The organism is Nocardia nova NBRC 15556, from assembly GCF_001613005.1.
GTDB classification, from domain to species: domain Bacteria; phylum Actinomycetota; class Actinomycetes; order Mycobacteriales; family Mycobacteriaceae; genus Nocardia; species Nocardia nova.
On the sequence record NZ_BDBN01000020.1, the window covers coordinates 57,672 to 113,765 of the forward strand.

Genomic DNA, 56,094 nt, shown 5'->3' on the forward strand with positions numbered 1-56,094 from the left:
CGCGCTGTGCCGGATGCGGCGCCGCTGGATGGCGGGCGGTGGGCGTATCGTTGAACTGCGAGGCGCGGGTTGATCTCACCCAGAAATTTGGGAGAGCACGACATGAACGACCCCCGGGCGAGCAGGAGCGAACGTGGACGAGACGCCGGGAAACTCGCTGGCCAACTGCGTCATTCGCGGGAAGTAATGGATCGCCGGCGTGCGCTTGAACGTCGCCGCGAACAGAATGTCAGCGACGCCGTGCGGCAGTATTGGTCCGCATGGCAGGCGATTTCAACGATCGAACAACGCCGCGACCGCCGCATCCGAGCGTTACACGACAAGATCCGCCACCTCGAACAGACCGCGACAACCGACATCGCGATACATCACACCAAGCAGGCTGCGGCCGTGGCGCGCATGAACGAGCACGGATGTAGCGCCGACGACATCGCCGAACTACTTCAAATCAGCCTCAAGGTCACGCGCCAACTACTCGCCGCCAGGCAGGAAAAGCCCGAACCGGGAGTGCAGACGACACATCGTGAGAGCAAGCCACCGCCCGACGAGCCACAGCGCTCTATGGAATCGGCAGAACAATCGCAGTAACCGGCATCCGGGAAACAGCGCGCCGAGAGGATGATCGCCGAACAGACGGTCCGCAAGCAGAGCTCCGCCCAGACACGGTGGCAGGGGCCTACGTCCTTGTGTCAGGGGAGATCACGCATCGTTGAGGTAACCCCCGACATTCCAGACGATCCCCTGGAAACCGCCTGGGGGAACCGGATGTCGCACCGGGATCCCGGCGGCGGGTGCGAAGGGCCAAAAGCACACGCCGCATCGATGGCAGTACACCCCAGCCCGCCACACCAGATAAGCCGCAGGCGCGCCGCGGCGAATCCGGGCCGACCGTCGTAGCCTCCGGAACGCGAACCACAGAATCAGCAACGACGGAAGCGCAAGGAAAAGCGCAAAACCGAACATCCCGACCACGATCGCGGCAGTCGAGATGTCAGGATGCGGCCGAAGCAGCACCACCACCACCGCGATGAGGAGATACACCCCTCCGGGCACCCCGGGAAACAACGACAACGGCTTGACCAGCGGTCATGCCCCTTACCGGGATCTCGACTGCCTACCACCAGCGGCTATGCCGATATCCGTTGATTTTCGGCGATCACTACTTCTGATCGCTATTTCATATGATGACGGACTTCGACACTCCCCGCGTTCCGGCACTGACCGCGATTGCGTCCCGGTGCCGACGCCGGCCCCCGCTATGCACTGGGAATCTCTGGACGTTGCCGGGGGACCCGCGGATGTAGCCAGATGGCCTCAGTCGTTGCCGTACTCCAGTTCGAGGGTGGTGTCTGGATCGTCATCTCTTATCCAAAAGGTCTCTTCGAGACCGGCGGCGGCAACGAGCTCTACACTGTCGAGTACGAGTTGGCATTTCGAGCAGCTGAAGTATTCGGCGCTCACGGTGAGTTCGTCCCAAATATCGTAGTCATCCTCCGAGACCTGTTCGTGATTCCGGTCTCGCTCCAAAACCTCGTCACCTTCGATGTTCCCCTCCTCGCCGCAAGATGGGCATCCGGCGGCATCGCGATAGTTCAGCCCCGCCGTGAGATCCGGGAAACGGGCCCACTCGGCTGCGTCCTTCACAGATGCTTTGCCGGAACGTATTTGGGCATATCGCTGCTGTGCGCGCCGTATCAAGGTCTCTGCACGATGCTCGATGTTCTGCTTGTTGGTGGCAAGGTATGCCTCGACCGTCTCCATGCGGTCGACGCCGACCAGATCTTCGATCGTGCGATCTTGGACCAGGACCAGGATCGCCGCTTGTGACCAGTACTTCGGCCACCAGGCACTGGCGGGCAGCTTCGTGTACACGGCAGCACCTCCGTGCAGGTACTCGTTTCGAGCCTGCATGATTAACGACGACTCACGTTCGCTGAAGGGCGGGAACGCCTTGCTGCATCTTGAGATCAGAGTTTTCGCCGGTACTGAGACGAATCGGTCGGCCTTGGTGAGGCCAACTGCGGCGAGCAGGTTCCCGCCGTCCTCGCTGGGTGCGGCGATGAGTACCGGGGAGTGCCGCGACAGCGCCGCTTTCGCGAGCAGTTCAAGCGCGAGCGCGGCCCACAGAGCCTGCTCGTCGAAGGTCCGTGCTCCGTCGTCATCCATAGCATGGTTGAGGAACAGTTTTGCTTTGAGCCACAGCGCATCAGGGTTGTAGGTGTCGCTCACGAGGCCCCCTTGGTATTGAACGCGACCCGGACCAGTGCCCGGTCCTCGTCGCCGGTAGCCACTGCTGCTCGTCCATGGAGAACTGCGGTGTTATCGATGATCAGTACGGCGTTCGGCTGAGACCAGATGTGCTCCTCGGCGCGCGCCTCGGCATCGGCGATGACACGCGCGATCTGGCGTGCTCGCTGGTCTTGAGGGGTCATGCAGCCCGAGTCGAAACGGAGGCCGTGCCCGTAGTCGTATGCGGTGGCGAGGAATCGATCGTCACCGCCATTCACCAGGAATACCCCGGCCGTGCCGTCGTATGTCGGGGAATCTCGAAGGGGATTGCGCAGGAGCATCGTGGGTGTCGTGGATGGGTGTTCTGCGTAGAGAAGCACGATGTCGGGAGGCACCCGGAAATGAGCGCCGTCGGTGTGCATTGGTTGAGCACCTAACCCGGTGGTCGCGCTGAGCGATCGTGGCTTCGCGGCTTGTGGAGAAGTCGGACGCAGTATGGATACTGCAGGATCGCCCTTGCGGATCGGGAGTTTCCTCCAGTTCGTCGGTGTAGGCAGAAATGCAATGTCGAGTGGGCGTGCGGTCGCGACAGCAAAACCGTTCCGCCGCGCCGTGATGGCCAATGCAGCGATGTCGAAATTAGATGCCATCAGGAACACCCTTGCGCTTCACCAGACTCACCAGGGACCTTCCGCCAGTAGGCTGCGGATATTACTGGGCGGGGCCGCTCCTCATCCACGGATTTGGTTCGCCCCCAAGAGGCTAACCGCGGAGCCTGCAACACCGCTCAGTTTGTAGCGCCAGGGCAACCCGCGCCCAGCAGCGCCGAGGCGCGGGAATTCACCGGCACTCTGATGCCCTAGTGCCGTAGTCGCGGATGGACCCGGTGGCTGGCTGCACAGCGGAGATAGGTGCCGATCGCGTCGTCCTGCTCGCCGTGACTGAGGTGGTTGGTGCCATCGAGTGCGAAGCTCGGCCCGTCCGGTCCGCCGGATTCGGTCCGCCGTTCTGCGGGGTATCGATCGTGACCGAATCCAGTACGTTTGCCAGCTTTGGTACGGGGTCAGCGGGCTTGGCGGCAGATCGATAGAGTGGTAAGCGCGTGGCGCAGTGACGCTTTCGTGACACGCTGTTTGGGGAGCCCGGTTCCGCCCGCAGACCGGCACCGGGTTTCGCCCCCGTTCAACTCTGTTCCGAAGCGGTGAGGCTCACTAGTAAGCCTCGCAGCTGATCGGGCAACCGAGGGCCAGCGCGGCCGGGCAGGAACGAGCACTACCCGCTGACAACCTCTCACCAAACCGCCGTCGACCACCTCGAAACCCTGTTAGCTCGCCGGCCATTGCTCTGTGCGGGCCTAGCTTGCCTTGTTGTATGCCTCGATGATGTCGGCTTGGATTCGCCCGCGGCTGGAGACGTTGTAGCCGTTGTTCTTTGCCCATTCACGAATAGCGCCGGTCTGCTGCTTGTCGGCAGTGGTGCGCGGAGCGGTCTTGGCCTTGTTCCGAGAGACTCGTCCGACCTTGCGAGCGGGGCCGGTCCATTGCTCGAAGACGCTGCGGAGCTTGCTCGCGTTCTTGGTGGATCGATCTCGTACTCGACGCCGTCGAGGCTGAATGACACAGTCTCCTCGGCCTTCGATTTGCCGTCGAAGTCGTCGATCAGTTCGACGATGACCTTTTTCGCCACGTGGGTGCCCTCCATAGTTTGCCTGAACGTGCTGTCGAAGCATTCAACAGGCAAGCTTAGGCTGGGCCACCGCGCTTTGATTTATCAGACCGGTTCGTCTCCCTGACTGGCCACTGATGCGGTGGCCTGCGCTCTCGATGTCGGATGTGAAAGTTCGAGTCGGACGCTCGCAGGCAAGGTGCTGTTGGCGGTGTTGCTGCGGTCCTGGGAAGTCGTCGCGCGGCATACGCGAAATCGGCTCGCGGTGACATGGGCTGGTCTGCGTTGCTGCTTCGGTGCGTCCGGATCATCTGCAGGGAAGCCCGAGGCTCCTGGGTGGTGACAAGCGTTCCGCCGTCCGGACGATATGTCGCAGTGATGAATGTGGATGCGGCGCAGGTGTATTCGGTGCAGGTATCGCAAGTGAGGAGAACTTCTTCCTGCCACCTTCGCATCTGATTGCCAATTATTAGCTGGACTCGAGATTTGATCGGCGTGTTTCGCTGCGACACACCGGCGCGGTTACGCCTGCCTCTGCTGAGAATTGACTGACCGTTGCGATCGTACGCTGTTGCGGTGATCTGAGGCGTCCCACAGAAATCTCACGTTTTTGATGGGAAATGCTGGGGTTCATCGGGGTGCCACGGGTTGCTCCTAGGCTGCTGAAATAGGGATTGATCAGGCATTATGAGAACTGTTGCGAACCGTTCGGAGCGCTTGAACGTGTGTCAAGTGGTCGCAGGTTCAAATCCTGTCAGCCCGACCGAGAAAATCCCCTCCGACCAGGGTCGGAGGGGATTTTTTGTTTCCGGTTGAGAGTCATTGTTGACCGCCAGTGTGCCTAGAGTGTGCCAACGCGCAGAATGCCGCCTGCTGACTTCGCAAGGGTGGCACCGTCCCGTGGCTGGTGGGCTCGTCCCACGGTTCCTTTGGTGCATCGAACTTCTTCCGCGCGGACCACTCGGGGTCGCCACAGGCGTCGTCGACCACCGTGCTGACCACTCGGCGGAACGTTGTGGCGTCACCCAGACGGAAAATTTCGCCTGGCGCGGTCTGTCACACCGAGCGGTGGCGGCGTTCGACGCCGCGCTGCTGGCTCGGTTTCCGAATTGTACTGCTGCACAGAGAAGTTGAGTTTGTAGGACAAGCTGTCGCAGTTTGCTGTTTCCGCGGCTCGGGATTGCTCCCGCAGCGTTCGCATGTCAGCGCCGGTCCGTCTCGGACGTGGCGAATATGGTGCCCGGGATCGAGCGAAAATCTCGTTGCACCACCGGTGGCGCCACCGCTACGTACGCCTGCCGATATGGTCCGAGGAGCGGGCCCGGGCGAAGGAGGCGGCGATGATAGTGACGGCGGGGGCGGGTGTCGCGGCACCGGGCTGGTTCACGCGGGCCATTGCGGAACTCCCCGACCATCGTGAGGTCGACGTCGGGGGCGGTGTCGTTCATCTGCGGTGCTGGGGCCCGGCGGGGACGGCCGGTGTGGTGCTGGTGCACGGCGGATCGGCGCATTCGGGCTGGTGGGACCACATCGCTCCGCTGTTGGCGGGTACGCATCGTGTGGTGGCGCTGGATTTGTCCGGGCACGGTGACAGCGCCGTGCGATCCCGATATCCGATCGAGGGCTGGGCGGACGAGGTGATGGCCGCTGCCGAGGCCGGCGGGATAGCCGGACGGCCGTACGTCGTCGGGCACAGCATGGGTGGGCGAGTGAGCGCCGTGGCGGCTGCGCGGCATCGGGAATCGCTCGCGGGTCTGGTCGTCATCGATTCTCCGTTTCAGGAGCCGTCGCAAGAGTCAATCGTCCGGCAGTTGCTCCACCGGCCGAAGACGTACCCGACGCGGGACGAGATCTGTGGCCGGTTTCGAACCATTCCGGACCAGGCGGTTCTGCTTCCTTACGTCGCGCGGCACGTGGCGGAGGAATCGGTGCGAGACACCGGTGCCGGGTGGGGCTGGAAGTTCGATCCCGAGATGTTGCGCAAGCGCCTCGAAGACGGGCGTATCCCACCGCTGGGCTCGCTGCGGGCCGTGGACGCATCCGTGCTGTACATCCGATGCGAACGCGGTTTGGTGACCCGGGAGCGGGCGCTGGAGATCGCGAGATTGTTCGGGCGGCCCGCGACGGTGGTCGAATTGGCCGAGGCCGGTCATCACCCGATGATGGATCAACCGCTTGCGCTGGTGGCGACCTTACGGACCGTCCTCGCCCAGTGGGATTCGCGCGTTCGACCGGAATAAACGGCGCAGCCTGCTCCGTTCGACGTCTTATGCCGAAACCTTTCTCGGAAGCCGAGCGTCAAGAATTCCTGGCGGGCAAGCACATCGGAGTGCTGTCGGTCGCCGCTACCGACGGGCGTCCACCCGCCACCGCACCGATCTGGTACGACTACACCCCGGGCGGCAATATTCGCATCAACACCGGCGCGGCACGCCGCAAGGCCAGGCTGGTGCGGGAAGCCGGCGTGGTGACACTGACGGTGCAGCGCGAAGAGTTGCCCTATCAGTACGTCATCGTCGAAGGCACGGTCATCGAGGCCGCCACCCCCTCGCCCCGGGAGGCGCGGGTGAGCATCGCCAGCCGCTATCTCGGTCCGGAGGAGGGCCGCGCCTTCGCGGACCGGATGGACGGCAACGACTCCGTACTGTTCACCATCCGCCCCGACCGCTGGATCAGCCAGGACTACTCGGGTGATCTCTGACAGCACTGTTCGGGCGTCCGGTCGGCGAAGTAGTTTGCTCGACATGAGCAGGTTCAGCCGGCGGTGGTCGCCCGTTCGTTCTCGGTCCGCCGGTGGGTCGTGAAGGATCGACTCGGCGACGGCGCAGGCGACGCGCAAGAATTCGGTGGCCGGCCACATGATTCTTGCCGCCGGACAGGCCGTCGGCCTCGACGGCTGCGCGGCGCGGGCGGTATCGTCCGCCGCCTGACCGAGGCAGCGGTAGCGGCACTGGAGAACTCGGCCAAGCGAATCAAGCTGTCCGACCGAACTATTGCCGCCGAGTTCGTCGACGCCCGCATACCACCGTCATCCACCGTGTCGAACGCCGGCGACGGCGGGCGTCGTGATGTTTCGCCACGAAGTCGTGATCACACCGTGCTGATAGAAGGGAGCGGCACGGAGACGTTCGCCGATGACGCCGGGCTACCATCTGTTTCGCTCTCCGGTTCCGAATAAGACTCCGCTTCAACGACTTCCGACCAGCCCTGGCGTGCGAGCAGCGCATTTCGATGCGATGTTCACGCGGAAGCCACTCGGGCACTCAGATGTTTACTGAACGGTAGCCATGGCTAATCCGTGGCGGGGGCCTCCCTGTTTCACCCGATCGAAACTGCTCGACCTCTCACCGATGCACCCCTGATCGATTACTCGTTCCGGACCGCATCGGCCGCAAGTCAGAATGTTCGTCGAAAGGACTGAGGGACAGTGCATTACCTATGTTCGAGCTCGGCCATGGTTTCGTCGGCCGGTGGTGGCCGGTGACAGCCGAGATGGAGATCCTCGAACTGACAGACGAGTTCTACCAGGATCCGCATGCGACCTATCGGGCGCTGCGCGAGCGCGGTCCCCTCCATCGCATTCGATTGGACGGTGTGGTCGGCTGGTTGATCGTCGATCACGACGTGGCCAGGCAAGCCTTGGCGGAGCCGACCATCAGCAAGCGCATCGGGTCGCCCGAGGGACAGGCCGTGCTGGCCAAAAACGGTGCGGCCGAGATGTTCAACACCGCCATCAGCGACAATATGTTGTTCGCCGATCCGCCTCAGCACACGCGTCTGCGCCGCCTCGTGGCGAAGGCGTTCGCAGGGCCCGCCATCCGCGATCTGCAACCGAGAATCACCTCGATCGCCGACAGTCTGCTCGACGACATCAGCGCGCGAACGACTGTCGACCTCATCGACAACTACGCGTTCCGGCTGCCGATCGCGGTAATCTGCGAGCTGCTCGGGGTGCCCGACGACGACAAGGCAGACTTCCGCTCGTGGACCGCCGTGGTCGTCAGCGACACGGCCACGAACGAGGAACGCGCCGCCGCCGGGGTCACATACTTCACCTACCTGACGAAGTTGATCGCCGAACGCACCGACGACCCCCGTGACGACCTGCTCTCCCAACTGATCATCGCGAAAGACCACGAGGACCGGCTGGACCAGCACGAACTCATCGCCATGCTGCTCCTGCTGCTGATAGCTGGGCATGAGACCACGGTCAATCTGATCGGCAACTCGGTACTCGAGCTACTGCGCGAGCCCGCAATCGCCGAGCGGTTGCGCGCGAACCCCGAGGCGATACCCGCCTACGTCGAGGAGATCCTGCGCTTCCAGGGGTCGCTGCACTTGGCCACGGCCCGCTACACCACCGCCCCGATCACGTTGGGCGATCAGGACATCGACGCGGACGAATTCATCCTCATCTCGCTCGCCGCCGCAAACCGCGACCCCGCCCGGTTCGCCGAGCCGGACCGCATCGACGTCGAACGACCCGAGAGCCGGCACATCGCCTTCGGATACGGCATCCATCACTGTCTCGGTGCCGCCCTGGCACGAATGGAGGCCACGACCGCGATCTCGAGGCTGCTGGCCACTTTCCCGGATCTGTCGCTCGACGGCGAATTCAGCGATCTGACGTGGCGAAAGAGCCTGTTGATTCACGGCTTGACCAGCCTGCCGGTCCGCCTGGCCGCACGCACGGAATCGCGCACCGGGCCCGTGACCGACACGGACCGCGTCTCCGTCATGGCCTGACCCGGCCGTCGACACGACGAGTGGTACATCGCGGCAATCCCATTCCGGCTCGGCCCCTGCGATGTACCACTCACCCGTGAGGGTGCCAGGAAGTCGGGCGACGCGATCCGTCTGCGGAAGTTCGCTTGGTCGACCACCGCAGTCTCGCCGCACGTACAGCTCAGAGCTGTGGCCGAGGCCTCTCCACCTGCTGGCATGGCTGCCTAGAGTCTTGTGAGACAAGAACTTTGGAGGTTAATGTCGATTCCTGGTGTCGTAGGTCGCCGTCTGGGCGTAAGCAACAATGATCGCAAGGCCGATGCCGACCCACAGTCGTTTCCCGTGGCGGGTGAACGACGGAAAGGACCTTCGATGACGTCCGGCTCGGCTTCAGCCCCGACTTTGATGGCGGTCATGGCCCACCCGGATGACGAATCCACCAGCGCGGGAGGCGTTTTGAGCCTGTATGCACGGCGGGGGGTGCGTACCGTTCTGGTCACCTGCACGAACGGCGAGTACGGTGACGGAATCGACGGTGCGAAACCTGGTTCCGCGGGCCACAATGCGGAGCGGGTTGCCCGAACACGTCTTGCGGAGTTGCGGACAGCGTGTGCGCATCTCGGTGTCGGCACGCTCGAACTTCTTTCTCACCACGATTCGGGCTCGATCGATCAGGTGCGTCCGGCGTGCACCGTCTTCGCTGACATACCACTGCAGACCGTCGCCGAGGAGTTGGGCGCGCTCATCGAAAAACACCGCCCGCAGGTTGTCGTCACTCACGAGCCGACCGGCACCCGGCATGTGGACCACATTCATACCGCGCGCGCGACAGAAGCTGCCGTTCGCGCGGGTGGCGTGGCGGCGAAGTTGTATTACGCGGCGCACGGGACCCGGTATTGGACGCGGTTGCGAAATGCTCTGCGCGAGGCGGGAATCGACTATCCCGAACCCGACCGCAGCCGGCGCACGGTCACCGACGGTATCGATGAACACGTGGCCGCGCGCGTCGACATCCGTTCGGTCGTGGCCAGGAAGCGGTCGGCACTGTTTTCCCATGCCAGCCAGATCCATACCTCCACGACCGCGAAAGTTCCGGAGGAACTCTGGCCCACCGTCTTCGCTGTGGAAGAGTACATTCGCGCATTCGATGTCACCGGGGCGCCGACACCGGAAGACGATCTCTTCGCCGGGCTCATCTGAGCGCCGAACAAGGAACCGACACGCTGACCGGGCCGAGGCCAGTCGAGAGGTGTCGAGTTTGCGGGTCGCACGGCGGAAGGATACCCCTCATGACGAAACAGACGAGCGCGCTTAGGTTTTCGGTCCTGGATACGGCGCCGATCGTGCAAGGCTCGAACGCAAGCCAGGCGCTGCGTGAGTGCGTCGAGCTGGCACAGTTCGTCGACGGTCTCGGCTACCACCGGTTTTGGATACCCGAGCACCACGGAATGCGCGGAGTAGCAAGTGCCGCACCGGCAGTCGTCATCGACCGCGTCGCATCGCTGACCCACCACATGCGGGTAGGAGCCGGTGGTGTCATGACACCGAACCACTCGCCCATCGTGATCGCAGAACAATTCGGCACGCTGGAGGCCTTCCACCCTGCGCGGATCGACCTCGGACTCGGACGGGCCCTCGGTGGGCCGCGCGAGGTCACCGACCGCATCCGCAGCCCCCACGATCGGGCAGCCACGCCCTTCGAAGACCAGATCCGGGAGCTGCTGGAGCTGTTCGACGAACAGAGCGAGGACCGCGCCGCGGCAGTGCCGGCCGAAGGAAACCGGCCCGAAATCTGGCTGCTCGGAAGCAGCGACTACACCGCGCGGGTCGCGGGTGCTCTCGGTCTTCCTTTCGCCGCGGCCCACCACCTTCAACCGCACAACACGATCGCGGCCACCCACGTCTACCGGCAAGCCTTTGAGCCGTCGACATTGTGCCCGGCGCCGCGGACCATGATCAGCGTGGCAGTGATCGCCGCCGAAACCGACGAGCGCGCGCAGTGGCTTTCCGGACCATTGAGGATGAAGACCGCACGGCGACAAGAGGGACAGCCGATACGTTTACCCAGCCCGCAGACCGCCGAGCACTACGGGTACGCGACCCGACGGGCGGCCGCAGACGAACTGGACGGGGTCTTCATCGGATCGCCGTCGAGTGTGTTGGCGCGCTTGCAGGACTTGGCAGAGGCCACTCGAGCGGATGAATTCCTGATCAAGACCGACCTCTACCGCCCGAGCGACCGAGGCGAGTCGTTCAAGCTGCTGGCCGATGCCTTTCTCGCGCTCCGTCACAGGCAAACCCCGTAGCAGCCCAGCCAGCGGATCGTCTGCGTCCAGTTGACTGCTCCGCGCTCGTTTCCGGTTCCTCGGGTTCGGGCTCTGTGGGCTCCTTTTGAAATCGGCAGGGGAGTGGCAACCAGCAGTATCAGTGGTGGGAGCGGAATCCGATGCCGCGGCATCCGGCGTTTGCGGCGCGGATTCCGTATTCGGGACCGTGCATCGGTCTGGAAGTAAGCTACCGTGCTGGTTTTCTCTGAAGACGTTGGACTGCAACGATTTACGGTAGGGTCACCTGGCGTGCCCACACCACGAATGGCAGGCCGTCTCGCAGCAGGCGGAAGGGGACACGTTCCCGCACCGCGCGAGAGGGGAACGCGTTGAACGACATAGACCCGGGTGCATCTCGGATCGCCTACGGTTCCGGGGAATCCGGTGGCTCACGCGTGCGGTTGGATGCCCCCTCGTTCGCGGCCGATCCACACCGGGCCTACGAAGACATGCGACGCCACGGCCCGCTGGTACCGGTCGAGCTCGCTTCGGGTGTGCCTGCGACGTTGGTGATCGGCTACCAGGTGGCGGTGCAGCTCCTCAACGACGAGCACCATTTCCCGGCCGATTCTCGCCGATGGGAGAAGAACGTCTCGTCGGACTGCCCGCTACTGCCGATGCTGGGCTACCGCCAGAATGCGCTGCGAACCGCGGGCGCCGAACACGAGCGGTACCGGCGGACCATCTTCGCGGCGTTGGAAACCGTCAACCTGCACAAGATGCACGACTCGGTTGCGCGGGCCGCCGAGTCGCTGATCAACAGCTTCTGTGAGCGCGGTACCGCGGATTTGCGGATGGACTACGCCTATCCACTGACCTTTCGTGTGCTCAGCGAACTGATGGGTTTCCCCGAAGGCGCCGCGGCCGAGGCTTATCAGGGGATGGCCGCGATGCTGGAGGGGGTAGGCGCCGAGGAAGGACAGCAGCGATTCGTCGAGGCTCTGATCGGAGTGGTCCGCCAGAAGCAGGTCGAACCCGGCGACGATCTGACCTCGGAGTTGCTGAGGCATCCGGACAAGCTCGATCTCATGGAGATGGTGAACCAGTCGGCGCTGCTGTTCTCGATGGGCACGGAGCCGACCTGCAATCTGATCCTCAACGCGTTGCTGCTGTTGATGACCGACGACCAATACGGTGGCGAGGTCCTCAGCGGCGCCATGACTACCCGGGATGCCATCGATGCCGTGTTGTTCGAGGACCCGCCGCTGGCGAACTGGTGCGTGAGCTACCCCAAACAGCCCCAACTCGTCCGCGATGTGTGGCTGCCTGCCGATGAACCGGTGGTGATCAGCCTGGCCGCCTGCAACAACGACCCCGCTGTGAGCGGCGACCGCAAAGGCAACCGGTCGCACCTGGCATGGGGGGTCGGTCCCCATACCTGCCCGGCGCAGTCGCTCGCCCTGACGATCGCCTCGCAGTGCATCGACGTGCTCCTCGACGCTTTGCCGGATATCCGTCCGCAAAAACCTGTGCGGCAACTGGATTGGCGGCCCGGTCAGTTCCATCGTGCCTTGGCGTCGCTACCGGTTCGGTTTCCGGCCTGCCCGCCGATGCGTTTGGCGTGATGGGTCGAAGGTTGTCCTGCACGGGTATTCGATGTATCGGTATCGGCACTCTCTGTGCCGCAACAGCATGCAGGTAACGCAATCGTGGTTGTATTGCGCAGCAATCGAATTCATGTTGTCCTGCGTCGAAAAACAAGTGGGCGCGTCGATGTTCGGATAATCTGCAGCTTGTAGCGGTCTGGAGAAGGTGTGCACCGTCCGACCGCACCGCTGTCAGGGCCTCCCATGGCTACTCATCGAAAGGCAGATCCCACAATGACAACGACCTCGCAGCATTCCGAAATCTCGACCGGGCAACAGGCCCGCGAGATTGACGCGGTCGTCGTCGGAGCCGGATTCGCCGGGCTTCATATGCTGCACAAACTGCGCGAGCTCGGGCTTTCGGTGCAGGTATACGAAGCAGGCGGCGGACTCGGTGGCACCTGGTACCGGAACCGCTATCCGGGCGCACGCGTCGATGTGAAGAGTATGTACTACAACTACTCCTTCGACCCGGAGCTCGAGCAGGAGTGGGAGTGGACGGAGAAGCTGCCGCCGCAACCAGAGTTGCTCCGCTACATCAATCACGTCGCGGACCGTTTCGATCTGCGCAAGGACGTGCAATTGCGGACCCGGGTCACCGCCGCGGTCTACGACGAGTCCACCGCGCGGTGGCGCATCACGACCGATCGGGGCGAGGTCGTCTCGGCGAGGTTCGCCATCATGGCGACGGGCTGCCTGTCGGTGCCGAAGATGGTGGAGATTCCCGGCATCGAGACGTTCCGGGGCCGCAGTTTCCACACCGGCGAATGGCCCGAGCAGGAGGTCGATTTCACCGGCCGGAGGGTCGCCGTGATCGGCACCGGTTCCTCTGGGGTGCAGGTCATTCCGCTCGTCGCCGAAACAGCCCAGCACCTCACTGTGTTTCAGCGGACCCCGAACTATGTTCTTCCCGCCGGCAATCACCCGATCGATCCCGAATTCCAGACCCGGATCAAGTCGCGCTATCGCGAAGTGCGCAAGGCCAACCGGGAATCGTCCTTCGGAATCGCCCAGCCCGAGGCCACCAAGGGCGCGCTCGAGGTGAGCGAGGAAGAGCGAACAGCCTTCTATCGCAGGGTATGGGAAGACAAGAACAGCGAACTGGTCAGCATGCTGGTCGGATTCACGGACCTGCTCGCCGACGAAGCCGCCAACGAGACCGCAGCCCAGTTCATCCGCGACCGGATCGCCGAGACCGTGACAGATCCCGCTGTCGCCCGGCTCCTTCAGCCCACCGGCCTCTTCGGCGTCAAGCGCCCGGTCCTGGGGACCGACTATTACGAGACCTTCAATCGTCCCAATGTCCGGCTCGTGGATGTTCGCGCGACCCCGCTGACCAGGGTTACCGAATCCGGTCTCGTGACGACGCAGGAGAGTTTCGAGTTCGACGACATCATCTATGCCACCGGATACGACGCCATGACCGGCGCGCTCAACGCGATCGATATTCGCGGCCGGAATGACGCGTCGCTGCGGAAGAAGTGGGCCGCCGGGCCCGTCACCTACCTCGGTCTTGCCGTGGCAGGCTTCCCGAATCTGTTCGTGATCGCCGGCCCGGGTAGCCCGTCTGTCCTGTCGAACATGATGGTGTCGATCGAGCAGCACGTCGACTGGGTGGCGGCCGCGATCGACGCGTTGCGATCCAAAGGCATCACAACCATCGAGGCCGAGGCCGAGGCGGAGCAGGAATGGACTCGGCACGTCGACGAAGTCGGCAATATGACGCTCTATCCCAAGGTGGACTCCTGGTATGTGGGATCGAATGTGCCGGGCAAACCGAGGGTGATGTACGCCTACATCGGCGGTGTTGGAGCGTATCGCGAAAAGTGCGACCAGGTCGCCGCCGACGACTACGACGGTTTCACTCTGACCCGGTGAGCAAGGTACTGCCGGTGCAGGGACACGGCACCGTGTGCCCCTGTGGCGGTGGGGGCGGATACGGTGCGGGCGCCGAGCACGTGGCGGTTGATCGGTCCACGGCCCAAGCCGCACGAGAATGTGTCACTGCCGCCACGACATATGACGAATTGCCGCGCCGCCGAACAGCGGGAATGGAGCTGGCGCGCGGGTGCGCGTGTGCGTGCTGGGGTGGCGGTCGGGCACAGCGAAGCTGTGACGAGCGCCGAATCATGTTGCGCGGCTGGCAAATTCGCGGTGACGATCGACAGCTGTCGGCGCAGCGATGACACCTGCCGAGTCGGGCGGGCACGATCATTTCACCGTGAGTTCGACCACCGGGAGGGTGAGCGGTGGTGGGTGTGAGGTTAGCCATCGCTCGGGGTCCAAGGTCACCGCGTGGCGTGGCGTAAGGCTCGTTGATCGGTGACTTCGGCCTGCGGGCGTCGAGCAGAGTGGCGGCGACGATGGAATTGTCTCCGTTTGCTGGGCGAGAGGTGACTGCGATGGGGGCGCTGTTCGGACTTGCGGCGCGTGCGCTGGTCGCGCGTGAGCGCTGATCATCCGGGGCTGCTGGACTTCCGGGTCCTGTTCCACCCCTGAGGGATCGAAGGAGCAGAAATGCACAATAAGTCGCGACTGACGATAGCGATGTGTGCCGCGTTTCTGGTGCCGGTGGTGGCGTGTTCGGGTACGCCACAGCGAACCGCGTCGCCACAGCAGTCGCAGTCCGTTCCGGCCGAGTCGACCCGAACCAACGCCATGGCGGCGATGCACGGGGAAGCATTCGCCCATGCGAAATACCGGGCGTATGCGGATCAGGCCCAGCACAGCGGCGAGCCTCGGGTAGCGCAGGAATTCCGCTCCGCGGCACAGACCGAGCTGTCGGATCATTTCACCCGCGAGGCCGATCTGGTCGGTCTGGGTGGTGACACCGCGGCGAATCTGCGTGACGCGATCGCCGGCGAATCCACTGAATCGACGACCATGTACCCGGGCTTCGCCGCACAGGCGACAGCGGCGGGTGACGCTGCTGCGGCGCAGCTGTTCTCCGCGATCGCCGGCGATGAAGCAGCGCACGCACGCGACTTCTCGATCGCCTTGGCGACCCTCACCGGTCCCGCTGCGGGCGCCGTGGTTCCGGCAGGGCCCGATGTCACCACGACGTCGATCACGCCGGGACCGGCGAAGTCGTCGGGTGCGACCCTGGCCAACCTGCGCACGGCCATGCAGGGTGAGGCGTTCGCCTTCGCGAAATACAGCCGATATGCCCGCCAGGCTCGTGAGGCGGGGAACCCGCAGATCGCGCAGCTGTTCTCCCGCACCGCCCAGGTGGAGCTCGACGAGCACTTCGCCGAAGAAGCGACGCCGGCCGGACTGGTGGCCTCCGACGTCGCCGCCAATCTCACCGACGCGATAGCAGGGGAGAAGCACGAAGCCGAGTCGATGTATCCCGACTATGCCGCCCAGGCCGACAAGGCCGGAAACCCCCAGGCGGCCGACCTGTTTCGAGAGATTGCGGCCGACGAAAAGGCCCACGAGCAAGCCTTCCAACAGGCTCTCGATGCCCTGTGACCCGCCGGGACGCTGTCGCCAGCCCAGCGGTGGATTCTGTGGCTGGCAGTGCCCGATCGCTCCGATCACGAACAGTTCACAACCCACGTCGGAGCACTCGGCCGGCCGGAGGCGGTTGTCGGATATCTCCACCCAGTGGGTAGAAGGGGATGCTCGACGTGGCGGCCGAGCACTGCCTCGAGAGCATCGTCTCGAAACGGCTGGACTCGGTCTGGCGGCCTGGTCAGCGACCGCGGTCATGGATCAAGACTGCGCTGCGCCGGTCCGCGGGCGTGGTTGTCGCAGGATGGATTTTCCGCGAAGAGTTGCATTTGATGCATGACTCGCGCGTTGATTGATGGAAGGCGGGTTGGTACGACAATTGGGCGTTCCGGTCCGGGCCGGTCGCAACACCGCACTGGTGGACAACGCTGCCACCGTGCCCGCGAAGCTACTCAGCGACCTGCTCGGTCTGTCCATCACCGGCGCCGTTCGATGGATCCACATCGCGGCCTGCCTCCAGCAATGCCTATGCCGCCGAGGTCCTCGCCCGCCGGGCCCGGGCACGGTGATGCGCCGCAGTCTCTCAACGGCAGCAGTTGGGGTCCAAGACCACGCACAGCGCGGCGAGCGCCTCGCGTTTGGCGTGGTGGACGACGTTCATCCCGGCTCGTTCCGAATCGACCAGGCCCGCCTTGCGCAGTTGTGAAAGGTGGTGGCTGACCGTGGATTCCGACAGGCCGACCGCGGAGGCGAGGTCGCCACCGTTTTCGCCGGTGTCGGGGCTGGCCAGCAGCAGTGACATGAGTTTCACGCGCACGGGGTCGGCGAGCGCTTTCAGGCGCAGGGCGACCTCGAGGGCGGCGGTGTCGTCGACCGGGCCGGCCGCGACCGGTGCGCAGCAGACCGGGGCGGACATGTCGATCACGGGCAACGCTTTGGGCATGGCGTCCACACTACCTGTGGGATTGACATATGTCGAAAAGGTGGCAGACTCGGCGGCATCCACTTTTTCGACATATATCTCACTATGGAGGTTCTCATGTCCCGTGTGCAACTGGCCTTGAATGTCGACGATCTCGAGCAGGCGATCACCTTCTACTCGACCCTGTTCAATACCGAACCGGCCAAGCGCAAGCCGGGCTACGCCAACTTCGCGATCGAGGAGCCGCCGTTGAAGCTGGTGCTGCTGGAGAACACCGGTCAGGGCGGCACGATCAATCATCTCGGTGTGGAGGTCGAGACCTCCGAGCAGGTCCACGGTGAGATCGCGCGCCTGTCGCAGGCGGGGTTGTTCACCGAGGAGCAGATCGCGACCACATGTTGTTTCGCCACCCAGGACAAGGTGTGGGTCACGGGTCCCAACGCCGAGAAGTGGGAGGTTTACACCGTGCTCGCCGATACCGAGAACTTCGGTACCGCACCAGAATTCGCCACCGGTGACAGCGAGGCGGTACAGGCATGCTGCGGCACCGGCAGCGCGGCTGAGGGCGAAACCGCTCGCGACGAGTCGAGTGCCTGCTGCACCAGCGAGGCGAAAGAGAAGGCGATCGCCTCCGGCGCCGGCTGCTGCAGCTGACACCGGCGGGCGCGGCCGCCCGCGCGGTGACACTGCCGGTGCGGGGTGGGGGACGTTTGCCTCTGCCGCGGTGCGGGGGATACGCGGTCGAATGGAACGTACGGGCCGGGATGGCCGGTCTTGGTTGTGTAGGTGGTGGTGGCGTGGGTGAGATGAAGTTTCTCGCGGGGGTGCCGCGGTTCGTGTTCTTCACCGGCAAGGGCGGGGTCGGTAAGACCTCGATCGCGTGCGCGGCGGCGGTGACGCTGGCCCGGGCGGGTCGGAGGGTGCTGCTGGTGTCGACCGATCCGGCGTCGAATGTGGGGCAGGTATTCGGTGTCACGGTCGGCAACACGGTGACCGCGGTCGCGGGCGTGCCGGGGTTGTGGGCGCTCGAGATCGACCCGGAGCAGGCGGTGACCGACTATCGGGAGCGGATCCTCGCGCCGATGCGCGGTGTGCTGCCGGAGGCCGATATCGCGTCGATGACCGAGCAGTTGTCGGGTTCGTGCACGACGGAGGTGGCTTCGTTCAACGAGTTCACCGCCCTGCTCACCGACGAGACCAGCGGCTATGACCACGTGTTGTTCGACACCGCGCCCACCGGGCACACCATCCGGTTGCTGCAGTTGCCCGGCAGCTGGAGTGAGTTCCTCACCGGCGGCGGCGATGCCAGTTGCCTGGGCCCGCTGTCGGGACTGGACAAACGGAAGGCCGTGTACGCGGCCGCGGTCGACGCGCTGGCGGATCCGCACCGCACCCGCCTGGTGCTGGTGGCGCGCCCCTCGCGGTCGACACTGGCCGAGATCGCCCGCACCCGTAGCGAATTGGCCGGTGTCGGGCTCGCCGATCAGCATGTGGTGATCAACGGCGTGCTGCCCGACACCACCGATTCCGGTGATCCGCTGGTGGCCGCGACCCGCCGCCGCGAACGCGCCGCGATCGAGGCCATGCCCGCGACCGTGCGGGAGCTGCCGCGAGATCTGGTCGAGCTTCAGCCCACCAATATCGTCGGTATCGATGCCCTGACGACCCTGTTCGACCCCACGCCGGCGATGCCCGCCGTGGAGGCGGCGCAGCCGATGGTGGCGGCGGTGGCTGATGCGCCGCTGGCCGGGCTGATCGAGCAGATCGAACGCGATGGGCCGTGCCTGATCATGTGCATGGGCAAGGGCGGGGTCGGTAAAACCACCGTGGCCGCCGCGGTTGCTGTCGCGCTGGCCGAGCGCGGCCACGATGTGCATTTGTCGACCACCGACCCCGCCGGCGACCTCACCGAAACCGTCGCCGGGAGCCTGGAACACCTGCAGGTCTCGCGCATCGATCCCGCCCGCGCGGTCGCCGACTACCGCGCCCGGGTCATGGCCGGCAAGGGCGCGGGCCTCGACGAGGCCGCTCGCGCCGCGCTCGCCGAGGATCTGCGCTCACCGTGCACCGACGAAGTCGCTGTCTTCCAAGCGTTCTCACACGTCATCGCCGAATCCCGGCGCCGGTTCGTCGTCATCGACACCGCCCCCACCGGCCACACCCTGCTGCTGCTCGACGCCACAGGCTCCTACCACCGCGACATCGTGCGCCAGATGGCGCCGGGCACCCGATTCGTCACCCCGCTGATGCGGCTGCAAAACCCTGAGGCCACGAAAGTTCTGCTGATCACCCTGCCCGAAACCACCCCGGTCCTCGAGGCCGCAGAGCTGCAAGCCGACCTCGAACGCGCCGGCATCCACCCGTGGGCGTGGGTCATCGACAACAGCCTCGCCGCTGCCGCACCCACCGACCCGCTGCTGCGCCGCCGCGCCGCCGCCGAACTCGACCAGATCCACAAGGCCACCACCTACACCGACCGATACGCGGTCATCCCCGCACTCGCCGAAGAACCCGTCGGGATCCCCGCACTCGCCGCACTCACCCGCCCCGCCCGCACCGCAGCCGGGTAACCGCGTCCTGGTGCCCGGAGGTGTCACCCAGAGTTCACTTGCCCTCGATATCGATCTCGGTCAATATCGATGTGTGTCTAATCAACGGGTGGATGTCACGGCGCCGGGCGCCGAACAGGCCGGATGCCAGGCCACAGAAACCATCGGCCGTGCACTGACCAGCGGCGAAGCCGCCGAGTTGGCCGTGATGTTCAAAGCCCTCGCCGACCCGGTGCGGCTGCGCGTGCTCTCGGCGATCGCCGCACGCGCCGGCGGGGAAGCGTGCGTGTGTGACGTCTCCGACGGTCTCGACGTCACCCAACCGACCATCTCGCATCACCTGAAGGTGCTGCGCGAGGCCGGGCTGGTCACCAGCGAACGCCGCGCCTCCTGGGTCTACTACCGCATCGTGCCCGAAGCGCTGGAGCGGCTGTCGCTCGTCCTCGGCCGCCAGGCCGGATTGGAGATGACCGCGTGAGCACCACCCAACAGGCTGCCCACCCCGCCGTGGTGGGCAAACTGTCCACCCTGGACCGGTTCCTGCCCGTCTGGATCGGCGTCGCCATGGCCGCGGGCCTGCTACTCGGGCGCCTGATCCCCGGACTCGGTGATGGGTTGTCGGCGGTCGAGGTGGACGGGATCAGCCTGCCGATCGCGATCGGGCTGCTGGTCATGATGTATCCGGTGCTGGCCAAGGTCCGCTACGACCGCCTCGACTCCGTGACCGGTGATCGCCGTCTGCTCATCGGCTCGCTGATCCTGAACTGGCTGATCGGGCCCGCGCTGATGTTCGCGCTGGCGTGGCTGCTGCTGCCGGACCTGCCCGAATACCGCACCGGGCTCATCATCGTCGGCCTGGCCAGATGTATTGCGATGGTGATCATCTGGAACGACCTCGCCTGCGGCGACCGCGAAGCCGCCGCCGTCCTGGTGGCGCTGAACTCGATCTTCCAGGTCGTCATGTTCGCCGTGCTCGGCTGGTTCTACCTGTCGGTCCTGCCCGGATGGCTCGGCCTGGAGCAGACCACGATCGACACCTCGCCGTGGCAGATCGCGAAATCGGTACTGATCTTCCTCGGCATCCCACTGGTCGCCGGATTCCTCACCCGCCGCCTCGGCGAGAAAGCCCGCGGCCGCGACTGGTACGAGTCGAAACTCCTCCCGCGGATCGGGCCCTGGGCCCTCTACGGGCTGCTGTTCACGATCGTGATCCTGTTCGCCCTGCAAGGCCACCAGATCACCTCCCGGCCATGGGATGTCGCGCGGATCGCTTTGCCGCTGCTCGCCTATTTCGCGATCATGTGGGGCGGCGGCTACCTCTACGGCCGCACGATCGGCCTCGGCTACCAACGCACCACCACCCTCGCGTTCACCGCCGCGGGCAACAACTTCGAACTCGCCATCGCCGTCGCGATCGCCACCTACGGCGCCACCTCCGGCCAAGCCCTCGCCGGAGTCGTCGGCCCGCTGATCGAAGTCCCCGTCCTCGTCGGCCTCGTCTATGTCTCCCTCGCCCTGCGCAACCGCCTCTTCCGCACCGACACAGCCGCCGCGGATGTGGCCGAAGGGGTTTCGCGGTGACCGACGACCTGCCGGTGCCGTCGGTGCTGTTCGTGTGCGTGCGCAACAGCGGCAAATCGCAGATGGCCGCCGCGCTCCTGCGCCACCACGCCGGTGACACGATCGAGGTTCACTCCGCCGGAACCGACCCCGGCTCCGCGTTGAATCAGCTGTCGGTGCAGGTGCTCGCCGAAGCAGTTGTCGAGGTCGGTGACGAACACCCCAAACCTGTCGATCCCGAGCTGCTCGCTCGCATCGACACCGTGGTGATCCTCGGCCGCGAAGCCCGCCTCGACCCGCCGCCGGGGGTGCGGATCCTGGTGTGGGACACCGACGAACCCTCCCACCGCGGCATCGACGGCATCGACCGCATGCGCCTGATCCGCGACGACATCGCCGACCGCGTCAACTCCCTCCACACCGAACTCACCACCGCCCGGAGCGCACCGTGATCGACCGGTTCCTGCACTCCTCCTACGACGAACTCGCCGCCCGCGCCACCGTCGTCAGCTACCTGCCGCCGCTGGCCGAACGCTTCGCCCGCCAACGCCTACGTGCGCTGGCCAAAATCGAAGGCCACCCCGGCACCGGAGCACCCGCGGTGTCGTTCCTGTGCACCCACAACGCCGGACGCTCTCAGATGGCACTCGGATTCTTCACCCATTTCGCCGGTGACCGCGCCACCGGCTGGTCCGGCGGCACCACCCCCGGCGACCGCATCGAACAAGGCGTCATCGACACCATGAGCGAAGTCGGTATCGACATCACCCGGGAATTCCCCAAACCCTGGACCGAGGAAATCGTGCACGCCGCCGACATCGTCATCAGCATGGGCTGCGGCGACGCCTGCCCCACCATCCCCGGCGGCCGCTGCGAGGAATGGGACCTGCCCGACCCCACCGGCGCCGACCCCGCCACAATCCGCGACATCCGCGACGCCATCGAAGAACGCGTCCGCGCCCTCATCGCCGACCTCGACCTCACCAACTAACCAACGTTCGAAAGGCTCTGCCCCGTCATGGCATCCACCCCCAGCGTCCTGTTCGTCTGCGTCCACAACGCCGGACGCTCGCAAATGGCCCAAGGCTTCCTCACCCACCTCGCCGGCAACCGCGTCGAAGTCCGCTCTGCCGGAACCGAACCCGCCGACACGATCAACCCCGCCGCAATCCGAGTCATGGCCGAGATCGGCATCGACATCACCGCCCAAACCCCTAAAATCCTCACCCCCGACACCGTCCAAACCAGCGACATCGTCATCACCATGGGCTGCGGCGACAACTGCCCCTACTTCCCCGGCGTCGACTACCGCGACTGGAAACTCGACGACCCCGCCGGCCTCGGCATCGACGCAGTCCGACCCATCCGCGACCAAATCCGCACCCACATCGAACAACTCATCGCCGAACTGCTCCCCACATACACCACGAACTGACCAACACGACCCTCAAAGCTCGGCCCAGTACCGACGACCTATTCGACACGTTTTGATAGTTCGGCATACCGGCACCGGGCAGCCACCCCCGCAGCGGGGTGTTCGGGTCACTGATCCCGGGTGACCACACTCAGGGTGTGGAGTTGATCTACATCGGCAACGGCGGCACCGGATTCACGCTCGCGTAGCGGCGGGTGCTGCAGGCGCGAATGAGGGCCCCGGCGGCTCGGTCCGCCGGGGCCCTGTGGCCGACCGTAGGAGACGGTCATCGATCGTGTGGGCGAACGGGAAGCTGTGCCGCCGGACCGTCACGATGGCCGGCAGTGGTCCGACGTCTCCGCAGGGGCAGTGTGGAGGTGAAAGCACCGGGCTACACGGGCGGAGCCAGAGCTCGCGGCGGCCCAGCGAGGGTGGTCACGCCGGCTGGCCGGTCGGCGTGACCACCCTCGCTGGGGTCACTGAGTGACCGGCATCGGATCCTTCACGAGAGCGAGCGATGCAACGGGGGAGCCGGTGTGAGTCGCGGAGTTGGCGCGAGGCACGAGGATGTGGGTGGCGACTACGGCCCAGAAGGTGCGCCGGTCGATGATGTCGAAGTCCCAGTCCTCGACCAGGCGGTGCAGTGTGTCGACGATGGCGGGAACGTCGAAGTCGGTGGCCAGTGCGGCGCCGGTGGACTCGATGAGGCCGGTGACGTACTTGGTGGCGGTTTCCATCGTGAACATCTGTTCTCCAGATCTGCGCGGCGCGAACACCCGCATGGTTCGCGTCTGTGTGCCCCGACCTGGCGAACAGACCGCACACTGGCCCGCCGCCACATTCCTGCCCCAGCCGTTGGCCCACTATCGCGGCTGGCCAGCTGAAAGAAGGTCTGCGCCAATAGTTTTACCGCATCACCTCCAGGGTTGGGGACGCATGATGACAAATGTGTGCTTCGCCGCCGGATTGTGCGTGGGGTCGGCGCCCGGTGACGAAATGGCGAGTGAATCCTGGAACCCGTGGCGGCATACCCCTGGGGTGTAGCCGCACCGATGGGTGCAGGGCGGATCTACGCCGTGACCGCAGCACGCGCCCGCACCGGTTTCACGATGCTGCTCGGGTTGGTGTTCTGCTGTGGGTCGGGCTTGGCCCCGCGTCACTGGATGCGATGCCGGCCCGGCGTGCTCAGCTCACGCGCAGCAAGGCCATGAACCCGTAGTCCATGTGCAGCTGCTGGTGGCAGTGCAGCAGCGACGCCCCCGTTTCGTCGGCGACGACATCGATCGCCATCTCCTGGTAGCCGCCGAGCATCACGACATCCTTGTGCAACCCCGCGGTCGGTGTCCCGGCGATATGAGTGACCTCGAAGGTATTGCGGTGCAGGTGAATCGGATGGATGTCGTCGGTGGCATTGCGGAACAGCAACCGATACCGGCGTCCGCGCGCCAAGTCGAACGCCGGTGCGCCGGTGTTCATGTCGAACGCGGCACCGTTGAGAGTCCACACGTTGAACCCGTCACGGTCGGCGTTGCGTTTCTCGATCAGCAGCTCGATCTGCTGATCCGGCGACGCCGTGCTCGCGGCGGGCCGGGTGAACAGGCGATAGTCCCACGTGAACGGCGGCGGCGGAGCCCACTGCGGCTCACCGGCGCGGCCGGCGTATTCGACGACTATGCCCATGCCGTTGGCGCGGTCGTCGTCGGACAGGTCACCGAGTATCCAGACGCCGGGGTTGGTCATCTCCACCACCGCCGAGACACGTTCGGCGGCACCGAGCCACAGCACCGGCACCCGCGCCGGGTTCGGCACCGGGTTGCCGTCCAGTGCCAGCACGGTGAAGGTGTGCCCGGGCAGCGCGAGGCTGCGGTTCTCGGTCGCGCTGCCGTTGACCACGTGCAGCAGCACCCGTTCGCCCTCCTTGACCCGGATCGGGTCGCCGTGGCCGAGCATGCGGCCGTTGATGGTGAAGGTGTCGTAGCCGACCTCGTACCCGTGCGTGCGGCCCGACGCGAGCGAGACCGCCATCGCCGCTTCGCCTCGATCGCGCAGGTCCGCGAGCGGTTCACCGGCCAGGAAGTTCGCGGCCATGTCACCGTCCTGGCTCAGTGTGGGACCGAACTCCTTGAGGGTGAGGATGACTTCCCGGTCGTAGGCGCCGGGATTCTGCTTCGGCTCGATGTAAACGGGTCCGACCTGGCCGTTGTACTGGCCCAACTCCAGGTTCGCGCCGGCGATCAGGTGCGTGTGATAAAACCGCAGCCCCGACGGACCGGGCGTGAACGACAACCGCCGCATCCCGTGCGCGGGGATGAACGGTGTGCCCTCCTCGCCCGAGCCGTCGACTTCCACCGGCACCGTCTGGCCGTGCCAGTGCAGCTGTTCCGGGGTGCCGGTGTCGTTGTGGACGTCGACCACCACCGGTTTTCCCTCGGCGAACCGCAGCAGCGGGCCCGGGAACTGCCCGTTGTACAGCGTGGCCGACACCGAACGACCGGGCGCCACCTCCACCTGCCCCCGACCGATACGCAGCGTGTAATCAGCCTTGCCCGGTCCTGATGACCGGCTGCATCCCGCCACCACTGCTGCGCCCCCGGCTGCTACCGCCACGCCGGCCATACCGAAGAACTCGCGCCGGTTCACCCGCCTCACCTCGACTGCCGCCCTCTTCCGGATATCGGAACCGATGTCGCACCACGATATCGCGCACAGCCCGGCACCGTAGCAGCCACAACCGCCGGTTCGGACGTGGTCGGAACACAGCGTTCCGCTGACATTTTCGTGCGGCCCATCGCTGAAATCTTCTGCAGCGAGCTGATCGGATCTTCCTCTGCGGTGGGCCAGGTGCCCACTTTGTCGTGGCCGCCTCGGCCGGCCGAGGCGGCAGCGAACGCATGTGTGTACGCGCCGCTGTAGTGAGCGAAAACCGTTGCTGCGCAGAGAATTCGGGATCGTCCGCGTAACGGGTTACGACTATCTGCCCGGTGCCGCGCCGGAGACACTCGTGCCGTGAGCTGTCGCCGGTGGTGCCTCGCGGGGCGGGGCATCGAGGCTGGGGATCAGGAATCGTTGCAGCAGTTGTGTTTCGGTGTCGGGGTGGGCCGGCCACAGCAGCATCGAGACCATGGTTCGTATGAACCAGGTCGCGACGAGCGCGTCGTCGGGGTCGGTGCCCAACAGGTCGGCCACCAGCGCGATCAGCGCGGGTGATTCGGAGAACCCGGTGACAGCGCGGGGACCGTGCTCGGATCCCAGGAACGCGGTGACGACCGGTTCGGCTCGGGCCTCGCGTAACGCGACCGTGAGCGCGGTGTAGGTACGGTCGGTGCCGCTGCGGCGGGCGATCGCGGCTTCGACTTTCTCGATGATGCTGGTGGCGGCCCGGGCGAGCACGGTTTCGCGCAGGTGGGCGACGCCGCCGGTGTGGCGGTACACGGTGGCTCGCGAACAGTGGGCTCGCCGGGCCACGGAATCGACGGTCAGGTTGTCGAACCCCGCGCTGATGATCAGGTGTGTGGCAGCGCTGTAGATGTGGTCGGCGGCGCGATCGTGCCGATCGGTGGCCAGCAGCCAGTCCATGCCCATCGTCTCAGTATGAGACGACACCGGCCGACGGACGGTGGGAAAACCACACGTCGGTCGATAGTGGTGAGACGAGCGAGTCGCGCCGGGCACGCCCGTATGTGTCGACTTCGTTCGCATGTCTTGTCCGTGAGACTTCCGCGCCGCCACGGTGGAGTTGTGCGCGGCGCCTTGCCCCCGAGTCGCCGCCGAGCTGTGAACGGAGACCGGAATGGCGTCACTCACGCAGGAAGCGGACACACAGGTGCTCCGATGGTCGGGGCGTCAGTGGCGCACCGTGGTCGTGTCGTGCCTGGCGGTCGCCTTGGTCATCGCCGCGATGGCCGCCCTCTACACGGCGCTGCCCGCGCTGGCGACCGACACCGGCGCCACGCAGGTGCAGGCGACCTGGATCGTCGACGGCTACACCCTGGCCCTGGCCTGTCTGGTCTTGCCCGCGGGTTCGATCAGCGATCGCTACGGCCGCCGCCGGGTACTGATCGCCGGGCTCGGGGTATTCGCCATCGCCTCCGCCGTTCCGCTGTTCACTTCCGCACTGGCCGGCCTGATCGCGGCTCGGGTGGTGGCCGGCGCCGGGGCGGCGATGGTGATGCCTTCGACCTTGTCGTTGATCACCGCGGGATTCCCCGAGCGGTCCGCACCCCGGGCGATCGGCATGTGGGCCGGATTCGCCGGCGTCGGCGGCATGCTGGGGCTGGTCGGGTCCGGGTTGTTGCTGCAGCACTGGTCGTGGCAGTCCATCTTCAGCGGACTCGCGGTCGCAGCGGTGATACTGCTCGCGGCAGCGTTCTCACTGCAGGAATCGCGAGCGGCAACCACGATTCGGCTGGATCCACTCGGAGCGATCACCTCGATCGCCGCGATAGGCATGCTGGTGTGGGCACTCATCGCCGCCGGCGATCGCGGATGGGGCGACCGCTGGATCCTGACCGCCATGGCCGGGGCCACGGTCGCCGCGGTGGCCTTCGTCGTCACCGAGTTGCGGGTGCGCTCACCGCTGCTGCAACTGCGGCTGCTGGCCCGGCGCGGATTCTCCGCCGGTGCGGTCTCGATCACGATCCAATTCCTGGTCACCTTCGGGCTGTTCCTGATCAACGTGCAATACCTGCAGTTGATGCTCGGCTACAGCCCACTGGGCTCCGCACTCGCAGTCCTGCCCATGGGCGCCGGCGTGGTCGCCCTGTCGATATTCTCCCCGCGACTCGCCGCCCGCTACGGACTGCGTCTGCCCACCACGGCAGGATTCATCGCTCTCACCGCCGGACTACTGCTGATGAGCCGACAAACACCCGCCTCCGGCTATCCGGGAGTTCTCGTTCCACTGCTGGTCATCAGCTTCGGTCTCGGCCTGGCCGCCGCACCGGCCACCGCAGCCATCATCACCGAAACCGACACCGACCACCACGGCGTCGCCGCCGCCGTCAACGACGCCGCCCGCGAGATCGGCGCCGCCATCGGCATCGCCATCGCAGGCACCGTCCTCGCCGCCGGGTACCGGTCCACCATCACCCCCACCCTCGAACACATCCCCGAACCCGCACGCACCCCGCTGGCCCACTCCCTCGCCGCCACAACACAACTCGCCGACCGAGTAGGACCCCGAGCACAACCACTACTCGAGGTTTCCCGCACCGCATTCCTCCACGGCCTCCACCTCACCGCCCTCACCCTCGCCGCCCTCACCCTCATCACCGCGATCGCTCTCACCGTCTGGGCGCCCGGACGACCCCATCGAACGGCCACAAACCACGACAACGCCTGAGCGGCAACGCTTCACGGCGATTCGCCACCACAGAATCCCTGCCACACGACCGAAAACCGGACGTACCAACTCCGGTGCCACCTACCCCTTCGGCACGAACTGACATGTCGCCCTTCAACACACCAGGCAGCCACCCGACCAGCAGAGTGTTCGGATTCGCTGATCCACGACCCAGGTCACGGTAGTGCGCCGCCGTTATCGCGGTAGCTGACGAATCGGGCCGATGTGTTCACTGCGCCGTCGGCATCGAATCATCCAGATCCCAGGTCTGCCCGCGCCCGTTCAGCGATCTCGTCGATGCTGGTGTCGTTCAGGAGCTTCTGGATCGCCGTGATCCCTACGGTCGCGACTCGGCGCCACTCGTCGTCGTCTGTGAGTGCACCCGGATGATCATCGAGGTAGCTTCGGACTACCGCCAAGGAGGAGCCGGGTTCGGCCTGCATGGCTGTCAGCGCGCGGTCGCGCCGGGCGAGGAGGGGACCCATCTCGCTGCCCACGATCCGCACTGCGGCTTCCGCGCGCAGATGCGATTGCATGAACTGCGGAAGTTTGTTCATTTCCGCTGCGATAGCGGCACGGTCCGGTGGATGGGCGTTCAATGCGGCACTGATTGTCGTCAGCTGGCCGTCGAGGTCCATGAAGGAAGTGACGTACTGCGTGTACACCTCACGACGATCCTTCCGCACCGCCTGAGCTGCGGTGAAGTGCTCCTGTCGGTTCATCTCGGAGTTGCTCACACTGGTGGATGCCCACGCTGATATCCCAGCCGAGATCACAGCGGCAGCGACCGCGGTGACCAGTGCATATCGTCCGCTTCGTGTCGCGATCCGTAGATCGCGCTGAAGTGCTGCCAAGTCGAACGAGGACGCTGGGACCGAAGGTTCGGCCGGACCGGCGGATTCTGGAGGAATCCTCGGTGTAGGGGTCTCGTCTTCCATGAGCTCAAATTACGTAGGAGCCGGCCCTCGAAGAACCAGACGCGCACGAGAGTGATCAGCTTTTTTCGATGGCCCCCCGGACGTCGCTGAGGAGTTCAGGGACGTGCTTGCCGGTGGCTTCGGTGAGCATTTCGAGTTCGGGCCCATGCCGACGGAATCGGCGATCTGGGCCGTCGGCGGCCGGGCTGGAGCTTTTGGCTGAGTCACAGCACTCGCCGGGCGCCGATAGCATTCGGAGGCGGCCGCCATCGCCTGATTTCGCAGAGGAGCTCTCCATGTCACAGCCACCGCGTGGCGACCAGCATCCCGTTGTGGTCGACTTCCGGGCCAAGCGGAGAGACAACTGGCAGCTGCGGGTGGCCGACTGGATCACGCGGTTCGCCGGGTCGATGCCGTTCGTCTATCTCCACGCGGCGGGGTTCGCCGGTTGGATGCTTCTCTGTGAGGACAGCCCGTGGCCGACACTGACGCTCGTGGTGTCGCTGGAGGCGATCTTCTTGTCGACGTTCGTCATGATCGGGCAGAATCGCGCGGCGGAGTTCCAGCAGCTGAAAGCCGACCACGACTTCGCCGAGGAAGAGCTGGAACTCAAGACCAATACCGAACTCACCCGTGCGATTCACGAGATGACCACCGAGTTGCATCGCAGGATCATCATCGACGAGAAGGTATCCGGCGGCGCCGAGAAGCCTTGATACCGCAGCCGTCTTGCGTGAGGCTGCGCTGACCTGATCGTTCGCTGATCAGTGTGCCGGTGCTCTGGTGTGAGTGTGCTGGGTGAGGAACAGGGCCGCGCGGTCTAGCGCCTCGTCCGCCTCGTCGAGCATGCCCGCGAAGGCCTGGAACACGTGCGGCACGTCGGCGGTGACGTCCAGGATGACGTCCACTCCCGCCGCCCGCGCCCGCGCGGCGAGGCGGGTCGAGTCGTCGAGCAGGATCTCGTTGGTGCCGACCTGGATCAGCATCGGGGGAAAGCCGGTGAGGTCGGCGAGGACCGCGGGGCTGAGCAGGGGTTGATGCCGGTCGGCGCCGGCGAGGTACATGGCCGAGGATCGTCGCGGCGCCGGGCTCGTCGTCCGGCTCGACCCGCAGTGCGGGTCGGTTGCCGAGCGTCGTCGGCGCGGTGTGGATGTCGGCCGGGACGATCATCCGGGCCATCAGCGTCGCGAAGCCGGTGCGCAGCGCCTCGACGGACCGGGGGCCCGCGGGCCGCGGCTGCCGCAGCATCGCGTCGACGAGGGCCCGCTGTTGCTCACTCATGGTTGTGCTCCTCCCGCAAGTAGATTCCGATACACTATATGCCGTGGAATATAAACCGGGCGGTGACGTCGACCTCACACGCTTCTTCGCCGACTTGGTGCGGTGCGAGACGCGTCTGTACAACGCCCTCAACGACCGTCTGCGCGAGCGGCACGGGATCGTCACCTCACAGTTCGAGTTCCTGCGCTTCCTGCGTGATCGCCCGGGATCGCGCGTGGCCGACCTCGCCGCCGAATTCGCCATCGGAGTCGGTGCCACCAGCAAGGGCGTCGACCGTCTGGAGGCACGGGGATGGGTTGTGCGGCAACCGAATCCGTCCGATCGCCGGTCCTCGCTGCTGGCCCTGACCGCCGACGGCGCGCGGCTGTTCGACGCGGCGGAGCAGACGGTCGCGGCCGGCCTCGCCGAGCTGATCGGCGACATTGTCGACGGTTCCCCCGACGCCGTCCGCGCCATCGCGGAACTACGGGTTACGTTGGAGCGCAACCAGATCGGCACGCCCACCGGTTGATCGACATCACCCTCGACGGCAATGGCGCGACCGCGGCACCCCCGCAGCGTGCGTCAGCGGCAGGTGGCGGAGTGGGAATTTCCGCCGATCTGGGAGATGAGGCCGCGGGGGAGCAGCACGCCGTAGAGGGAGATGTCGAGGCTGCAGATGAAGCCGTTGCCGTAGGTGCCGTCGCTGCTGAATTTTCCTATGTCGGCGAGGATGTTCTGTGCGTCCACCGCGGTGCGGTCGAGTCCGGCGCCGTTGGCCAGCAGGACGGCGAGGGCGTTGGTGGTCGCATTTTGTGCCGCAGTGATCTTCGGCTCGACCTGGGTGAACATGCCGGCCATGGCGGAGGTGGTCTTCGCGATCCGGGTGGTGCTGGTTTGCAGGGCCTGGCCTTGGTCGTAGAGGCCGCCGATCAGCGCGCGGGTCTGGGTGACCAGTGTTTCGAACTCACCGCCGCGTGCGGCCAGTCGTTGCATGACCGTGGACAGTTGGGTGATCACGTCGGCGAGGATGACGTCGCGTCGCTGCCAATCGCCGGCGAGGGCGACTGCCTGGGTGATGAAGCTGCTCAGCGATACGCCGTCGCCCTGCAAGGCCTGGATCAAGGTGTTGGAGAGGTCGTTGACCTGCTGTGTGTTCAGGGTGTCGAACAGTGGCTGGAAACCGTTGAGCAGACCGGAGATATCGAAGGACGGCTCGGTCTGCTCGAGCGGTATCGAACCGTTGTCGGGAAGCGGAGCGGGGTTGCCCTTGGTGCCGGGTTCGAGCGCCACATACCGTTGGCCGAGCAGATTCTGGTAGCGCACCAATGCCCTGGTGTCGCCGAAGACGGTCTGCCCGCGCTGGAGGATGAATGTGACTGTGGCGTGGTTGTTTCGGTCGAGCGCGATCGTGACGACCTTGCCGACTCGCACACCGGCGACGCGGACGTCGTCGCCGGCCTGTAGTCCGAGGACGTCACCGAAGGTCGCCGAATAGGTGTTGGTGGGGCCGGAGACGGTGCGGGCGAGCGTATTCCAGATCGTCGTGGTCACCAGGACCGCGACGACGGCGAACACGCCGAAACCCGTCAACGGCCTGGACAGGCCCCCGCCCCGGCCGCCCATTACGCCTTGTTCCCGAATCGGGACAGCACGGCGGGGATCTTCGACGCGGCCATCAGTGCCCGGAACTGCCAGCTGTCGTCTCGGGGCAGAATGCCGCCGCGCTGGGTGGCGTCGAGGAAGTCGTAGAGGGTCTCGCCTTCCACCATGAGTCCGTCGGTGTTGAAGTGGTAGCGGTCGACCGCCGGGCACTGGATGAAACGCCCGTTGCCGTAGATGACCGGCGCCGACTCGTCGTAGGGGTACAGCCGCAGCGGCCCGGTCCAGTGTCCGCTACCGATGTACCGGATGACGGTGCGCACGGTTCCTTCCGGTGTCACATCCAGATAGACCTGATCGGGGAGCGGGTCGTAGCGCCAGTCGGGGATGGCGTCGAAGAAGGCGAAGTTGTATTCGACGAATTCGTCGATGCCGACGATGGTGCGTCCGAAGGTTGTGACGTCGGTGTAGCGGATGTCGGGCGCGTAGAGCTCGTCGTTGATGCTCATATCCCGCACCAGGAAGCTCCACCAGTACTTCTTCGCCCACTCCATCAGCCAGCTGACGTCGACGCCGAAGCCTTTGTAGAGCTCGAGTTTGCGCTCGAAGTCCTCGAACCACTGCAGGGTGGTGGCTTGTAGCTCGGCTTCGGGAATCGCCCGGATCGGTACTGCCCGATTGGAATTGAGGAATTCCGGAACCGGCTTCGACAACCGCGGCTGCCGCAGAGCCTGCTGAAACTGTTCCTCGTTGAACATGAACACCCTTTCACCACGACAAATGCACCGCCGCTTCCTGTGAGCGGGGGCGGGTACCACCAGGAATCTCGGTACCGCGATGAACGACGAATCGCTCACGGCGTCGCGATCCCGAGCCGGTCAAGGTGAATCATATGATTCATGTAGAATCACATGATGTCAATACGTGTCCGCGGCGGATGCGAGGATGGTTCGGTGAGTGCTCCCAAACTCTGGCGCGGCCAGACGCTGCAGGACCGTTCGGGCGAACGTCGCGAGCAATTGCTCGACTGCGCTTTCGACCTGCTCGGCACAGCAGGCGCCGGCGCGGTCACCATGCGCGCGGTCACTCGGCAGGCGAATTTGAGCCCTCGCTACTTCTACGAGAGTTTCGACAGTCGCGAATCGCTCGTCGCCGCCGTCTACGATCGCGTCGAAGGCGAACTGCGGCAAAGACTTTCGGCAATCACGCCCGGTACCGATCCGCAGGCGGCGATCCGGGCGGCGCTGGAAGCGTGCGCCGATTTCTTCGAGGAGGATCCACGCCGGGCGCGGGTATTGCTGCGGGAGCCGCTGGCCGACGACATGCTGCGTCGGCACATCACCGAGCGCACACCCGAGGCGGTGCGGGCGGTGGCGCCGCTTCTCGGCAGTGGCGCCGAGGCGCTGTTCGCCAGTAGCGACGCCGCCCTCGCCACCATCGGCACCGCGTTGGCCGGCGCGCTGACGGCTGTGTACCTGGAATGGATCGACGCGCACCTGACGATCGACAGAGACCGGCTCGTCGATGTCAGTGTCGGCATCGTGACCGCGTTGCTCGGCGTCGGCCTCGGAAGCTGACCGACCGCACGCCTTGTCCTTCGGGATCGGCTGCGCACGCCGGCCGTGATTACCGGCTTCGGGCGCGCCTTCCCCGTGTTAGCTTCTTGGCCGTGAGCTTCGAACCGGCCGATGGTATCGAGCTGCGCCCGTCCGATTCCGCCTATGTCGAGCTGGTCTATCGGGCCGGGCCGGTCGCCGGGGCGGTACCGGCGCGGATGCGGTCCGTCGCGAATTCGAACTGGGAGCTGGTCGTGTGGCGCGACGGTGGGCGGACGCACGTTTCGGTCCGCGGACCCGAGACCGGCCCCACGGTGGTGGAACTGGGGCCGGGTACCGGGGAAACGCTCGGAATCATCTTCCGGCACGGCGCGTTTCTCGCGCCGATGCCGGTGCCGGGGCTGGTCGACACCGCGGTGTCGAGTCCGCACACCACGGCCCGCTCGTTCGTGCTGCAGGGCGAGGAATGGGAAATCCCGTCCTACGACAATGCCGACGTTTTTATCGACCGCCTGGTTCGCGCCGGACTGCTGGTGCGTGATCCGCTGGTCACCGATGTGTTGCGCGGTGATGGCACCACTTTGGTCACTCCGCGATCGGTGCAGCGGCGGGTGGCCGCGGCGACCGGGCTGACGCAGGGTGCGATCCGGCAGATCGAGCGGGCGAGGCAGGCCGTGCTGCTGCTGCGGCAAGGGGTGCCGGCGGTCGAAGTCGCACAGCGGGCGGGGTATCACGACCAGCCACACCTGGCGCGTTCGCTGACGCGGTTCACCGGCCGCACGGCGTCCCAGCTGCGGCGCGCCGACGACGAGGAGATGCTGTCGCTCCTGTACAAGACCGAGGTCGAGGTGCGCCCCTAAATTGTGCGGTGACGCCGGAAGCCCGGCACCCGAACACTTTTGGAGGCACGTCATGGCATTCACGCAGATCTACGTCAACCTGCCGGTCACCGACCTGGAGACGAGCAAGAAGATGTACACGGCGATGGGAGGAACGATCAACCCGGACTTCACCGGGGACACCTCCGCCCAGGTGGTCTTCGCCGACGCGGTCGTGGTGCAGCTGATGACGCGCGAGACATTCGCGACCTTCACCAAGCGAGACACCGCGGACGGTCCGATCGAGGTGATCAACGCGCTGGCCGCCGGGTCGCGTGAAGAAGTGGACCGCCTCGCCGACGCGGCGCTGGCCGCGGGTGCCACCGAACCGCGGGAGGCCCAGGACATGGGCTGGCTGTACAACCGGGCGATCGACGACCCGGACGGTCACTGCTGGGAACTGCTGGCCTACGATCCCGCCGCCATGGGCGACGGCAGTGCGACCGCCCAGGGGTGACGTCGGCGGCGGTCAGCCCGGTCCGGAGATCGCGCACCGCTAACTTGTGCAACCGTGTGGTGATGCGCGTGAGCTGGGTGAACTACGGCATCCGGATGTCGTTGTGCTGGGGCCCGATTCGTCCCTGGAAGCAGATCTGGCCCGAACTGATGACGCTGCGCATCGACCACGGCGCCTGATCACCCGGCGCGTGCCGGCTCAGGCGGAGCGGCGTGGCTGTTCCGCCTGAGCCGGGAACTCCGATGCGGCTGTCAACGGGGTACCGGCGGCGCGGGCGATGAGTGCCGAACGCAGATACCACAGACCTTGGCTGCGGGAAGGGTCGAAACCCGTCAATTGACCGATTCGCCGGAGCCGGTAATCGATGGTGTTCGGATGGATATTCAATTGCCGTGCGGTACGCCGCCGATTCATATCGGTCTGGAAGAACACGTGCAGCGTTCGCAGAAGTTCGGGGTGATCGTCGAGCGGGGCGATGCGATTTTCCAATATTCGGCGGCCGATTCCGGGGCGGGTCAATTGATATTGCAGCGCCAGGTCGTCGAATTTGTGTAGTCCGGAGCCGATTCCGAGGGATTCGGTGGTGTCGAGAAGTTCATGAGTTCGCCGCGCGGCGGCGGGGATGGCCTCGGTGGCGCATCGGGTCACGACCGCGGTGACCGGCGCGGCGGCATAGTCGGCCACCACCTCGACGGCGCGGGCGAGTTCGGGTTCGGTGCAGACGCCGGAGGGCAGCAGGACGGTCCCGCCGTCCACCGACAGCATCGCCAGAGCGCGGTCCTGGAATTGGCGGGTCAGCGCCGATTGGATGCGGCGCAGCTTGCGGCCGGCGACCACGTGCCGATCGAGACCCGGGCGGTTCTCGTCCGGATGCGGGGCCACCCGGACGGCGAGCACGTAGTACTCGTCGGCGATCGGAATGCCGCATTCCCGCGCCACTTTCGAGCTCGCGTGCCCGGCGAGCAGCGCCGAGGTGAGCGTGTGCACGGCGGTGTGGTGGTCGCCGGAGGCGGCTTTCAGTTCGCGCACGTACGCCCTGCTGATGGCCCCGGTGCACAGGTCGGACAACTCCACCGCGGCCGTGGTCCACGCGATGACGCGGGCGCCGCTCGGCTCGCCCGAGCGCGGGACGACAACCTCGAGGGCTTCCGCGAACGCGACGTGCATCGCGTGCAGCACCTTCTCGACCGGCAGGTCGGCGCGAGCCCATCGAGCGGCCGCGACCTGCAAGAACGTCGCCGGGTCGGCCGTTGCGGGCGCGCTGCCGCGTTCGCTCGCCCACCGCATGCACACGCGGATCACGGCCTTCACGTCCCCGTCGAGCAGTGGGCGAGGCAGCGCGGTGAAGGGATGAATCTTCGTGCGCAGATGCGACAGCAGGAGATCGGCCAGGCGTTCGGTGTCATCGGCGGTGATGAGCCCGGTGCTCGAGGCGTGCGCGATCGAAGTTTCCGGCGCTGATCGGATCGTCACGGGTGACCTCCTCGTCACGACTGCGGGTGGTGTCCGGCCGCCGACATGTTGCCGCCGGTCCAGGAATCGAAGATTAATGCGAGTCCTCGCTCACCTTCTACTCGGATTCGCGGACCGTGCTGCTGGTATATGACAGCGCTCTGAAGTGTGAAAATGCTCGTACTGCGGGCGAATTCGAGAGTGCGGAACGCGCATAACTGTCCCACTGCTCACTTTTGGCACGAAGCTCGCGTCCGGGCCTCCCCGGCCTTGCTGGCATCCCCCGGCCTCCCTGGCGTCCCGGCGTCCGGCCTCTCGGCGTCCAGTTGTCCCGGGTGCCCAGTTGTCCCGGCGGGCCGTCGTCCGTGCCGGCCTGGTGCCCCCGAAGCACGATCGAATCTCACTTCCGGTGTCGAGTCGCAGCTGTGACCGCGCCGGAAAGAATGCACGTCCGACCCGTGAGCATCGAATTCCCGCAAGCCCTCGCATATCCCTCGCGCCATATCCCCGGCCCCGAACGAATCGACTGTGTGGATTCATGGAGGTCCCTGAATGGTTTCGTGAACCCATGAAGACATCACCACAACCGTCGCCGCGCGCTCGATTGTCTCCGTAGCGTTTGCTCGCGAATTCCGGAAACGTCGATCGGCGACTTTCCGGGCAGCGAATTCGACGATGTCAGGAACACCATGAAGAAAAGTATTCGCCGCAGTTGTACGAGTGCGGCCATTGTCGCGGCGGCCGCCGCGCTCACCGTGGGGCTGACCGGCGTCGGCGCCGGCGCCGACCCGGTCGGTGATCAACAGCAGGAGCAGCAGCTCGCGGAGATGATCACGCACGGGTTGAAGAATCCGTCCGCCCACGCGATCGCCGACAGCGGCAGCTCGGGCACCGGTTCGGCGTGCACCTCGGGCAGTGGCGCGGGCTCGGGCAACGGTTCCGGTGACTGCTACGGCGGTTCCGGTTCGAGTTCGGGCTCGGCGGGTGGAACATCCAGCGACACAGTCGGTTACGGCCCGGCGCAGAGTTCGTTCCTGGCCGCCTTCGGCTACGGGCTGCTGAATCCGGATGTCGCGCCGCCGGGGACCAACGACTGGAACTGCAAACCGACTGCGGCGCATCCGGAGCCGGTGGTGCTGGTGCACGGGACGTGGGAGAACGCCTACGACAACTTCTCCTACATCAGCCAGCCGATCCACGACGCCGGCTACTGCGTGTTCACGTTCAACTACGGCAAGTCGAACCTGATCCAGGGTGGCGGTCTGGGGTCGGTGCTGCCGGGGACCAACGGCACCGGCTACATCCAGGATTCGTCGAAGCAGTTGGCGCAGTTCGTGGATCGCGTGCTGGCCGCGACCGGGTCGCAGAAGGTGAATCTGGTCGGCCACTCCCAGGGCGGTGCGATGTCGCGGTGGTATCTGAAGTTCGACGGTGGTGCGGCGAAGGTGCATCACATGATGACCTTCGGCGCCACCAACCACGGCACCTCACTGGACGGTATCGGCGCGCTGGGCCGGATGATCAACAACCTCGGCATCGACGTGCTGGGTCTGGTGGAGATCTTCGTCGGTCACGCCGGCATTCAGCAGACGATCGGCTCGGATTTCGTCAACCAGCTCAACGCCGGCGGCGACACCGTGCCGGGGGTGGACTACACGGTGGTCGGCAGCCGCTACGACGAGATCACCAACCCCTACGATCTGACGTTCCTGAAGCCCGGCCCGGGTGCGACGGTCGACAACATCACCCTGCAGGACGGATGTGAGCAGGACGTGTCGGATCACCTGACGATGATGTACTCGCCGCGGGTGTTGTCGATCATCCTGCATGCCCTCGATCCGGCCCAGACTCCGGCGCTGACCTGCAGCTTCAACCCGTGGCTGGTGGGTGGCGGCGGCAAACTGTGACCCACCGCAGCCGTCCCAGCGCGGCGGCCGTGCCCACCGGGTGGTTCGACCACCACCCGGTGGGCATCTCGGCTCTCCAGGCCCGATACCGCGCGTCCGTGGCGACGTTCGGTGTCGACGACGAATTCGGAGGTGCCCATGCGCGATGTGCACTGCTACGCAATCGATTCCACACTCGGCCGGTTGTTCGGCCGCCACTTCTACGGTGTCCGGCTCCAGCCGCTCGAGGACGGATACGGCTGGGTCGTCTACGGGCATCCTCCGGCCAGGCGGATCGTCGCGGCACTCGTATGTGCGGCGCGGCAGCGCGGTTCGTTCGAGGAATTGCGCGATTGCTGCACCTATATGGATCTGTGTGACGGGATGGAACGCTGGTGGGTGACCGATCTGTCGGCCGACACCGACGGCTTCCTGTGCTGGTATGCCCGCGACCGAGGCTATCCCGGCGCGGTGCCGATCACGACGATCGTGCCGTGAACCGCCAGCGGGCGATATCGGCGCCGATGTCGGTCGCGGGTGGTTCGTGGTAGAGCCATTCGCGGGCGAGGCGATGCCAGTTGTTGGTGGTGTGCAGTTGTCCGAGTACGGCATAGGTGAACAGGTCCGCGCGGCGGGAGAACACGTGCTCGGGTGGCAGGCGCTGGTGGCGCATGCCGCGGAACTCGGCCGCGCGGGGGTCGACGGCGAGAACGACTGCGCTGGTGGCCAATTCGGGGGTGACGGTGATGTCCTCGTCGATCAGGTGCCAGCCGGTCGCTGCCCAGATGTAGCCGAGGCATTCCTCGGGCGTGACTCCGGCGTCGGGATCGACGATGCCCTGGGCGACCCAGGAGTGGTAGATGTGCTCGGCGCGGTATTCGCCTGCGGCGCGGATGATCTCGCGTTCGAGTTCGACGTCGGCGGGACTCATGGCGGTGTAGAGCCCGAAGTCGACGAAGGCGAGTCGTCCGTCCGGGGTGAGCAGGATGTTGCCCGGATGCGGGTCGCCGCAGAACTCGTGGTCGGTGAACAGGGAAGTGATGTAGAAGCGGTAGATCAGCTCACCGATGCGGGTGCGATCGGCGTCGGGCAGGGATCGCATGTGCTGAAACGGTTCGCCGTCGACCAGTTCGGTGACCAGAACATCGGGGCCGCAACACTGTTCGATGCTGTCGGGCACGCTGATGTAGGGATGGCCGCGGTAGCGGGTCGCGACGTGGTGCTGGGTGCGGGCCTCGCGGGGGTAGTCGAGTTCGCTGCCGATGTTGCGGGCGATTTCGGCGAGCACCTCTTCGTCGGCGGCGCTGGGCAGGACCGCCTTCCACAGGCGGCTGATCATCATGAGGTTGCGCATATCGGCTTCGACGGCTCGGTCGACGCCGGGATATTTGACCTTGACCGCGACGTCTCGCCCGTCGCGCAGTCGCGCGCGGTAGACCTGCCCGATGGAGGCGGCGGCGATCGGCGTTTCGTCGAAGTCGGCGAAGATCCGCGCCATCGGGCCGAGATCGTTCTCGATCACCGCGCGCATGGCGGAGAACGGGAAGGCCGGGGCCTGGTCGCGCAGTTGGGCGAGTTTGGTGCGGAACATCTCGCGTTGTTCTTCTGGGAGGAGGTCGAGGTCGAGCACCGACAGCATCTGCCCGAGCTTCATCGCCGCGCCCTTCATCCCGCCGAGCACGGTGACCAGTTGCTGGGCGGCCTGCATCGCCGAGCGTTCGCTCAAGCGCCGGCGCGCTTCTTCGGTGCGGCCCACCATCGACAGCCGGGTGCCGACCCCGCGCAGCGCCTGTCCCGCAGCGAGCCGGCCCATTTTGCTGCCGCGCGAGATACGGCCGTGGGGAACCCGGTTGCTCACTGCTAAACCTCCATCGGTTCGGACCTGCCGCTCACCGCGCCGGACCGAGTGGGGGCGAGGCGAGGCCAAGCTACCGGCCCGCCCGCGAGTGTTCGGCCGTTCGGATCCACTCGCGTGGATATCACGAAAACGCGCGGCCGACGTCGGAACAGCACACAGCCGCGACCGAGGCGGAGAAAAAAAGAGGTTTGAGCTCTCGCGGCGGGGGTTGTATACGAATGTGATGTATGGCGGTGACGAGGAGATGAGTGTCTTGGTGGATGACAGCGGCTTGAGCGTCGAGGTCGACCGGACCGGCGGTGCGCTCGTCATATCGGCGTACGGCGATGTCGACGCGATGACGGCCGACCAGCTGCAGAGTGTGCTGGACCGGATGAGCGAGGCGTTCGAGGATGCCGACCAGGCCGCGCCGGTCATCGATCTGTCCGGAGTGGGTTTCCTGGGTTCGGCAGGTCTGAGCGTGCTGCACGCGGCCGCGACCACGGTGACTCCCCGGCGGTTGCGGGTGGTCGCGTCCGGGGCGGCCAAACGTGTCATCCAGGTCACCGGCCTGGATCGGATGGTCTCGGTGTACGACGATCTGGCCAGCGCCGGCGTCACCGCTCGCTGAGCCGACAGCAGAACGCCGCCGGGTGGCGTTCCCGGCGGCGTCCGTACGAGGTCGACGTCCCACAAGCGCCTCTCGGCGGGTGGTCGCTCGAAGCGACTGAAGGGTGCGGCCCGGGGCTGTCCGGACGCCGACAGCGGGTACAACCGAGACACCCGGCGAGCTATTTCCGGGCCGCGTTGTGACGTGACCCACGCAGCCTCGATCGGCTATTCGGTCGCGGCGTTGCCGAACTCGCGCTCGGCCTCGATTCGCTGTTCACGGGCGGCGGCGCGATCCTGTGCCGCCGCGGCGCGGTGGAAGGCGGCATCGCGGCGAGCCCGGTCGGCCGCGGAGGCGCGCGCGGCGCCGGACGCCGGATCCATGCCGGAAGCCGAACCCGTGCGGGACGCAGAAGCTTTGGCGTGAGCAGCGGCCTTCTCGTAGGCGGCAGCCGCGCGTTCGTGGGCACGTGCGGCGTCCTCGTGCCGATCCGCGGCCGCCCGATGAGCGCTTTCCGCACGCGCGAGTGCCTGTCGAGCCCGCTCGGTCGCCATATCGACGTCCTCGTGTGTGATCGGTCGTCCCGCGCTGATCTCGGCCTGCCGCGCGGCCGGCTCCTCGGCCCGCTCGGCTGCCTGTGCGGCGCGCTCACCCGCGCGCCGGGCGGCGGACTCCGTCATGCACCACACACTATGCCGCGCGGCGAGCCTTGTAACGGCAACGTTGCACCGGACCGCCGGGAGGACGATTCTGGAAGCCATGCGCGCCCGTGACGTGGAGATCGGGCATACCTATGTAGTGCTGGTCCCGCATCGACTGCCGGCCGCCCGCTATCCCGACCGCGAGCGACTGGGCACATCGATGTGGGTGGCGAGCCTGCTCACGGGCGCCCGGTTTCGGCTCACGGTCTCCAACGTCGACTACGACACCGATCCGGTGACGGTCGAGGGACTGCGACTCATCGAACGCTCGCACACCGAGGTCACGCTGACCGACGACCAGGCCGCGGCGCTGGGCTTGTCCCCGAAACAGGGATATCGCCTGGTGGGATCGCTCGTGGACCGCACCGGCCGGGTGGCGTGCCTGCCCTCGATCGAACCGATCCGGGTACCTGTGCGCTGGCTGCGTTCGGCCGACGATCCCCGGCTGGCGCAGACCACCCACCGTGACGCGGACCTGTGGCCCTTCATGTGAAGAGTCGTCGCGGACCGCACCACCGCAACCATCTCGACCGGCCATAATTGTTTCGTGCGGCGCAACGGCATGGACAACGAACACGATCACACGGCGGGAGAAACGGCACCGGTCGATCCGAGCACTGTGCCGCGGGTCGGATCCTTCCGGTTCTGGTTCGCGACACGGCGCTGGGAGTGGTCGGAAGAGGTGTACCGGATGCACGGTTACACCCCCGGCAGCGTGGTGCCGACCACCGAACTCTTGCTCTCCCACAAACATCCCGACGACCGCGACGATGTGGCGGCGCGCATCGCCCGCGCGGTCGATCTGGGTGAATCGTTCTCCAGCCGGCACCGGTTCATCGACACCGCGGGACAGGTGCATCACGTGATGGTGGTCGCCGACCGCCTCTACGACGATGCCGGAGCTGTCATCGGTACCGGCGGCTTCTACATCGACCTCACCGAGACCCTGGCCGAGAGCGAGCGCGAAACCCTGTCGGCGGCCCTGCCCGACGTGATCGAGCATCGCGCGGTGATCGAACAGGCCAAAGGTGTGCTGATGCGGATGTATCGCGTCAATGCCGAGCAGGCGTTCAAGATCCTGTCCTGGCGTTCGCAGGAGACCAACACCAAACTGCGCGACCTGGCCGCCCAGTTGGTCGCCGAACTGGAGACGCTTCCGGAAGCGCGGCCGCAGACGCTCACCGCCTTCGACCACCTGCTGCTCACCGCTCACACCCGCATACCGCGCCACCCCCGCTGAATCAGGCGCGGGCCCGCTCGCGGGCCAGGGATCGATCGCGGTGCTCCTCGAAGCGCGGGATCTGCACCAGTTCCATATTCTCCAGGAAGGCGCCCAGTCGTTCCCGGGCCTGTTCGCCGCGTGGGCCGAAGTCGTTGCGGCCGAAGATGTTCCATTGCCGGATCACCGGTTCGAGCACGTCCTCGTAGTGCTGGCGCAGATCGTAGACGCCATGTTTGGCCATCAGCACTCCGTTGCGGCGGAAGTTGGGCATTCCGGCGCCGGGCATCTTGAAGTTCTCGACGATGAGGTCGATGGCCGTCATCGCCTGATCGGGAACGAGATCCAACGCGGCGGCGCACATGGTGCGGTAGAAGATCATGTGCAGGTTCTCGTCGAGCGCGACGCGCTGCAGCATGCGGTCGGCGATCGGGTCGTCGCACACCTTGGCGGTGTTGCGGTGGCTGACGCGGGTGGCCAGTTCCTGAAAGCTCACGTACGCAACCGAATACAGGAATCCCGCTTCACCGTCGAGCAGCCGGGCCACCCCCGGGGTGAAGCCGTTGGTCATATGGGTCATGCGGGTGTTCTCGAGCGCGACCGGGTCGACGCCGCGGGTGACCACGAGATAGTCGCGCAGCACGACGGAGTGGCGGTTCTCCTCGGCGGTCCAGCGGCCCACCCAGGTTCCCCAGGCGCCGTCCTGGGAGAAGTTCTCGGCGATCTCGCGGTGGTAGGAGGGCAGGTTGTCCTCGGTGAGCAGGTTGGTCACCAGCGCCGCCTTCGCCACCTCGCTGAGCGTGGATTGCCCGGGCTCCCAATCGGTTCCGCCCAGCATCGCGAAGTTGCGACCGGCGTCCCACGGGACGTAGTCGTGTGGATGCCACTCCTTGACCATCGACAGATGCCGGTCCAGTGCCGTGGCGGCGACCGGTTCGAGTTCGGTGAGGATTTCCCGTTGTGTCAACTCTCGTGCCACGCTGGTGATCTACCTTTCCGTGTCGAATGCGACCTCGGCACAGGGTGTGACGAGGGTGAGATCCGCGTCGTAGCGGCGGTACAACAGATGTCCGCGCCCGGTGCAGGCGTCGATGTGGAACAGGAAGGGCAGGCCGTGCTCGCACAGCCGCTCCACCGCCGCGGATTCGGTGAGGATGGGTGTCGGACGCGAGTGCACGGTGAAGATCCGGCCGCCGGTATCGGAGGGCGGATGCATCCGAGATCGGCGCGCCAGCCGTAGTCCCGAGGGGCCGGCCCGGTAGACGGCGGCATCCTCACCGGTTTCGGCGTCGACGAACAGGTGCACGTCGAAGTCGAGCGTGTCCATCATCGCCGCGGCCGACTTCGGGCGCAGGGTGTCGAGAGGGAATGCCTTGCGGCGCACTATCTTTCCGACGCCGGGGTCGGCCAGCGCCGGTCGGGCCGGATCCGGCCACTCCCGGACGGCCGGGTCGGTGAGCTGCCGTTCCAGCCGGACCACCACCGACAGCACCTCGTGGGGCTCGCGGGTGCGCACCTGCATCCGGACCGGGCGATCGGGTAGTGCGAGATTCACTTGGACCAGCAGGGATTCGGTCTCACCGGGAGCGGCGGTCACCCGCACCTGGGCGCCGCCGGTGACGCTGTGGCGCGCCAGCAGCCGGCCCACCGCCCCGGCCACGCGTTCGGCCTCGAGTGCGGGGACCGGCCCGCGGGTGAAGATGACGATGTCCGGGAACGCTGCCGACGACCATGCCTGAGATTCCCGCAACACCCGCTCGCCCTCTTTCGCTCACCCGGCCCGTTTCGACGCACGACAACTGTGCCGACGCGGAGGATGGCGCCCAAGGGCCGAAAGTCCCTTCGAGGAAGCACGAAATGCCCGATCGGAAATTCCGATCGGGCTTCGGGCGGGCGGAGGTCAGACGGTTGTGACGACCTGGTCGTAGTCCAGCCGCGGGGAGCGCGGGTACCAGGCGTCGGGGCCCGGCTTGCCGATATTGACCACGACCAGGGCGCTGTGCGTGCCCTCGGGGAAGAACTCCTTGTCGACACCGGCGGCGTCGAACCCGTTCATCGGGCCGGCGGCCAGCCCCGCCGCGCGGATGCCGAGGATGAAGTAGCCCACCTGGATCAGCGCGTTGAACCGTGCCGATTCGGCCCGGTAGTCGTCGTCGGCGAAGTAGTCCTTGGCGTCGGGTGCGTGCGGGAAGACCTTCGGCAGGTGGTCGTGGAAATTCAAATCGGCGGCCAGGATCGCGGTCAGCGGCGCCTTCTCGGTCTTGGGCTTGTTGTTGTCGAGCATGTGCTCGACGAGGGCGGCGCGGGCCTCGGCGCCGCGGACCAGCACGATGCGCAGCGGCTGCTGATTCATCGAGGTCGGAGCGTATTTGACCAGGTCGTAAATGTCGCGGATCTGCTCGTCGCTCACCGGCTCGTCGGTGAAGGTGTTGGCGGTGCGGGCCGTGCGGAACAGCAGGTCCTGGGCTTCGGCCGCGAGGGTGAGGTGGGTGGTGGGCTCAGCGGTGCTCACAGCGTAACTCCTTGTCGGGGTTGCGGTTTCGGTCAGTCGTGGGTGACGCGGCGGGCGCGGGTGCGCAGTTCACCGTCGATGCGGACGAGGACGTCGTGCACCACACAGCTCGGCGCGATCTCCGGCGCCGCGCCGGGCCGGATCTTGACCACCAGGCAGTACATCGTGGCGACGATGCTGCCGTCGTCGTGCGGGGAGAGGTTGATCATGTTGAACCAGTGCCGGCGCTGCATCGGATCGCTGTCGAAGCGCTTGTGGAACTCCACCAGATCCGACACGATCCCGGCGCGGGTGCGTGCGGGCGGGCGGCCGGGTGTGTGCTCGAACTCGGCGTCCTCGGTGAAGGTTTCGGCGTAGCCGGTGATGTCGCGGTTGTCCAAGCGCTGCATCTGATCGGCGTAGAACTGCTGGACCTCGGCGTACAGCTCGGCGCGGCTGGCGACAGTGGTCATGGACGGCTCCTCGGAAGACGGTGTGGCCGCCGGGATTCCGGGCGGACCTCGATCGCGCTCCACGGTCGCCGACGGCGCTCGAGATTCGGTCGAGCCCGCACCGGTTTGACCGGTCTTATAGGGCCTTTCGCGACGCTGGTGGCCGGACGGGCCGGCGTAACCGGATCCAGCACCGATGGAGGAGATATGGCGGACAGTCAGCGCGTGGCGCTGGTCAGCGGAGCGACCAGCGGGATGGGCTTGCAGATCACGAAAAACCTGGCGGCACAGGGTGTTGCGGTGTTCATCTGTGCCCGGGACGAGCAACGGGTGGCCGATACGGCCAAGCAGTTGCAGGACGACGGATTCGCGGTGGACGGAGTGGGCTGCGACGTTCGCGACGCCGACCGGATCCGGGAGTACGTCGACGCCGGGGTACGGCGGTTCGGGCCGGTCGACATCCTGGTCAACAACGCCGGCCGCAGCGGCGGCGGCGTGACCGCGCAGATCGCGGACGAGCTGTGGCTCGATGTGATCGAAACCAACCTGCACAGCGTCTTCTACGCCACCAAGGCCGCGCTCACCGCCGGTGGCATGCTCGAGCGGGGCAGCGGCCGGATCGTCAACATCGCCTCGACCGGCGGTAAGCAGGGTGTGCTTCACGGCGCGCCCTATTCGGCCTCCAAGCACGGGGTCGTCGGCTTCACCAAGGCGCTGGGGCTGGAGCTGGCCAAGACCGGGATCACGGTCAACGCGGTCTGCCCCGGATTCGTGGAAACGCCTATGGCCGAACGGGTTCGGGAGGTGTATTCGGGTCTGTGGGGTGTCGACACCGACGAGGTGCACGCGCGGGTGAGCGCCCGGGTGCCGATCGGCCGCTATGTCCAGGTCGACGAGGTGGCCGCGATGGTCGACTACCTGATCTCGCCGGCCGCCGCCGCCGTGACCGCACAGGCATTGAATGTCTGTGGCGGCCTGGGCAACTACTGACCGCGGAGCGCCGTCATGACAGCAATGGACGAAAACGTCACGCCCACACCGGAACTCGACGCCGCCCAGCACGACTACCTGCAGATACTCGACGCCATCCAGTCGGGTGCGCTGCGGCTGCTGGCCGGCTTTCCCGCCCAGCCCAGCGGCCTGCGGATCCAGGTCGGTGAGGTGACCGTGGAGGCACAGTGGCCGCAGGGCTCGGGGGAGGCGGGCGTGAGTGCCGGGGCAGCACCAGCACCGGCAATCGCAACCGGCGTCGCGACCGAGGTGGCGGTGACCGATCCGGTGATCCGCGCACCCAGTGTGGGTGTGTTCTATCGGAGCCCGCAGCCCGGTGCCGAGCCGTTCGTGGCGGTCGGCGACCGGGTGTCGCCAGGGCGTCAGGTCGGCATCGTGGAGGCGATGAAGCTGATGATCCCGGTGACGGCCGAGGTGGGCGGGGTCGTCACCGCGATCCTCAAACAGGACGGGGAATCCGTGCAATTCGACGAACCTCTGTTGTCGTACTCGCCGGAGTGATCAGCACGGGCGGGCGGACCTGCGCCAGGTGAGAATGCGGCGCTGGGTCCGCCCGTCCACTTGTGCGGCGCCGATCAGCGTCAGCACGTCACCGTCGAGGGACATCTGGCGTACCTGCTCGGTGCCGGCCCAGGCGGGATTGGAGCAGACGCTGATCGCGTGCACCACTGCCTTTCCCGCCGTGCGCCAGGTTCCGGCGTAGCCCATGAACGTGTTCGCGGCGGTGGTTTCACCGGTGCGCATCATGCTCACCGAGACGGAGCCCTGTGCGGTGTAGATGAGCAGACCGCGCGGCGCCGGACCCAGTGGCCCTTCGCTGCGCACGTCCGCGTCGTCGATGTCGTAGTAGGACGCCAGTTCCCAGGTGCCGACGAGATCAGTCGCAGTCATGGTCCTCACGATGCGTGCCGCCGCTCGAATCATGCTCGAGCGTTCCCGCGGGCGTAGTCGTAGGAGGCGCGTACCAGCTGCCAGACCTGTTCCAGTTCGTCGGCGTCGCGCGGGCCGTAGACCATCAGCAGCGTCGCCGGCAGGACGCCGGCGCGGGCCATCGGATGCTGTTCGGCCCAGCCGGCCGAAACGGCTTCGGCGGCAGCGGTTTCCGGCAGGCGCAGATGCAGGCTGCCGTCGGCGTGCCCGTGCAGGTGGGCGAATTCGGTGCCGGCCAGGAAGGCGTCCTCGGGGCCGTGCGCGTGATCGGGGTGCAGATGCAGGGCGCGGGTGTCGGGCAGCGAGACCGTACTGCGGGCGGCCAGCACACCCTCGAGTGTGGCCATGCGCGCCCACAGCGCTTCCTGGAGCCGGACGTCCGGATTCTGGGTGAGCTGCTGATGCGGATTGTGTGGCCGGGTGAGCGGGCGTTCGCCGCGCCGCCGGGGCAGGCGAAGGTTTCCGTGTGGTGCCGTCGCAGTCATCACTGTGCTCCTCTCGCGCCGGTGAAGGCTTCTGGTCACACAGTAGTTTCCAAAGTATAGTAGTTACCAAATGGAAAGTGCCCAGGAGTGCCCATGACGCCCGTCACGCCGCCGCCCGTCGCGGATCCGTGCCCGATCTCCCCGGTGGTCGACCTGTTCTTCGGCCGCTGGTCCACCCAGGTGCTGTGGGTGCTGATCCACGACGGGCGGATGCGTTTCAACGAAGTGCAGCAACGCATTCCGGGCGTCACGCCCAAGGTGCTGACCCAGCGGCTGCGCCAGCTCGAACGCGACGGCCTGGTGCAGCGCACCTACCACCCCGAGGTCCCCCCTCGCGTCGAGTACGCGGCCACCGCGCTGGCCGGCACCCTCACTCCGTTGTTCGACGGTCTCGCGCGGTGGTCGAACGAGCACCTGGCGGAGGTGCTGGCGGCTCGTGCCGCCTACGACGCGGGCGACGGCTGAGACGCGAATTTCAACAGCAGCCCGGCGAATTCACGCGGCATGGTGATCATGCAGTCGTGCCCGGTCGGCAGGATCTCGAGCCGTTCGGCGGGCAGGTCGGCCGGGGGAAGGGTCCGCGGCATCGCCGCGCGCATCGCCTTGAAGGCCTCGCCGCCCTCACTGCAGTGGATGTGGGTGACGGGAACGAGTGCCAGGGAGTCCGGATTGCGCAGCGTCAGCGGCTGGTGGAACGTCTTCAGCGACTGGGCCGTCAGCATCGAGGCCACCCAGCTCAGGTCGGGTTCCTCGGTGACGCCGTTGATTCCGCTGTCACCCATCGGCTCGGTCGGCGGGGGCACGCGCCAGCCGTCTCCCACGGCGGCGGCCGCGGTGGTGAACGCCTCGACCATCTCCGGCATGATGTCGGCAACGGCTTCGCCGTCTCGTGGCACGAAGGTATCCACGTAGATCAGCTCGGCGATGCGGTCCGGGAACCGATCCGCGAGCGCGGTGACGACGATCCCGGCATAGCTGTGGCCCACCAGGATCAACTCCCGCAGATCCTCGGCGACGATCAGCTCGGCGAGATCGTCGACGTGGGTGTCGAGTCCCACGTCGGGGGTGAGCTCGTCGGCGCGTTCGCCCATGCCGGCGAGTGAGGGCGCGAAGACACGGTGGCCGGCCGCAGTGAGCAGCGGGGTAACCCGCTGCCAGGCCCAGCCGCCGTGAAACGCGCCGTGAACGAGGAGATAGGTCGACACGACAGGTCCTCCTGGGTGCTCGAAACTAGGTACCGGAAACGATGAGATGGTCGCCGTGGGCCGGCGGGACGTGCTCGGGCCGGATCCCGAGGCCGATCACCCGTGCCACCACGTGTGAGAGTCCGGGGAAGCGACGCAGCAGCCGGGCCAGCAGCGGCTTGTCGGTGCTGGGTCCTCCGGCGTTCGGATACAGGTCGGCGAGCAGGCGCAATTGCGCGAATTGCACCACCTGCATGGGGAATTCGCGGCGGCGCTGCACCGCGCGCAACTGTGCGAGACTCGGCATGCCGCCCGCGGCCAGTGTGGGCGCCAGCAGCCGCGCGGCGGCGACGGCGTCCTGGACCGCGAGGTTGATACCGACACCGCCCGCCGGCGACATCGCGTGCGCGGCATCACCGATCGCCAGCAGGCCGGGCCGGCACCAGTGCCGCAGCCGGTCCACCCGCACATCGAGCGGCTTCACATCGTCCCAGTCGCGAATCGCGGCCTCGAGCCCCGGCGCCAGCACCGGATAGATGGTCGCGAGCTGCGCCCGGAACCTGGGCAGCCCACCGGCCCGGATCGCCTCGAATCCGCCTTTGGGGATCATGTAGGCGACCTGCAGGTAGTCGCCGCGATCGATGCAGACGATGAAGAAGCCCTTGCCGCTGCGAACCGTCGGCAGGCTCTCGCCCGCGGGTTTGCCCACCCGGAACCACAACACGTCCATCGGCGCCCGGCTCGCCGCCACCGCGAGCGCGCCGCTGGTGCGCACCAGCGAATTGCGTCCGTCGGCGGCGATCACGAGGCGGGCCCGGACCTCGAGCGGACCGTCCGGGGTGGCGGCGCGCACGCCGGTGACGGTGCCACCGGACTCGCGCAGTTCGGTGACCTCCGCCCGTTGCAGCAGACGGAATCCCGGATACCGGCGACCGGTTTCGGCTAGGAAGTTCAACACGTCCCACTGCGGCATGAACGCCACGAACGGAAACGGGCCGGGCAGCCGGCGGAAGTCGGCGAACACGACCGGTCCCATCGCGGTCGCCATCGGCAGCTGCGGTGTCCGCACATGCGGCAGCCGGAGAAACTCCTCGGCGAGCCCGAGCTCGTCCATCACCGTCAGCGTCGACGGATGCACCGTGTCACCGCGGAAGTCGCGCAGGAAGTCCGGATGTTTCTCCAGCACGAGAACTTTCGCTCCGGACCGGGCCAGCAGCACACCGGCGACCAGTCCCGCCGGTCCGCCGCCCACCACACACACATCCACGGTCTCGGCCGTGTCCGTTTCCCGCTCGGCTGTGCCGGCCTCTCGCTCGCTGCGCTCGCTCATGCCAGGCACGCCGGTAACCGGCCGTCGTTGTAGCCGACCATCTCGTCGAAGATGGCGAGCACGTCCAGCGGCGCCCCCGGTGCCGCGCCGTCGGCCTCGGCATACGCGCGATGCAGATTGCCGACCACCCGTTCGGCATCCACCAGATCGGCGAACTCGCCGGGATCGGCCTCGAGGGCGATGCCGAGCGGAGTCAGCCCCAATGCCCGGCCGTCGAGCGCCAACCTGAGGATCCACTCCAGATACCGGATCGTCTGATCGAAGATCTCCGGTCCGGTGACCGGACCATGGCCCGCCACAACGGTTTCCGCGCCCAGCCCGGCCAGCGTCCGGACCGCGGCGAGGGTGCCCTCGACCGAACCGAACAAGCAGAACGGCGCCGCGCCCGACATCACCAGATCCCCGGCGAACAGCACCTTCTCCGCGGGCAGCCATGCCACCACGTCGTTGGTGGTGTGCGCCGCCGGACCCGGATGGATCAGCTCGACCCGCCGGTCGCCGACGTGCAGCGTCAGCCGGTCGGAGAAGGTGACCGAGGGTGGCGTGACTCGCACGTCGCCCCACCGGACCTGCGGCCACAACTGCGTCAGGGCCAGCCCGGTCTCGATCATCTCGGCGCGGATCCGGTCGTGTCCGATGAGCACCGCGGCGGGTCCGAACAGATGGTTGCCGAAGTTGTGGTCGCCGTGGTGATGGGTGTTGACCACGGTGCGCGCCGGCCCGCCGGCGACCCGATCCACGTGCTGGATCAGGCCGCGGGTGCGATCCTCGGTGGCGAGCGTGTCGATCACCAGCGCACCGTCGGGCCCGGCGACCACGCCGGCGTTGCTGACGCACCAGCCCCCGTGGCCGTGGGTGTAGGCGAAGACACCTTCGGCCACCTCCTGCACCACCGGTTCTGCCAGGCGCGGACTTCCGGTCGCCGTCATGACGGGGTTTTCGCGGAGTCGGCGCGGCGGGCCGCGATGTATCGCACCGCGCACAGCAGGGTGTTGCGGCTGTTGGTGCCGAGGGCCTCGCCCAGATAGGCGCGCGCCTCGGCGAGTCCGGTTCCGGGACCGAGGATTTCACGCGCGGCGGCGGGGTTGATCGCCACCGTGTGGCGAGCGGTGACCACCACGCCGGCGGGATCGTCGGCGAATTCCCAGGCGCCGCTGTGCCCGAACAGCATCGCGGGCGGCAGCTGCTGTTTGTAGTCGATGCGTTCGGCCGGGACACAGATCCGGATCGACCGGGTGGTGTGCGGTATACCGCCTTCGGTGACGGTGTCCATCTCCATCAGCTGCACCCCGTCGGCGTCCTCGGTGAGATCCACCCGGCCGACGTGCGGAACGTGCTCGGGCCAGCGGTCGCTGTGATAGACGAACTCGTAGAGCTCGGCTGCCGTCGCCTCGAGGGTCACGCGATCTTCGAAGGTGACGATGATGTCGTCGACCGGATGCCCCAGCTCGGCGATCCGCGCCAGCGCCGCCAGCTCGGCCACGCTGTTGCGGTCGACCGCGCCGGTGATCTCGTCCGGATCCACACCGTCGGCCACGGTGAAGTGGTGATCGAGGGTGACAGTCGTTGTGCGCGGGCCGGTTTCGTCGAACGTCCACTGCCCGCCCATGGAGGCGATCGGCGCCCGGCTGCGTTCCTGCTCGAAGGTGATGCGGCGGCCGGCGGGGTCCAGGGTCCGGCGCGAGGTCCAGTCGGTGACCTGCCCGTTCACCGTCGCCCACAGCCGAAACCGTTCCTCGTCGGCGCCGCGGTGCAGATGCCGCACCAGCACACTGGGTTCGAAGATCACCGGCCAGCGCCCGACATCGGCGACCAGCCCGTAGACCTCGTCCGCGGGCGCCTCGACGACACGGGTGTGAGTCGTGCGGATGGTCATGCCACACCCGCCAGCTGCTGGTTGACGATGTCGATCAGCTCCTGCGGAGTCTTGACGTCGATGAGCTGTTCCTCGGGAACCGTCACCCCGAACTCGCGCTGGATACGCGAGGCGGTTTCGATCAGTGCCAGTGAGTCGTAGCCGAGCTCCTCGAACTCGACCTCGGCGATGTCACCGGCGAGTTCGGGGGCGTCCTCGTCGCCGCCGGCGCAGGCCACGAGGATTCGGCGCAGGGTGTCGATGGTGATGGTCATGATCTGCTCCTGAGTGCATTCGAAGGGATGGTGCGATTGCTGTGCTGCGGGGTCAGCGCGGGTGCGCGCGGACGACCACCGCGGAGTTGAAACCCCACCGGCCGCGCGCGAGCACCAATCCGGCGCCGAGGTCGGCCGAACGCGGTTCGCCGCGGACCAGATCGATCCGGCATCCGTCGGCGAGTTCGGTGGTGGCCACGGTCGGCGGGATCACCGCGTCGCGCATGGCCAGCAGGCAGGTGACGATGTCGAGGGGGCCCGCGCCGGAGAACAGCCGCCCGGTGAGCGGTTTCGTGGCGGTCACCGGGACCCCGCCCGGTCCGAAGACGGCCTCGAGGGCCGCCGCCTCGGCACGGTCGGCGTCGGGGACACCGGCGGCGTCGGCGAAGACGACATCGATGTCGTCGCTGCGCAGTCCGGCATCGGCGAGTGCCAGCTCGATGGCCCGTTGCAGTCCCGGCGGGCGCGGCGAACCCGGCGGCGGATCGAAAGTCTGCGCGTAGCCGGCGATTTCGCCGTAACAGTCGGGCACGCCCCGGGCCTGGGCCGCCGCGGCATCCTCGAGGACCAGCATGGCTCCGCCCTCGCCCGGCACGTTGCCCGCCGCCTGCGCGTCGAACGGCAGATAGGCGCGCGCGGGATCGGTTGCGGTACTGACCGTTCCGGCCGCGATGTGGGAGACCCAGCCCCACGGGTCGAGCGCCGAATCGACGCCGCCGGTGACGACCAGGGGTGTGCCGCGGCGCACGGTGCGCCGGGCGTGGCCGACGGCGTCCAGGCCGCCGGCCTGATCGGCGACCAGCGCACTGCTCGGTCCCCGCATGCCGTGCCGGATCGAGATCTGGCCGGTGTTCACCGCGTAGAACCAGGCGAACGACTCGTACACGCTCACGTGCTCGGAGCCGCGCGACCACAGCTTGTTGAATTCGCGGTGGGTGAATTCGAAACCGCCGGAAGCGTTTCCGGTGACCACGCCCATGCCGTAGTCGGTGAGTGCGGTGGGGTCGACCTTCGCGTCGTCGAGTGCCCACTGGGCGGCCACCAGTGCCATCCGGGTGGAGACGTCGGTCTGCGGCAGCAGCCGGCTCGGCAGGTATTTGCCGGCGTCGAACTCGGCCACCTGGCCGGCGAGTGTCGCACCGGACCCGGTGGTGTCGAAGCGGGTCAGCGGCGCGATCGCCCCGCGGCCCGCCAGCACGGCGTCCCAGAAGTGGTCCAGGCCCAGCCCGTTGGGCGCCACCACGCCCATTCCCGTCACGACGCTCATGCCGGCACCCCCTGCGGGCGGCGCAGCACCATCGCGCTCTGGAAGCCGCCGAAACCGCTGCCGACGCTGAGTACCGTGTCGATGCGGTGGTCGCGGGCGGTGAGCGGGACGTAGTCGAGATCGCATTCCGGATCCGGCTCGTGCAGATTGGCCGTCGGTGGCACCACCTGGTGCTGCAGCGCGAGCAGGCAGGCCGCGATCTCCACCGAGCCGATCGCGCCCAGCGAATGCCCCACCATCGATTTGATCGAACTCATGGGCGTGCGGTAGGCGTGCTCGCCGAGACTGCGCTTCACCGCGGCGGTTTCGTGGCGATCGTTCTGGCGGGTGCCCGAGCCGTGCGCGTTGACGTAGTCGACGGCGGTGGGATCGACCCGCGATTCGTCGAGGGCCACCCGGATCGCCTCGGCCATCTCGCGGCCGTCGGCCTTGAGGCCGGTCATGTGGTAGGCGTTGCAGCGCGTCGCGTAGCCGGTGATCTCGGCGTAGATGTGCGCGCCGCGGCGGCGGGCGCTGTCGTACTCCTCGAGCACGAACATCGCCGCGCCTTCGGCGAGAACGAAACCGTTGCGGGAGTTGTCGAACGGGCGCGAGGCGTGCTCGGCATCGTCGTTGCGCGGCGTGGTCGCCTTGATCGCGTCGAAGCAGGCCACCACGATCGGTGTGATAGGGGTATCGGCGGCGCCGGCCAGCACCACGTCGGCGGAGCCTTCACGGATCAACTGCACCGCGTGCCCGACCGAGTCGAGCCCGGAGGTGCACCCGTTGGACACCATGGCGACCGGCCCCTCGGCGCCCACACTCCACGCCACCTCGGCCGGCATCACACTCGGCACCATGTAGTCGAACATGTAGGGCGAGACGTGCTTCTCGTCGACCACCCAGTTGCGGCCGGAGTCCGACAGCACCAGATATTCCTGTTCCAGGCTCGTCGCGGCGGCCACGGCACTGCCGAGGCTGACGCCGACGCGCTGCGGATCGAGCGCATCCACGGTGAGGCCGCTGTCGGCGACCGCTTCCCGGGCACACACCACCGCGAACTGCGCGGCGCGGTCCATGCGGCGAATCTCCCTGGGTGACAGCCCTTCCCGGGCCGCGTCGAAATCGGCTTCGCCGGCCACCTGCGACCGGTAGGGCGAGGCGTCGAAGAAGCTGATCCGGCGGGTGGCGGTGCGCCCCTCCGAGAGCAATTTCCAGAATTCGTCCTTGCCGTTACCGCCGGGCGCACGAACTCCGAGCCCGGTCACGACGACACGACGGTTCATAACGAACCTCCGAATGCATTGGCGTACACAGCTGTTGTCCCTTCTCGCCGAAGAGTCCCGAAAGTCCCCGAGATCACGATCAGGGTGAAGCGGGCCGCTCTAGCCCCGCTCGAGCAGCGCTATCGAGCTGTCCTCGAGGGCGCCGCGCGAACCTGGGCACACCGGACGCTGCGGTCCGGCTGACCGTGGCCGATCGAGCACAGGAGACACCCCGTGAAGACGCCGCCAAGCTCCCACACCGCGGACTGGGTACTGTGCCCGGGCTGCCGGATTCCGCTGTATCGCAAGCGTTTCGAGCGAGACCTGGGCGTGTGCGGCGAATGTGGCCGGCACACCACCCTGTCCGCCGAGCAGCGATTGCGCCAGCTGGCCGACGAGGGCCGGTTCGAGCCGCTGCCCATCGCCGGCACCGAGGACGACCCGCTGAACTTCCACGACGTCGTGCCGTATGCCGATCGGCTGGCCGGCGCGCGGGCGCGCACTGGACTACGCGACGCGGTCGTGTGCGCGACCGCCCGCATCGAGGGCTCCGCGGTCGTGATCGTCGCCATGGACTTCCGCTTCCTCGGCGGCAGCCTGGGCACCGCGGTGGGGGAGATGATCACGGTGGCGGCGGAATACGCCCTGACCGAACGCATTCCGCTGCTGCTGGTCACCGCCTCCGGCGGCGCCCGCATGCAGGAGGGGCCGCTGTCGCTGATGCAGATGGCCAAGACCAGCGCGGCGCTCGAGCAGCTCGATCGCGCGGGCATCCTCACCGTCAGCCTGATCACCGATCCGACCTACGGCGGTGTCGCCGCCTCGTTCGCGACGCTGACCGACGTGCTGATCGCCGAACCCGGCGCCCGGCTGGGCTTCGCCGGTCGCCGGGTCATCGAGCAGACGATCCGCCAGGAACTGCCGCCGCAGTTCCAGACCGCGGAATTCCTGCTCGAGCACGGCCTCATCGACATGATCGTGCCGCGGTCGGGCCTGCGCGCGACGCTGGGTTCGCTGCTGCGCATCGCGGGCCCGGTCGATCCCACCGGCGAACCGGGTGCGGCGGCCGGCATCGTCACCGATCCGCAGTCGCTGCCCGAGACCCAGGCGTGGGAGCAGGTCCACCGCGCGCGGCAGATCACCCGGCCGACGGCGCTGGACTATGTGGCGCTCGCGTTCGACGGATTCCTCGAACTGCGTGGTGACCGCATCGGCGCCGACTGTCCGGCGGTCGTCGGCGGACCGGCCTGGCTCGGCGACCAGCCGGTGATGGTGATCGGCCAGCAGAAGGGTCACGATCCCAAGGAGCTCATGGCCCGCAACTTCGGCATGCCGACGCCGCCGGGATATCGCAAGGCCGCCCGGCTCATGCGCCTGGCGGAAAAGCTCGGCCTGCCGGTCGTCACGCTCATCGACACGCCCGG

59 protein-coding genes and 2 pseudogenes (1 of these 61 cut by a window edge) are annotated in these 56,094 nt (G+C 66.6%); 32 read left to right on the plus strand and 29 right to left on the minus strand.

The window, feature by feature from the left end; genetic code table 11:
* Window positions 1-186: 186 nt before the first annotated feature.
* On the plus strand, window positions 187-588 hold the full coding sequence (locus tag NN2_RS08360; RefSeq protein ID WP_063011936.1) for a hypothetical protein: 402 nt from the start codon (window positions 187-189) through the stop codon (window positions 586-588).
* A 111-nt stretch (window positions 589-699) separates the two neighbouring features.
* Here the strand turns inward: NN2_RS08360 and NN2_RS08365 are convergent, their stop codons facing one another.
* The 5 genes and pseudogenes from NN2_RS08365 to NN2_RS39060 all read right to left on the minus strand — a co-directional run bounded on the left by NN2_RS08365 (window position 700) and on the right by NN2_RS39060 (window position 5,268).
* On the minus strand, window positions 700-1,023 hold the full coding sequence (locus tag NN2_RS08365) for a hypothetical protein (RefSeq protein ID WP_156511274.1): 324 nt from the start codon (window positions 1,021-1,023) through the stop codon (window positions 700-702).
* A gap of 291 nt (window positions 1,024-1,314) precedes the next feature.
* The gene (locus tag NN2_RS08370) at window positions 1,315-2,229 is read right to left on the minus strand and encodes a hypothetical protein (RefSeq protein WP_063011940.1); all 915 of its coding nucleotides are present in this window, start codon (window positions 2,227-2,229) and stop codon (window positions 1,315-1,317) included.
* Window positions 2,226-2,879: a Fe(II)-2OG oxygenase family protein gene (locus tag NN2_RS08375; protein ID WP_156511275.1), complete on the minus strand. Its 654-nt coding sequence runs from the start codon at window positions 2,877-2,879 to the stop codon at window positions 2,226-2,228. Before NN2_RS08375 ends, NN2_RS08370 begins: the two co-directional genes overlap by 4 nt.
* A 704-nt stretch (window positions 2,880-3,583) precedes the next feature.
* Window positions 3,584-3,915 (minus strand): annotated as a pseudogene (locus NN2_RS36155) (histone-like nucleoid-structuring protein Lsr2).
* 1,035 nt (window positions 3,916-4,950) lie between these two features.
* On the minus strand, window positions 4,951-5,268 hold the full coding sequence (locus NN2_RS39060; protein WP_156511276.1) for a YgiT-type zinc finger protein: 318 nt from the start codon (window positions 5,266-5,268) through the stop codon (window positions 4,951-4,953).
* On the opposite strand from NN2_RS39060, the gene NN2_RS08380 reads away from it, so the two are divergent.
* The 9 genes from NN2_RS08380 to NN2_RS38130 all read left to right on the plus strand — a co-directional run bounded on the left by NN2_RS08380 (window position 5,235) and on the right by NN2_RS38130 (window position 16,003).
* Window positions 5,235-6,134 (plus strand): alpha/beta fold hydrolase, encoded by a 900-nt coding sequence (locus NN2_RS08380; RefSeq protein WP_063011944.1) that lies wholly within the window; start codon window positions 5,235-5,237, stop codon window positions 6,132-6,134. The genes NN2_RS39060 and NN2_RS08380 overlap by 34 nt on opposite strands.
* Before the next feature lie 29 nt (window positions 6,135-6,163).
* Entirely contained in the window at window positions 6,164-6,595 is a 432-nt protein-coding gene (locus tag NN2_RS08385) for a pyridoxamine 5'-phosphate oxidase family protein (protein WP_063011946.1), read from the plus strand.
* 63 nt (window positions 6,596-6,658) lie between these two features.
* Complete coding sequence (locus NN2_RS37030) at window positions 6,659-7,072, plus strand: hypothetical protein (protein ID WP_156511277.1); 414 nt, start codon at window positions 6,659-6,661, stop codon at window positions 7,070-7,072.
* A 302-nt stretch (window positions 7,073-7,374) separates the two neighbouring features.
* Window positions 7,375-8,640, plus strand: a complete 1,266-nt coding sequence (locus tag NN2_RS08390; RefSeq protein ID WP_218022008.1) for a cytochrome P450 family protein — start codon at window positions 7,375-7,377, stop codon at window positions 8,638-8,640.
* 213 nt (window positions 8,641-8,853) lie between these two features.
* Window positions 8,854-9,819, plus strand: a complete 966-nt coding sequence (locus NN2_RS08395; RefSeq protein ID WP_169812387.1) for a PIG-L deacetylase family protein — start codon at window positions 8,854-8,856, stop codon at window positions 9,817-9,819.
* Between the two features lie 89 nt (window positions 9,820-9,908).
* Window positions 9,909-10,925, plus strand: coding sequence for an LLM class flavin-dependent oxidoreductase (locus NN2_RS08400; RefSeq protein WP_063011953.1), 1,017 nt, complete (start codon window positions 9,909-9,911; stop codon window positions 10,923-10,925).
* Between the two features lie 416 nt (window positions 10,926-11,341).
* Window positions 11,342-12,511, plus strand: coding sequence for a cytochrome P450 family protein (locus NN2_RS08405; RefSeq protein ID WP_245658609.1), 1,170 nt, complete (start codon window positions 11,342-11,344; stop codon window positions 12,509-12,511).
* A gap of 255 nt (window positions 12,512-12,766) precedes the next feature.
* Window positions 12,767-14,410: a flavin-containing monooxygenase gene (locus tag NN2_RS08410; RefSeq protein WP_104364234.1), complete on the plus strand. Its 1,644-nt coding sequence runs from the start codon at window positions 12,767-12,769 to the stop codon at window positions 14,408-14,410.
* 639 nt (window positions 14,411-15,049) lie between these two features.
* Window positions 15,050-16,003, plus strand: a complete 954-nt coding sequence (locus tag NN2_RS38130) for a ferritin family protein (protein ID WP_082856822.1) — start codon at window positions 15,050-15,052, stop codon at window positions 16,001-16,003.
* A 565-nt stretch (window positions 16,004-16,568) separates the two neighbouring features.
* Here the strand turns inward: NN2_RS38130 and NN2_RS08425 are convergent.
* Window positions 16,569-16,928: an Rv2640c family ArsR-like transcriptional regulator gene (locus NN2_RS08425; protein ID WP_063012086.1), complete on the minus strand. Its 360-nt coding sequence runs from the start codon at window positions 16,926-16,928 to the stop codon at window positions 16,569-16,571.
* A gap of 96 nt (window positions 16,929-17,024) precedes the next feature.
* On the opposite strand from NN2_RS08425, the gene NN2_RS08430 reads away from it, so the two are divergent.
* From NN2_RS08430 to NN2_RS08460, 7 genes are all read left to right on the plus strand, one after another.
* On the plus strand, window positions 17,025-17,561 hold the full coding sequence (locus NN2_RS08430; RefSeq protein ID WP_063012088.1) for an ArsI/CadI family heavy metal resistance metalloenzyme: 537 nt from the start codon (window positions 17,025-17,027) through the stop codon (window positions 17,559-17,561).
* Between the two features lie 152 nt (window positions 17,562-17,713).
* On the plus strand, window positions 17,714-19,477 hold the full coding sequence (arsA, locus tag NN2_RS08435) for an arsenical pump-driving ATPase (RefSeq protein ID WP_063012090.1): 1,764 nt from the start codon (window positions 17,714-17,716) through the stop codon (window positions 19,475-19,477).
* A 187-nt stretch (window positions 19,478-19,664) separates the two neighbouring features.
* Window positions 19,665-19,934, plus strand: coding sequence for an ArsR/SmtB family transcription factor (locus tag NN2_RS08440; RefSeq protein WP_081879936.1), 270 nt, complete (start codon window positions 19,665-19,667; stop codon window positions 19,932-19,934).
* Complete coding sequence (gene arsB / locus NN2_RS08445; protein ID WP_063011959.1) at window positions 19,931-21,037, plus strand: ACR3 family arsenite efflux transporter; 1,107 nt, start codon at window positions 19,931-19,933, stop codon at window positions 21,035-21,037. The genes NN2_RS08440 and arsB overlap by 4 nt, the downstream gene beginning before the upstream one ends.
* On the plus strand, window positions 21,034-21,468 hold the full coding sequence (locus NN2_RS08450; protein ID WP_063011961.1) for an arsenate-mycothiol transferase ArsC: 435 nt from the start codon (window positions 21,034-21,036) through the stop codon (window positions 21,466-21,468). The genes arsB and NN2_RS08450 overlap by 4 nt, the downstream gene beginning before the upstream one ends.
* A complete protein-coding gene (locus tag NN2_RS08455) occupies window positions 21,465-22,007 on the plus strand; it encodes an arsenate reductase ArsC (RefSeq protein WP_082856823.1) in 543 nt (180 codons plus the stop codon). Before NN2_RS08450 ends, NN2_RS08455 begins: the two co-directional genes overlap by 4 nt.
* Before the next feature lie 27 nt (window positions 22,008-22,034).
* Window positions 22,035-22,451, plus strand: a complete 417-nt coding sequence (locus NN2_RS08460) for an arsenate reductase ArsC (protein ID WP_063011963.1) — start codon at window positions 22,035-22,037, stop codon at window positions 22,449-22,451.
* Between the two features lie 455 nt (window positions 22,452-22,906).
* On the opposite strand, the gene NN2_RS08465 is transcribed toward NN2_RS08460, so the two are convergent.
* The 3 genes from NN2_RS08465 to NN2_RS08475 form a co-directional block, all read right to left on the minus strand.
* Window positions 22,907-23,176 carry a hypothetical protein gene (locus NN2_RS08465; RefSeq protein WP_063011965.1) on the minus strand — a complete coding sequence of 90 codons (270 nt, stop codon included), beginning with the start codon at window positions 23,174-23,176 and terminating at the stop codon, window positions 22,907-22,909.
* Between the two features lie 439 nt (window positions 23,177-23,615).
* Window positions 23,616-25,046: a multicopper oxidase family protein gene (locus tag NN2_RS08470; RefSeq protein WP_063012092.1), complete on the minus strand. Its 1,431-nt coding sequence runs from the start codon at window positions 25,044-25,046 to the stop codon at window positions 23,616-23,618.
* 354 nt (window positions 25,047-25,400) lie between these two features.
* Window positions 25,401-26,012 carry a TetR/AcrR family transcriptional regulator gene (locus NN2_RS08475; protein WP_063011967.1) on the minus strand — a complete coding sequence of 204 codons (612 nt, stop codon included), beginning with the start codon at window positions 26,010-26,012 and terminating at the stop codon, window positions 25,401-25,403.
* Between the two features lie 208 nt (window positions 26,013-26,220).
* On the opposite strand from NN2_RS08475, the gene NN2_RS08480 reads away from it, so the two are divergent.
* On the plus strand, window positions 26,221-27,771 hold the full coding sequence (locus tag NN2_RS08480; protein WP_063011968.1) for an MFS transporter: 1,551 nt from the start codon (window positions 26,221-26,223) through the stop codon (window positions 27,769-27,771).
* A gap of 251 nt (window positions 27,772-28,022) precedes the next feature.
* Here NN2_RS08480 and NN2_RS08485 read toward each other — a convergent pair whose 3' ends face one another.
* Window positions 28,023-28,508 (minus strand): hypothetical protein, encoded by a 486-nt coding sequence (locus NN2_RS08485; protein WP_063011970.1) that lies wholly within the window; start codon window positions 28,506-28,508, stop codon window positions 28,023-28,025.
* Window positions 28,509-28,984: 476 nt separating this feature from the next.
* Between NN2_RS08485 and NN2_RS08490 the strand changes: the two genes are divergently transcribed.
* Window positions 28,985-29,404 carry a DUF1003 domain-containing protein gene (locus tag NN2_RS08490; RefSeq protein WP_063011972.1) on the plus strand — a complete coding sequence of 140 codons (420 nt, stop codon included), beginning with the start codon at window positions 28,985-28,987 and terminating at the stop codon, window positions 29,402-29,404.
* Between the two features lie 48 nt (window positions 29,405-29,452).
* Here the strand turns inward: NN2_RS08490 and NN2_RS38135 are convergent.
* Window positions 29,453-29,770: pseudogene (locus NN2_RS38135) on the minus strand (alpha/beta hydrolase fold domain-containing protein); the annotation flags it as partial.
* Window positions 29,771-30,012: 242 nt separating this feature from the next.
* On the opposite strand from NN2_RS38135, the gene NN2_RS08500 reads away from it, so the two are divergent.
* Window positions 30,013-30,480: a MarR family winged helix-turn-helix transcriptional regulator gene (locus NN2_RS08500; RefSeq protein ID WP_063011974.1), complete on the plus strand. Its 468-nt coding sequence runs from the start codon at window positions 30,013-30,015 to the stop codon at window positions 30,478-30,480.
* A 53-nt stretch (window positions 30,481-30,533) separates the two neighbouring features.
* On the opposite strand, the gene NN2_RS08505 is transcribed toward NN2_RS08500, so the two are convergent.
* Window positions 30,534-31,526: an MCE family protein gene (locus NN2_RS08505; RefSeq protein ID WP_369689954.1), complete on the minus strand. Its 993-nt coding sequence runs from the start codon at window positions 31,524-31,526 to the stop codon at window positions 30,534-30,536.
* Window positions 31,527-31,573: 47 nt separating this feature from the next.
* Window positions 31,574-32,308, minus strand: coding sequence for a nuclear transport factor 2 family protein (locus tag NN2_RS08510; RefSeq protein ID WP_063011978.1), 735 nt, complete (start codon window positions 32,306-32,308; stop codon window positions 31,574-31,576).
* Window positions 32,309-32,503: 195 nt separating this feature from the next.
* Between NN2_RS08510 and NN2_RS08515 the strand changes: the two genes are divergently transcribed.
* From NN2_RS08515 to NN2_RS08525, 3 genes are all read left to right on the plus strand, one after another.
* Window positions 32,504-33,127, plus strand: coding sequence for a TetR/AcrR family transcriptional regulator (locus NN2_RS08515; RefSeq protein WP_174554954.1), 624 nt, complete (start codon window positions 32,504-32,506; stop codon window positions 33,125-33,127).
* A 92-nt stretch (window positions 33,128-33,219) separates the two neighbouring features.
* Window positions 33,220-33,966, plus strand: a complete 747-nt coding sequence (locus NN2_RS08520) for a helix-turn-helix domain-containing protein (RefSeq protein ID WP_063011982.1) — start codon at window positions 33,220-33,222, stop codon at window positions 33,964-33,966.
* Between the two features lie 52 nt (window positions 33,967-34,018).
* Complete coding sequence (locus NN2_RS08525) at window positions 34,019-34,441, plus strand: VOC family protein (RefSeq protein ID WP_063011983.1); 423 nt, start codon at window positions 34,019-34,021, stop codon at window positions 34,439-34,441.
* 198 nt (window positions 34,442-34,639) lie between these two features.
* Here NN2_RS08525 and NN2_RS08530 read toward each other — a convergent pair whose 3' ends face one another.
* The gene (locus tag NN2_RS08530) at window positions 34,640-35,914 is read right to left on the minus strand and encodes a PucR family transcriptional regulator (protein ID WP_227463078.1); all 1,275 of its coding nucleotides are present in this window, start codon (window positions 35,912-35,914) and stop codon (window positions 34,640-34,642) included.
* A gap of 668 nt (window positions 35,915-36,582) precedes the next feature.
* On the opposite strand from NN2_RS08530, the gene NN2_RS08535 reads away from it, so the two are divergent.
* Window positions 36,583-37,800, plus strand: coding sequence for an esterase/lipase family protein (locus tag NN2_RS08535; RefSeq protein ID WP_063011985.1), 1,218 nt, complete (start codon window positions 36,583-36,585; stop codon window positions 37,798-37,800).
* 138 nt (window positions 37,801-37,938) lie between these two features.
* Window positions 37,939-38,277 (plus strand): hypothetical protein, encoded by a 339-nt coding sequence (locus tag NN2_RS08540; RefSeq protein WP_063011987.1) that lies wholly within the window; start codon window positions 37,939-37,941, stop codon window positions 38,275-38,277.
* On the opposite strand, the gene NN2_RS08545 is transcribed toward NN2_RS08540, so the two are convergent.
* Entirely contained in the window at window positions 38,258-39,637 is a 1,380-nt protein-coding gene (locus NN2_RS08545; protein WP_063011988.1) for an ABC1 kinase family protein, read from the minus strand. The two genes, NN2_RS08540 and NN2_RS08545, sit on opposite strands and share 20 nt — an antisense overlap.
* Before the next feature lie 244 nt (window positions 39,638-39,881).
* Here NN2_RS08545 and NN2_RS08550 point away from each other — a divergent pair, with 244 nt between their 5' ends.
* Window positions 39,882-40,247 carry an STAS domain-containing protein gene (locus NN2_RS08550; RefSeq protein ID WP_063909364.1) on the plus strand — a complete coding sequence of 122 codons (366 nt, stop codon included), beginning with the start codon at window positions 39,882-39,884 and terminating at the stop codon, window positions 40,245-40,247.
* 206 nt (window positions 40,248-40,453) lie between these two features.
* On the opposite strand, the gene NN2_RS08555 is transcribed toward NN2_RS08550, so the two are convergent.
* Window positions 40,454-40,906 carry a hypothetical protein gene (locus NN2_RS08555; protein ID WP_063011990.1) on the minus strand — a complete coding sequence of 151 codons (453 nt, stop codon included), beginning with the start codon at window positions 40,904-40,906 and terminating at the stop codon, window positions 40,454-40,456.
* 79 nt (window positions 40,907-40,985) lie between these two features.
* Between NN2_RS08555 and NN2_RS08560 the strand changes: the two genes are divergently transcribed.
* Complete coding sequence (locus NN2_RS08560; RefSeq protein ID WP_063011991.1) at window positions 40,986-41,420, plus strand: hypothetical protein; 435 nt, start codon at window positions 40,986-40,988, stop codon at window positions 41,418-41,420.
* 69 nt (window positions 41,421-41,489) lie between these two features.
* Window positions 41,490-42,167, plus strand: coding sequence for a PAS and ANTAR domain-containing protein (locus tag NN2_RS08565; RefSeq protein WP_063011993.1), 678 nt, complete (start codon window positions 41,490-41,492; stop codon window positions 42,165-42,167).
* Between the two features lies 1 nt (window position 42,168).
* On the opposite strand, the gene NN2_RS08570 is transcribed toward NN2_RS08565, so the two are convergent.
* The 4 genes from NN2_RS08570 to NN2_RS08585 form a co-directional block, all read right to left on the minus strand.
* The gene (locus NN2_RS08570; protein WP_063011996.1) at window positions 42,169-43,125 is read right to left on the minus strand and encodes an acyl-ACP desaturase; all 957 of its coding nucleotides are present in this window, start codon (window positions 43,123-43,125) and stop codon (window positions 42,169-42,171) included.
* A gap of 9 nt (window positions 43,126-43,134) precedes the next feature.
* Window positions 43,135-43,899 (minus strand): sigma 54 modulation/S30EA ribosomal C-terminal domain-containing protein, encoded by a 765-nt coding sequence (locus NN2_RS08575; RefSeq protein WP_063011997.1) that lies wholly within the window; start codon window positions 43,897-43,899, stop codon window positions 43,135-43,137.
* A gap of 147 nt (window positions 43,900-44,046) precedes the next feature.
* Window positions 44,047-44,658 carry a malonic semialdehyde reductase gene (locus NN2_RS08580; RefSeq protein ID WP_063011998.1) on the minus strand — a complete coding sequence of 204 codons (612 nt, stop codon included), beginning with the start codon at window positions 44,656-44,658 and terminating at the stop codon, window positions 44,047-44,049.
* Between the two features lie 32 nt (window positions 44,659-44,690).
* A complete protein-coding gene (locus NN2_RS08585; RefSeq protein WP_063012094.1) occupies window positions 44,691-45,110 on the minus strand; it encodes a nuclear transport factor 2 family protein in 420 nt (139 codons plus the stop codon).
* A gap of 186 nt (window positions 45,111-45,296) precedes the next feature.
* Between NN2_RS08585 and NN2_RS08590 the strand changes: the two genes are divergently transcribed.
* Together NN2_RS08590 and NN2_RS08595 are read left to right on the plus strand one after the other, a co-directional pair.
* Entirely contained in the window at window positions 45,297-46,079 is a 783-nt protein-coding gene (locus NN2_RS08590) for an SDR family NAD(P)-dependent oxidoreductase (protein ID WP_063012000.1), read from the plus strand.
* Between the two features lie 15 nt (window positions 46,080-46,094).
* On the plus strand, window positions 46,095-46,601 hold the full coding sequence (locus tag NN2_RS08595; RefSeq protein WP_082856826.1) for an acetyl-CoA carboxylase biotin carboxyl carrier protein: 507 nt from the start codon (window positions 46,095-46,097) through the stop codon (window positions 46,599-46,601).
* On the opposite strand, the gene NN2_RS08600 is transcribed toward NN2_RS08595, so the two are convergent.
* Window positions 46,602-46,991, minus strand: coding sequence for a lipocalin-like domain-containing protein (locus NN2_RS08600; RefSeq protein WP_082856827.1), 390 nt, complete (start codon window positions 46,989-46,991; stop codon window positions 46,602-46,604).
* Between the two features lie 29 nt (window positions 46,992-47,020).
* Window positions 47,021-47,515, minus strand: a complete 495-nt coding sequence (locus tag NN2_RS08605) for a luciferase domain-containing protein (RefSeq protein ID WP_063012004.1) — start codon at window positions 47,513-47,515, stop codon at window positions 47,021-47,023.
* 93 nt (window positions 47,516-47,608) lie between these two features.
* Here NN2_RS08605 and NN2_RS08610 point away from each other — a divergent pair, with 93 nt between their 5' ends.
* On the plus strand, window positions 47,609-47,980 hold the full coding sequence (locus tag NN2_RS08610) for a winged helix-turn-helix transcriptional regulator (RefSeq protein ID WP_030515846.1): 372 nt from the start codon (window positions 47,609-47,611) through the stop codon (window positions 47,978-47,980).
* Here NN2_RS08610 and NN2_RS08615 read toward each other — a convergent pair.
* From NN2_RS08615 to NN2_RS08645, 7 genes are read right to left on the minus strand one after another with little or no spacing between them, the layout of a single operon-like run.
* Complete coding sequence (locus NN2_RS08615) at window positions 47,959-48,720, minus strand: alpha/beta fold hydrolase (RefSeq protein ID WP_063012006.1); 762 nt, start codon at window positions 48,718-48,720, stop codon at window positions 47,959-47,961. The two genes, NN2_RS08610 and NN2_RS08615, sit on opposite strands and share 22 nt — an antisense overlap.
* 25 nt (window positions 48,721-48,745) lie before the next feature.
* Window positions 48,746-50,029, minus strand: coding sequence for an FAD-dependent oxidoreductase (locus tag NN2_RS08620; protein ID WP_063012008.1), 1,284 nt, complete (start codon window positions 50,027-50,029; stop codon window positions 48,746-48,748).
* Window positions 50,026-50,958, minus strand: a complete 933-nt coding sequence (locus NN2_RS08625; protein ID WP_063012010.1) for an MBL fold metallo-hydrolase — start codon at window positions 50,956-50,958, stop codon at window positions 50,026-50,028. Before NN2_RS08625 ends, NN2_RS08620 begins: the two co-directional genes overlap by 4 nt.
* Entirely contained in the window at window positions 50,955-51,905 is a 951-nt protein-coding gene (locus tag NN2_RS08630; protein WP_063012012.1) for an aromatase/cyclase, read from the minus strand. Before NN2_RS08630 ends, NN2_RS08625 begins: the two co-directional genes overlap by 4 nt.
* A complete protein-coding gene (locus NN2_RS08635) occupies window positions 51,902-52,159 on the minus strand; it encodes an acyl carrier protein (RefSeq protein ID WP_030515841.1) in 258 nt (85 codons plus the stop codon). Before NN2_RS08635 ends, NN2_RS08630 begins: the two co-directional genes overlap by 4 nt.
* Before the next feature lie 52 nt (window positions 52,160-52,211).
* Complete coding sequence (locus NN2_RS08640; protein WP_063012014.1) at window positions 52,212-53,426, minus strand: ketosynthase chain-length factor; 1,215 nt, start codon at window positions 53,424-53,426, stop codon at window positions 52,212-52,214.
* Entirely contained in the window at window positions 53,423-54,691 is a 1,269-nt protein-coding gene (locus NN2_RS08645; RefSeq protein ID WP_063012016.1) for a beta-ketoacyl-[acyl-carrier-protein] synthase family protein, read from the minus strand. Before NN2_RS08645 ends, NN2_RS08640 begins: the two co-directional genes overlap by 4 nt.
* A 213-nt stretch (window positions 54,692-54,904) precedes the next feature.
* Here NN2_RS08645 and accA point away from each other — a divergent pair, with 213 nt between their 5' ends.
* Window positions 54,905-56,094, plus strand: partial view of an acetyl-CoA carboxylase carboxyl transferase subunit alpha gene (gene accA / locus NN2_RS08650; protein WP_156511278.1) — the 5' portion only. 487 nt of this gene lie beyond the right edge of the window; only the first 1,190 of its 1,677 coding nucleotides appear in the window; its start codon is at window positions 54,905-54,907; its stop codon lies off the right edge, out of view.

Excerpts from the sequence above, each read along its gene's own strand:
- NN2_RS08360 (WP_063011936.1), top strand. The coding sequence starts at position 187 with ATGGATCGCCGGCGTGCGCTTGAACGTCGCCGCGAACAGAATGTCAGC.
- NN2_RS08375 (WP_156511275.1), bottom strand. The coding sequence starts at position 2,879 with ATGGCATCTAATTTCGACATCGCTGCATTGGCCATCACGGCGCGGCGG.
- NN2_RS08380 (WP_063011944.1), top strand. The coding sequence starts at position 5,235 with ATGATAGTGACGGCGGGGGCGGGTGTCGCGGCACCGGGCTGGTTCACG.
- NN2_RS08385 (WP_063011946.1), top strand. The coding sequence starts at position 6,164 with ATGCCGAAACCTTTCTCGGAAGCCGAGCGTCAAGAATTCCTGGCGGGC.
- NN2_RS08400 (WP_063011953.1), top strand. The coding sequence starts at position 9,909 with ATGACGAAACAGACGAGCGCGCTTAGGTTTTCGGTCCTGGATACGGCG.
- NN2_RS08410 (WP_104364234.1), top strand. The coding sequence starts at position 12,767 with ATGACAACGACCTCGCAGCATTCCGAAATCTCGACCGGGCAACAGGCC.
- NN2_RS38130 (WP_082856822.1), top strand. The coding sequence starts at position 15,050 with ATGCACAATAAGTCGCGACTGACGATAGCGATGTGTGCCGCGTTTCTG.
- NN2_RS08425 (WP_063012086.1), bottom strand. The coding sequence starts at position 16,928 with ATGCCCAAAGCGTTGCCCGTGATCGACATGTCCGCCCCGGTCTGCTGC.
- NN2_RS08430 (WP_063012088.1), top strand. The coding sequence starts at position 17,025 with ATGTCCCGTGTGCAACTGGCCTTGAATGTCGACGATCTCGAGCAGGCG.
- arsA (WP_063012090.1), top strand. The coding sequence starts at position 17,714 with ATGAAGTTTCTCGCGGGGGTGCCGCGGTTCGTGTTCTTCACCGGCAAG.
- NN2_RS08440 (WP_081879936.1), top strand. The coding sequence starts at position 19,665 with ATGTTCAAAGCCCTCGCCGACCCGGTGCGGCTGCGCGTGCTCTCGGCG.
- NN2_RS08460 (WP_063011963.1), top strand. The coding sequence starts at position 22,035 with ATGGCATCCACCCCCAGCGTCCTGTTCGTCTGCGTCCACAACGCCGGA.
- NN2_RS08465 (WP_063011965.1), bottom strand. The coding sequence starts at position 23,176 with ATGTTCACGATGGAAACCGCCACCAAGTACGTCACCGGCCTCATCGAG.
- NN2_RS08470 (WP_063012092.1), bottom strand. The coding sequence starts at position 25,046 with ATGGCCGGCGTGGCGGTAGCAGCCGGGGGCGCAGCAGTGGTGGCGGGA.
- NN2_RS08475 (WP_063011967.1), bottom strand. The coding sequence starts at position 26,012 with ATGGGCATGGACTGGCTGCTGGCCACCGATCGGCACGATCGCGCCGCC.
- NN2_RS08480 (WP_063011968.1), top strand. The coding sequence starts at position 26,221 with ATGGCGTCACTCACGCAGGAAGCGGACACACAGGTGCTCCGATGGTCG.
- NN2_RS08490 (WP_063011972.1), top strand. The coding sequence starts at position 28,985 with ATGTCACAGCCACCGCGTGGCGACCAGCATCCCGTTGTGGTCGACTTC.
- NN2_RS08510 (WP_063011978.1), bottom strand. The coding sequence starts at position 32,308 with ATGTTCAACGAGGAACAGTTTCAGCAGGCTCTGCGGCAGCCGCGGTTG.
- NN2_RS08525 (WP_063011983.1), top strand. The coding sequence starts at position 34,019 with ATGGCATTCACGCAGATCTACGTCAACCTGCCGGTCACCGACCTGGAG.
- NN2_RS08535 (WP_063011985.1), top strand. The coding sequence starts at position 36,583 with ATGAAGAAAAGTATTCGCCGCAGTTGTACGAGTGCGGCCATTGTCGCG.
- NN2_RS08540 (WP_063011987.1), top strand. The coding sequence starts at position 37,939 with ATGCGCGATGTGCACTGCTACGCAATCGATTCCACACTCGGCCGGTTG.
- NN2_RS08550 (WP_063909364.1), top strand. The coding sequence starts at position 39,882 with ATGAGTGTCTTGGTGGATGACAGCGGCTTGAGCGTCGAGGTCGACCGG.
- NN2_RS08555 (WP_063011990.1), bottom strand. The coding sequence starts at position 40,906 with ATGACGGAGTCCGCCGCCCGGCGCGCGGGTGAGCGCGCCGCACAGGCA.
- NN2_RS08560 (WP_063011991.1), top strand. The coding sequence starts at position 40,986 with ATGCGCGCCCGTGACGTGGAGATCGGGCATACCTATGTAGTGCTGGTC.
- NN2_RS08565 (WP_063011993.1), top strand. The coding sequence starts at position 41,490 with ATGGACAACGAACACGATCACACGGCGGGAGAAACGGCACCGGTCGAT.
- NN2_RS08585 (WP_063012094.1), bottom strand. The coding sequence starts at position 45,110 with ATGACCACTGTCGCCAGCCGCGCCGAGCTGTACGCCGAGGTCCAGCAG.
- NN2_RS08590 (WP_063012000.1), top strand. The coding sequence starts at position 45,297 with ATGGCGGACAGTCAGCGCGTGGCGCTGGTCAGCGGAGCGACCAGCGGG.
- NN2_RS08595 (WP_082856826.1), top strand. The coding sequence starts at position 46,095 with ATGACAGCAATGGACGAAAACGTCACGCCCACACCGGAACTCGACGCC.
- NN2_RS08600 (WP_082856827.1), bottom strand. The coding sequence starts at position 46,991 with ATGACTGCGACTGATCTCGTCGGCACCTGGGAACTGGCGTCCTACTAC.
- NN2_RS08605 (WP_063012004.1), bottom strand. The coding sequence starts at position 47,515 with ATGACTGCGACGGCACCACACGGAAACCTTCGCCTGCCCCGGCGGCGC.
- NN2_RS08610 (WP_030515846.1), top strand. The coding sequence starts at position 47,609 with ATGACGCCCGTCACGCCGCCGCCCGTCGCGGATCCGTGCCCGATCTCC.
- NN2_RS08620 (WP_063012008.1), bottom strand. The coding sequence starts at position 50,029 with ATGAGCGAGCGCAGCGAGCGAGAGGCCGGCACAGCCGAGCGGGAAACG.
- NN2_RS08625 (WP_063012010.1), bottom strand. The coding sequence starts at position 50,958 with ATGACGGCGACCGGAAGTCCGCGCCTGGCAGAACCGGTGGTGCAGGAG.
- NN2_RS08630 (WP_063012012.1), bottom strand. The coding sequence starts at position 51,905 with ATGACCATCCGCACGACTCACACCCGTGTCGTCGAGGCGCCCGCGGAC.
- NN2_RS08635 (WP_030515841.1), bottom strand. The coding sequence starts at position 52,159 with ATGACCATCACCATCGACACCCTGCGCCGAATCCTCGTGGCCTGCGCC.
- NN2_RS08640 (WP_063012014.1), bottom strand. The coding sequence starts at position 53,426 with ATGAGCGTCGTGACGGGAATGGGCGTGGTGGCGCCCAACGGGCTGGGC.
- NN2_RS08645 (WP_063012016.1), bottom strand. The coding sequence starts at position 54,691 with ATGAACCGTCGTGTCGTCGTGACCGGGCTCGGAGTTCGTGCGCCCGGC.